Here is a 50,558-nt window from a genome sequence, read left to right as displayed (position 1 = left end):
GTTCACCATCTTCACCCGGTGGATCGAGACCGAGTTCGTCAACGACATCGCGCCGTTCACCCCGGCCGGCGCCGACGGCGAGGACGAGGACGGCGACCGCGAGACCATCGTCGTCGAGGTCGGCGGCAAGCGCCTGGAGGTCTCCCTGCCCGCCGGNATGGGCATGTCCCTGGCACGCACCGGNCTGTCCGCGGGCGCCAAGCCCAAGCGCCGCGCCGCCAAGAAGTCCGGACCGGCCGCCTCCGGCGACACCCTCGCCTCCCCGATGCAGGGCACCATCGTCAAGGTCGCCGTCGAGGAAGGCCAGGACGTCAAGGAAGGCGACCTCATCGTCGTCCTCGAAGCCATGAAGATGGAACAGCCCCTGAACGCACACAAGTCCGGCACCATCAAGGGCCTGTCCGCCCAGGTCGGCGGCTCCCTGACCTCCGGCGCCGCGATCTGCGACATCAAAGACTGACGTCTGACATCTGACATCTGACGTCTGACGTCCTGCCCCGAGCTGCGCCAAGGGCCCGCCGACCCGAATGGTCGGCGGGCCCTCGCACATCGCTGAGACAGCAGGGGCCCGAGGAAACGTGCGAGAAGCGACGACGAAAGCCGTACCCGGCGACGAACGAACACCCTCCGGGTGACATGCCTCCGGCCCGTCAGGTTGGAGGTGGCTGGCTGGCCGGGGTCCGAGGGGACCCGCGATGCTCAGTGCGTGCGGAATGGGTGCCAGAGGTCCCTTCAGTCTCCATCGTGACGCGGGCGCCCTACGGCTCGGACCGGATACAGGCTGAAGACCGGCACCGCCCCGTCCGTGCAGTACTCGAACCGGAACTCGGCTTCTACGACGGCAACCCGATGCACCTCTTCCCGCCTTCGGGGCCCTCGACCAGGCCCTGGCCGACGGGCGGATCGAGGCCGAGGGAGACGTGACGGCGTTCCACCGCCTGGTCGGACTGCTCGACCGATTCCACCCGGTGCTCGACGTGCTGGGGCCGCACGCCGACCCGGACAGCGGGACCGGTGCGCCGGCGATTCCGTGATCACGGTGCCTTCTGAGAAGTCGTAAGCGTGTCCTTCGGGGCTTTGAGCCGCCTGTCGGATAAATAACAGATAGTCACTTTCTTTCCTTTTGGCTGTCTCCTGGGGGGCTGCTCCATGGCGCGGATGCCGCGATGCCTTGCCGGCACCACTGTCCTGGCCGCAGGGCTCGTCCTGGCGGTCCTCCTCGGCTGGGCGATGGCCGCGCTGCCCCGCGCCGTCGCCGACGAGGTGCCGCCGACGGCGCCGTTCGCGGCGGTGCAGTACGGCACGAACGGCTGCATCGAGGTCGGCGCACGCGACACCCAGCCCAAGCCCTATGCCGCTGCCGACGACTACGACCCGGCCGACCACGCCTACCCGGACTTCGGCTACGACCCCGCGAGCCTCGGCTTCACCCGCACCAACGGCACGAACTCCTGCCGCTACAACTTCCGGGACGCCACCGGCACCACCGTGATCGGATCCGCGTACTGCGTGCAGTGGGCCAAGGGACAGCGCACCGGCACCGGCTACGACCCCGAACCGGCCGGTGGCGTCCGCAACGCGGGCTATGTCCAGCGGATCCTGGAGAACTACTGGCCCGCGACGAACGAGCCCGCCGTTCCGTCCACCAACGCGACCGTCGCCAACCGGCAGCGCTCCGGCACCGTCGCCATGGCCATCCACTACTTCACCGACGGCATCGTGATGCCGCCGGACTACCAGGACCAGGCGCTGTACGCGGTCGTGCAGAAGGTCGTCACCGACGTGCTGGCCGCCGGACCCGCCCCCGCCCCGGCCGACCCCACCCCCACCGTCGAAGGCCCCGACGGGGGCGACACCGGGACCCTCATCGGCCCGTACACCATCGGTGCCAACGCCACCGGGCCGGTCACCGTCACCGTCGAGAACGCCGACGCCTACACCGACGCCGCCGGCACCCAGCCCTTCACCAGCGGCGACACCCTCGCCCCCGGCGGCCGACTCTGGCTCCGCTCCACCACACCGGCCACCGCACGGATCGCCGCGACCGGCCCCGTCACCTCAGCCATCGGCACCCTCATGGAGGGCGATCCGACCTACAAGGTGCAGTCGATGGCGCTGGCCGGCGCGCTGCCCCTCCCGGGCAAGTCGGCCCGCACCGTCGACATCGCCGCCGGTGACCCGCCTCGCCTGGCCAGCGAGGTCTCCACCGCCGAACTCACCACCGGGCAGTCCGTCACCGACACGTTCGCCGTCTCCGGGCTCACCGGCACCGCGACACTCACCACCACCCTGTACGGGCCGCTGCCCCCGGTGAACGACTCCTGCTCCACCGTCGACTGGACCGGCACCCCACCCGTCGCACACCGCTACGCCCCGGTGGTGTTGACCGGGCCGGGCCGCACCACGACACCGGAACAGCAGATCGACGATCCGGGTTGCTACTCGTTCGGCGCCACCCTGGACCCGGCCGTCGGTGACGACGTGTCGCACGCCCCCGGTGACCCTCTGGAGACGTTCCTGGCGCGGCCTCGCTACGTACCGCCGGTGCTCTCCGTGACCACGCGGGCCTCGGTCAACACCGCTCGGGCGGGCGACAGTGTGCGCGACAGGATCACCGTCAGCGGGCTGCCCGAAGGCCGCACGCTCACCGCCACCGCCACCCTCTACGGGCCACTCGCCCCCGTCGCCGACGGCACCTGCGAAGGTGTCGACTGGTCCGCATCCGGGCTTCCCGTGGCCGACCGCCTCCCGCCGCTCGTCATCCGCTCGAACACCACCTACGCCACCGATCCCGTGACCCTCGCGCAGCCCGGTTGCTACAGCTTCGACGCCGACGTCACCCATGACGCCCTGACCGGCGGGGAAGTACCGGTCGGGCACGGCCTCGGCCTGCCGGCGGAGACCGTACTCGTGACGGCGGCGCCCAGCCCGAGCCCGTCACCCACGCCCACGCCGACGACGTCCGCGCCCGCGACGCCCACGCCTGCGACGCCGATGCCCACGCCGCCGCCCGCTCCCGGCCCGCACCCGTCCCTCCCGGACACCGGCAACGACCGGCCGCTCGGCGCGCTCGCCGTGGCCGCGGCCAGTTTCCTGGGGCTCGGAGTGCTCCTCGTGACCGCGCAGCGGAGGCGGACGAGCGTCCGAGGCCGGGGCGACGGGGCTGCGTGACACGAGCACCGGCGTCAACGGTCGGTCCACGCGGGTCGCGACAAAAGAAGAGGCGGGGAGAACACTCTCCCTGCCACTTTCAACCTATAGCGCACAGGGGGGCTTGCCACAAGGCCCGGGGCAAGGGCGAGAATCGTCCGCCGAGGCGACAACCTGCGGAAATGAGGGCTCGCCGTGGTTCGGCAGTGGGGGAGAGGTGGCGCAGTGAATGGGCAGTACGTAACGGACCTGATCGAGGCCGACGATACGTGGACCGCGATCGTCGGCGGCAAGGGCGCACACCTGGGCTCGGTGTCGCGGATCGAGGGCGTGCGCGTACCGGACGGGTTCTGCGTGACGACGGACGCCTTCCGGTACGCCATGGCGGAAGCACCGTCACTCGACGCGCGGCTCGACGAGTTGTCGGGCCTCGACCCGGACGACCGGGAAGCGATCCGCACGCTCAGTGCGGAGGTGCGGGCCACCATCGAGGGCATCGCGATCCCCGGCGATCTCGCGGCGGCGATCACCCGTGCGCTGGCCCGGTTCGGTGACGACACCGCCTGTGCCGTCCGGTCCAGCGCGACGGCGGAGGACCTGCCGACGGCCTCCTTCGCCGGGCAGCAGGACACGTACCTGAACGTCGTGGGGGCGACGGCGGTCCTCCGGCATGTCAGCCGTTGCTGGGCCTCGCTGTTCACCGAGCGGGCCGTGACCTATCGGCAGCGCAACGGCATCGACCACCGTGAGGTTCGGATGGCCGTCGTCGTCCAGCGGATGGTCTTCCCGCAGGCGGCGGGCATCCTGTTCACGGCCGACCCCGTCACGGGCAACCGGAAGGTCGCCACCGTCGACGCGGGGTTCGGCCTCGGCGAGGCCCTGGTCTCCGGTCTGGTGAATCCGGACGTCTTCAAGGTGCGGCACGACGAAGTCGTCGAGAAGACGATCGCCGCCAAAGAACGTGCCGTTCAGGCGGTGCCGAACGGTGGCACCGAGGAAGTGGCCGTCGACGCGGAGCGGCAGGAGCAGCCCGCGCTGACGGACGCGGAGGTCGTGCGGCTCGTGCGGATCGGACGGCGGATCGAAGCGCACTTCGGCAGCCCGCAGGACATCGAATGGTGCCTGGCCGACGGTGAGTTCCAGATCGTGCAGAGCCGGCCGATCACGACGCTGTTCCCCGTCCCCCGGGCCGCCGACCGGGAGAATCACGTCTACCTGTCCGTCGGGCATCAGCAGATGATGACCGACGCCATGAAGCCGCTGGGACTCTCCGTGTGGCAGATGACAGCCATGGCGCCGATGCACGAGGCAGGCGGGAGGCTGTTCGTCGACGCCACCCGACGCCTGGCCTCGCCCGCGAGCCGCGCCGGTTTCCTGGACCTCGTGGGGAGAGGCGATCCGCTGATCCGGGACGCGCTGGAGACCGTCCTGGACCGCGACGACTTCGTCCTGTCGCCGCCGGAGGCGGGGCCGAGCAGGCCGCCGTCCGGCGGCGCGCCCGCCGCCCCGATCGAGACCGATCCGGCCCTCGTCACCGGGCTCATCGAACGCAGCCGGACGTCCCTCGCCGCTCTGGAGCGCGAGATCCGGACGAAGCGGGGGCCGGCGCTCTTCGACTTCCTGCCGGCAGCCTTCGACGAGCACAAACGCGTCCTGAGCGACCCGCTGAGCTTCCGGGCGATCATGGCGGGGATGGAGGCCACGTGGTGGCTCAACGACAACCTCCAGGAGTGGCTGGGCGAGAAGAACGCGGCCGACACGCTCACACTGTCCGCCCCCGACAACGTCACGTCGGAGATGGGACTCGCACTCCTCGACGTCGCGGACGTGGTCCGCCCGTACCCCGAGGTGATCGCGTTCCTGAAGCGCCAAGGCCAGAGCCACGTAGTTGAGGACGAGGGCTTCCTCGACGAGCTGGCGAAGGTCGCGGGCGGGACCGAGGCGCGCGACGCCATCGAGGCCTACCTCGACCGGTACGGCATGCGCTGCGTCGGCGAGATCGACATCACGCGCCCGCGTTGGCGCGAGCGCCCCACCACGCTGGTGCCCGTGATCCTCGACAACGTGCGGAACTTCGGGCCGGGCGCCGCCGAGCGGCGCTTCGAGGAAGGGCGGCAGAAGGCGGCGCAGAAGGAACAGGACGTGCTGTCACGCCTTCGGGCCCTGCCGGACGGGGACCGGAAGGCCGCCGAGACGAAGCGGATGATCGACCGGGTGCGCACCTTCATCGGGTACCGGGAGTACCCGAAGTACGACATCATCAGCCGCTACTTCGTCTACAAGCAGGCCCTGTCGGCGGAGGCCGAGCGACTTGTGCGGTCCCGTGTGCTCGCTGACAAGGAAGACATCTTCTACCTCACGTTCCAGGAACTCCAGGATGTCGTGCGCTCGAACCGGGCGGACGACCAGCTCGTGAAGCGACGCAAGGAAGCGTTCCGGACGTACCAGGCGCTGGAGCCGCCGCGGGTGCTCACCTCGGACGGCGAGGCTGTCAACGGGGCGTACCGGCGCGACGACGTACCGGCCGGTGCCCTGATCGGCCTGCCCGTCTCCGCCGGGACCGTCGAGGGCCGGGCCCGCGTCGTCCTCGACATGGCACAGGCCGATCTCGAGGCGGGCGACATCCTGGTCACGACCTTCACGGACCCCAGCTGGTCACCGCTGTTCGTCGGGATCGCGGGCCTGGTGACGGAGGTGGGCGGCCTGATGACCCATGGCGCGGTGATCGCCCGTGAGTACGGCCTGCCGGCCGTCGTGGGCGTGGACGGGGCGACCCGGCGGATCCGTGACGGGCAGCGGATCCGCGTGCACGGGACGGACGGGTACGTCGAGCTGCTGCCGTGACCGACCGGGCCGCGGTTCAGCCGTGCAGGGTGGGCCGGTAGACGAGCTCCTGGATGTTTCCGTCGAGCGTGTGGTGCTCGATGAGCTCGAGGTCGAAATCGTCCGCGCCCCGGAAGACCGGGTCGAGGCCGGTCCGGCCGGTGATCACGGGGAACAGCGTCACCTGGACCCGGTCGACCAGGCCGGCGGCCATCAGCGCCCGGTTCATCGACAGGCTGCCGTGCGAACGCAACGGCACCTTGGACTCCTCCTTGAGCCGCGCGACGACGTCGACGGCGTCGCCGCTCGCGATGTCCGCGTCCGGCCAGTCGAGCGGGCCTTGCAGGGTGGTCGACACCACCGTGGCCGGCAGGTGCGTCATCCGGGTGACCCACGGATCGCGGACCTCGGAGTCCTCGGTGCTCGAGGCCAGCATCTGCGCGAAGGCGCGATAGGTGTTGGCCCCGAGGATCATCCGCTGCTCCTCGTCGTACTGAGCGAGACGGTGGTCGAGAAGCTCGGGCCCCTGCTTGCCCCAGTACCCGGTCCAGTCGCCGCCCGCGGCGCCGAAGCCGTCGAGACTGGAGAAGACGTCGAAGGTGTACGTGGTGGTCATGGCGTTCTCCTTGTCCGCGGGCTGTCACGGGTGAACGGCCCGTCGAGGAGAGAGACCGTCCGGCGCGGCCGGACTCATCGTCGAAGACCGGCCTTCCCGGCACACCGGGACGATCGACTTCCCCGCGTTCTTCGGAGCCCTCACCGAGATCGGCTCCACCGGGCCGTTGACGTTCGAGAGCTTCGCGCCGAGGGGTCGCGGCGCCTCGGCGAGCAAAGAGATCGCATGGTCTAGTCCAAAGCCTTCCCTGGTCCAGTCCAATTCGTTGACGTGCTCCCCTCGCGCTCAAGAAGCTGTCCGCACTCGACTCCCCATCGAGCGCCTCGATCCCCCCGTGCAGGAGGAACAGAGTGAGACGACTTCGCGCATGTCTGGGCGCTGCCACCGCCGTCACCACCGTCGCGCTGGCCGCGAGCGCTTTGGTGACGACGAACGCCGCGGGCGCGTCAACCGCCCTGAGCAACCGCTGGTACGCCGCCGCCCCCTATCTGATGCCGCTCGACAACGACCCGCCGGACGCGGGCGCCATCATGGACGCGAGCGGGCTCAAAGCCTTCCAGCTCGCGTTCATCCTGGCGCCCGGCGGCGGTGGCTGCTCGCCGACGTGGGACGGCACCGCGCCGGTCTCCTCCGACACGGCCGTCAAGGCGAAGATCGACGCGATCCGCGCCAAGGGCGGCGACGTGTCGGTCTCCATCGGCGGGTACGGCGGCACCAAGCTCGGCCAGGCCTGCTCCGACCCGGCGTCCACCGCGGCCGCGTACCAGCAGGTCATCACCAAGTACGGGCTGAAGGCCATCGACTTCGACCTGGAGGAGCCGGAGTACGAGAACACGGCGGCCATCAAGAACGAGATCGGCGCCGCGAAGATCCTCCAGCAGAACAACCCCGGCCTCTACGTCTCCGTGACCACCGCCGGCACGGCCGACGGCACCGGCTGGTTCGGCAAGCAGATGCTGCTGGAGGCGAAGTCGCAGGGCTTCACGCCGAACAACTTCTCCATCATGCCGTTCGACGGCGGGTTCAACGGCGCGGCCTCGCAGACCTCAGCGCTGACCAACTTCAACGCGATCCTGCAGTCCACGTTCGGCTGGGACCAGGCCACCGCCTATGCCCATGAGGGCTTCTCCGGCATGAACGGCCGCAGCGACACGGGGGAGATCTTCACCCAGGCCGACTTCCAGACGGTCCTCGACTACGCGACGAGCCACGGCATGGACCGCTTCACCTTCTGGTCCCTCAACCGCGACCGCCAGTGCACCCCGGCCGACAACGGCGGGCGCACCTCCGGCACCTGCTCCAGCGTCGCGCAGAACTCCTGGGACTTCGCGAAGTACTCGGTGAAGTTCGCGGGTGCCACTCCTCCCACGACCCCGCCCACGACGCCTCCCACCACGCCGCCCACGACCCCGCCGGCCACCGGCTGCAAGACGGCGTGGAGCGCGTCGTCCGTGTACACCGCGGGCAACGAGGTGAGCTACAACAGCCACAACTGGAAGGCCAAGTGGTGGACGCAGAACGAGAAGCCCGCCGCCGCCGACGGGAACCCGTGGCAGGACGAGGGAGCCTGCTGACCCGGATCTGAATCCCGGCGGCGTCCCACGGGGGACGCCGCCGGGCCCGTTTCAGCTCGCCGTCGTGCCGTACGCGGCCAGCTCCGCGAGGAACGCCTCGCGGACCGCGGGCGCCGCCCAGGAGATGTCGATGGCGTTGCGCTGGAGCCGGAGCAGGTCCTCGTCGGTGAGGGACGCCGGCTCGCGCAGCGCCGCCAGGTTCTCGGCGACGTAACCGGGGAAGTAGGCCGGGTCGTCGGAGTTCACCGTCACCTTCACGTCCTGGTCGAGCAGGGCGCGGATCTCCTTGGCCTTCATGCCGTCCGTGACATGGGCGTTGGAGATCGGGCACACGGTCAGGCCGAGCCCGCGCTCCTGGATCGCGGCGATCAGGGCCGGGTCCTCCAGCGCGTTGACGCCGTGGTCGATGCGGTCGACGCCGATCTCCTCGATGACCTGCCGGATGTGCTCGGTGGAGTTCTTCTGGTCGACGTCGCAGTGCATCGTCAGCCGGAAGCCCTCGGCGCGGGCACGGGCGAAGACGTCACGGAACTTGACCGGCGGGTTGCCGGCCTCGTCCGAGTCCAGGCCCACGCCGACGATCCACTCCTTGTACGGGAGGGCCTGCACCAGCGTCGCCATGGCGAACTCGGCCTGGAAGTCGCGCAGGAAGCACATCACGAGGCGGCCCTTGAGACCGGTCGCGCGCTCGGCGTCGTCCAGGGCCCGCGTCAGGCCGCGGATGACGGTGTCGAAGGCGACGCCGCGCGCGGTGTGCGCCTGCGGGTCGAAGAAGATCTCCGCGTACCGCACGTTCTGCGAGTGCGCCTTGGCCGCGTAGGCCGCCGCGAGGTCGTAGAAGTCCTGCTCGGTGCGGAGCACGGTCATGCCCTCGTAGTAGACCGCGAGGAAACCGGGCAGGTCGTCGAAGTCGTACGCGGCGCGCAGCGCGGCCTCGTCGGCGTAGGGCAGCTCGATGCCGTTGCGGGCGGCCAGCGCGAACTTCAGCTCCGGCTCGAGGGTGCCCTCGATGTGCAGGTGCAGCTCGGCCTTGGGCAGGGCGGCGATGAAGGCGTCGACAGTCATGAGTGAGGAACTCCTTTGCGTACGGCGTCAGTTGGCGGCGGCGGGCTTCAGGATGTCGACGACGTCCTGCGTGTGGTAATTGACGACACCGAGGTCCGTGACGGCGTACTCGGGGATCGCGGTGATCTCCAGGAAGATCAAGTAGCCGAAGGCGGACGGCAGTTCGCAGCCGAGGGCGCGCGCCGCTGCCTCCAGGCGGTCCTCGGCCTCGGCCATCACCTCGGGAACCAGGTCGGCGACGATGCCCGCGACCGGCAGCGGCAGGAACTCCTTGATCTCGCCGCCGTCGACGACGATCTGACCGCCGCCGGCTTGCGAGAGGTGGTTGATGGCGAGGGCCATGTCGGCGCGGTCGGCGCCGACGCAGATGATGTTGTTGTCGTCAGGGGCGGCGGAGGAGGCGATGGCGCCGGAGCGCAGGCCGAAGCCGTTGATCATCGCGGTGACCGTGGCGCCGTCGTTCTTGCCGTACCGCTCGGAGACCGTCACGTACAGCGCGTCCTGCGCGAGGTCGGCGCGCACGGCACCGTCCTCGACGGGCAGCGTCATCGGTACGCCCTTGCGGACGAACGGCACCGTGCGGTCCATCTCGACGACGAGCACGTCGGCCGTGGAGCCCGTGGCGGCCACGCCGATGCCGTCGGCGTCGACCGGCGCGACCTGGAACGCGGGGGAGAGGGCGGCGGTGCGCTCGGGCGGCTGCGGGGCGTTGAGGGTACGACCGTTCTCGGCGACCAGCTCACCGCGCGAGAACACCCGCTCCACCTGGAACGACTCGGGGGAGTCGACGATCAGGACGTCCGCGTAGCGGCCCGGCGTGATCGAGCCGACGAGGTGGTCGATGCGGTACATCTCGGCGCAGTTGAGCGTCGCCATCTGGATGGCCTCGACCGGCTTGACGCCCGCCTTGATCGCCATGCGGACGAGCTTGTCGAGATGCCCCTCGCGCAGGATGTCGGCGACGTGCATGTCGTCGGTGCACAGGCCGACGCGGCGCGACTGGGCGCCGAACTCGGTGACGGTGCGCACGTTCTCGTTCATGAAGTGCGCCACCGACGACTCGCGGATCAGCAGCGACATGCCGGCGCGCAGCTTCTCCAGGGCCTCCTCGGCGGTGTAGCTCTCGTGGTCGAGGCGGACGCCCGCGGCGGACAGCGCGTTGATCGTGGTCTGCGCGGCCATGGGGGCGCAGCCGAAGATCGGCAGCCGGTTGCGGTGCGCGAGTTCGAGGGCCTGGAGTACCTTCTCGTCGCGGTTGAGGACGAACTCGGCGACGGTCTCCCACACGCCGAAGCAGTCGGCTTCGCCCTGCGCCTCGGCGTGGTCCTCGGGCCCGAAGCGGAAGCCGACCGTGGTCTCGGGGAGCGTGTACGGCGTCTTGAACGGCGCACCCCAGAAGATCTTCATCGGCGACGCGTCGGCCTCGCGCAGCGCCTCACGCACCCCCTCCGGACCGGCGACGACAAGGAACTGGTCGAGCCCGGAGACGACCGACGTCGTACCGAACCGGACGGCGGCGTCGGCGAACATCGTCACCGACAGCTTGGAGCACTCCAGGTGCAGGTGGCCGTCGATGAGGCCCGGGGTGAGGTACTTGCCGGTCGCGTCGACGAACTCCGTGTCGGGACCTTCGTACGCGCTGACGTCACCGGTGGCGGCGACGCGGTCGCCGGTGATGGCGACGTCCGCCGGGTAGATCTCGCCGGTGCAGACGTTGACGAGCTGTCCGCCCTTGATGATCCGGTCGGCCTTCACGACGCCCTCGGAGGCGTCGATCAGGGTGCGGAGGCTGGGGTGGTTCATGGGGTTCGCTCCAGAGCGCGTACGAAGGTGAAGAGGCGAGGAAGTGTCAGGCGGCCGGGGTGAGTTCGGCCTCGGCGCGGACCGTGCGGCGGGCGAGCAGCCAGTAGACGACGCCCGCGACGAGGGCTCCGGCGAAGACGGAGAGGTCGAGGCCGCCGGCCGCGTCGGACAGCGGGCCGACGAACACCGTCGAGTCGACCCAGAGGACCGCCGCCACGAAGCCGAGCAGCACCGCGATCAGTCCGGCGGGGCGGACGCCGCCCTTGTGCCAGTAGATGCCGTCACGGCCGGACTCGCGGGGGAAGAGCGAGGGCACGTCGTAGCGGCCGCGGCGCAGCCACCAGTCGGTGAGGTACACGGCGGCCCACGGGCCGAGCCACAGCACGATCAGGCTGAGGAAGTTCGACAGGAGGGTGTAGAAGTCGGCGGAGAAGACCGCCCACAGGGTGATCGCCGTGCACAGGGTGAGGTCGATGAAGACGACCATCCAGCGCTTGATCGGGATGCCGACGGCGAGCAGGTTCAGACCGGACGAGTACATGTCCGTCGTGTTCACCGCGAGCAGCGAGACGATCGCGAGGAGCAGGTACGGGGTGATGAACCAGCCGGGCAGGATCTCCGGCAGGCCCGAGATCGGGTCGGTCGCCTTCGTGGTGGCCGTGGCGACGGCGGCGCCGAGGATCTGCAGCAGGATGTTGGGGACCATGCCGCCGAGCGCGGCGCAGGTGAAGACCTTGCGGGGCGCGGAGTCGGCGGGCAGGTAGCGCGAGTAGTCGCTGCCCATGTCCGCCCAGGACAGGCCGCCCGACGCGGTCACCATCGCCAGGACCAGGGAGATCGTCACCAGGGACGGCGCGGCGCCGTGCGAGCCGAAGTCCGCCTTGGGCGCGACGAGCACGGCCATGACGGCGAACATCGCGGCGAAGATCCAGGCGAAGTACTTCTGCACCTTCATGATCAGGTGGTAGCCGGACAGCGGCAGCAGCATCTGCAGCCCGGCCGCGACGGCGATGACCACGAGCTTCACGGGCGTGCCCGTGGCGATCCCGGCCTGGTCCAGCAGCGCGAGCCCGGCGAGGACGATCAGCACCATGCCGCCCGCCTCGAAGCCGACGAGCATCACCCAGCTCAGCAGCGCGGGCAGCCGTCCGCCGCGCGGGCCGAACGCGGCGCGCGAGACGGAGTGCGTGGAGGTGCCGGTGCGCGGGCCCTGGAGGCTGGTCAGTCCGGTGACCGTGAAGCCGAGCACGTTGCCGACGACGATCAGCGCGACCGCGTACCAGAACGAGAGGCCGAAGGAGACGACCAGCGCGCCGTAGACGACGGTGAACACGGTGGTGTTGGTGCCGGCCCACAGGCCGAACAGGCGGCCGGGACCGCCCTGGCGTTCCGCGGCGGGAACGGCGTCGATGCCGCGCTGCTCGACCGTGAAGACGGACGTCGGCGCGGCGGGCGTGGTGGATCCGGGCGGGGCGGTGGTGGTGGCCTCGGCCATGGGCGGCAGGCGTCCTTTGCGGACCGGCGTCCCGGCCTGGAGGGACGGGACGCGATGTACGGGGAGGGGCCCGGGGTGAGCCGGGAGTCGCACGGCGGTGTGCGGGAGGGGTGACGCGCGCCGGGCGGAGAACGGGCCCGGGGTGCTCGCCGAAGACGTTGCCTAAACGTTTTGGCAACGCTTCGGAAGGTACTGCCTAAACGTTTTGGCAGTCAACCGGTAAGCTCACCGCCATGTCAGACGTCACAGAGCCGAAGCGAAGCGGCACGAGTCGGCAGACCGGGGGCAAGGGCGGCGGGCTGCGCGAAGTGGCCCGGCAGGCGGGCGTCTCGGTCACGACCGCCTCCCACGCCCTGAACGGGGTGGGCCGGGTCGGCGCCGAGACCCGCGAGCGGATCCTCGCCGTCGCCGCCGAGCTCGGCTACCGCGCCAACCCGAATGCGCGAGGGCTGCGCGGAGCCCGCACCGGACTGCTCGGTCTGACGCACCGCACCGCCGTCGAGGGCGGCGTCACCGACATCGAGTACTTCGTCAAGATCGTGAACGCCGCGACGTGGACCGCCATGGCGCACGACTACTCCCTCGTGCTCGTCCCGCCCTCCCTGGACGGCCGCCCCTTCGACTCGCTGCCCCTGGACGGCACGATCGTCATCGACCCGCTCACCGAGGACCCCCTGCTGACCCGCCTGTCCGGCATGGGCATCCCGATCGTCACCACCGGGCGCGACCTGTCCCGCAAGGACGCCTTCCCCTGGGTCGACAACGAGCTGTCCACCTGCGCCGTCGCCGCCTTCGACCACCTCGCCGCCACCGGCGCCCGGCGCATCGGCCTGCTCACCGGCTCGACCGGACAGTCCTACGACGAGGACGCGGCCCGCGCGTACCGCGACTGGTGCGCCCGCACCGGCAACCCCGTCCTGATGGACCGCGCCGAACCCGGCACCGACTCCACGGCGGCCGCGCACCGGCTGCTGACCCGTCCGGACCGCCCCGACGCGCTCTACGTCGTGATGGAGAAGTTCGGCTTCGCCACCCTCGCGGTCTGCCGCGAACTCGGCCTGCGCGTACCGGAGGACGTCCAGATCGTGGTCGGCGCGGACGGTGAGTTCGCCCGCAGCGCACGCCCGACCCTCACCGCGCTCGACCTGGCCCCCGAGGAGATCGGCAAGCAGGCCGCGGAGCTGCTCATCGGTCTCGTCCAGGACCCGGAGCAGGCGAAGTCGGGCACGCGGCACCGGCTCGTCCAGGCGACGCTGCTGCAGCGGGACTCGACGAAGAAGGTGGCGTGACCGTGCCCCGACCGGGAACGACGGCGGTACTGGCCCTGCTCCCCGAGGCCGATCCGCTGCTGGAACTGGCCGCCGCGGTGGACGCACGGGTGGTGCGTCCCGGAGTGCCCGCGCATGCCGCGCTGCTCTACCCGTGGCTGCCCGCGGACCAGGTCGGAGAGCGGGAACTGGCCCGGCTGCGGGCCGCGTTGCCGGTCGGCCGGGTTCCGATCCGGCTCGCCGAGGTCGAGCGGGCCGGCGGGTTCGTGGGTATTCCGTTGCCTGAACTGGGCGCCATGGCAACGGCAGTTCGGGCCGCGTTCCCGGAACAGGTGCCGTACGGGGGCCGGTTCGGGCAGGACCCGCCCGTCCACGTCACCGTGGCGCTGGACGTCGATCCGGGTGTCTCCGGGGCCGCTGGCGTGGCCGCCGACATCGCCGACCGCGTCGCGGGCCGGCTGCCCATCAGCGCCGAGGTCGCCGCTCTCCAGGTGGTCACTCTTGGTTCGAGTGGTTGGCGCAGGGTGGCGGAAGTGCCGCTCGCGGATTAGGGAGAACGCGGGACGGCCTCCCGTGGACAGCTCGGTGGGCAAGAGCTCCCGCCTGGGCGGGAGTTGGGGCAGCCGCGGAGAATATTCCGCGCCCCGGAGGTCGGGGCCGTGCGACTCTGTCGTCCATGACCGACCAGGGGAGCGGGGCGGAAGCGCCCGACGGCAGAAGACGGGTCTTCCTCGACGTCACCGAGACCGGATCCGGCTGGGTGTTCGTCGTGGTGGCCGCGCCGACGGGGGTCGTCTACCAGACCCAGGGCGGCGGAGTCGGCTGCATCCCGTACGAGCAGGAGGGCTATCTGCTCCCTCTGTACGGCACGGGTCTGGACGACGGACTGAACGAGCTGTTCGTGGGAGAGCTGAAGGGCTGGGGATCGCGGCGATTCGACTGGCCGGCGCCGCTGCTCGACCGACTTCGGGAGGAGGTCGCCGCCCTGCACGTCTACGGCTCCGCGAACCGCGACGACACGTTCCCCTCGCCGCTGGTCCTCGACGAGTCCCGCCTCGCCGAGACCGACGAGGCCTGGGTTCCCGTACTGACGCCGGACGGTCCGGGGTTCCTCGTCTGGCAGAACTCGGACTAGAGCGTGTTGCTGGCCACGGAAGGTCTCTCGGCGGTCGGAGAAGCCGGGGCCGTCCCGGGAGTGGACGGGCCGTCCCGGGCGTGGACAAGGGAGCCCTCCTGGAGAACAAGGGCTGAACCAGCAACTGGCCGGGCTCCGGTACGGCTTGTCCCGCAACTGGCCTTCGGCACGTGCGTATTCTCTCGACAAGCATGCGGATCCACCCGGGAATTGAGCAACAGTGCCCCTTGCTAGGGTGCGCCGATGCCATCGATCAAGCAGTTCCAAGTCACCTTTGACTGCGCGGAACCTGAGCGCCTCGCTCGCTTCTGGTGCGAGGTGTTGGGGTACGTCGTACCGCCGCCGCCGGCGGGGTTCGCGAGTTGGGACGATTTCAAGCGGTCGCAGCCGCTTGAACAGCAGGATGCATGGTTCGTCTGTATAGATCCCTCAGGGGTGGGGCCGCGACTGTTCTTCCAACGTGTCCCCGAGGGGAAGGCCGTCAAGAACCGGGTGCATCTCGATGTACGGGTCGGCGTCGGCCTCGTGGGCGAAGAGCGACTTGCCGCACTCGAAGCCGAACGCGCGCGCCTGGAGCCGCTCGGCGCAGTACACGTGCAGACGTTGTACGACGGCAATGATGCCTGCATCCCCATGCTGGACATCGAGGGCAACGAGTTCTGCATCGACTGAACCCCTTCGAGCCGGGGCGAGCAAGGGCGGTGCGGCGGGGGCGTAGCGTCAGGGCCGGTCGGTCTGTCCGGTCTGCCCGGCCCGTGCGGCGGCCTGCTCCAGGTCGGTGATGCTCCCCGACATGATCGTCCGCACGTTCTCGGTGATGTGCTGCACGGGCCAGTCCCACCAGGCCACGGCGAGGAGCCGGGCGACGTCCTCGGCGTCGTAGCGGGTGCGCAGGAGACGGGCCGGGTTGCCGCCGACGATGCCGTAGTCGGGGACGTCGCCGGTGACCACGGCGCCGGCCGCGATGATCGCGCCGTGGCCGATCCGTACGCCGGGCATGACCGTGGCCCCGTGGCTGAACCAGACGTCGTTGCCGACGACGGTGTCGCCCCGGCCCGGCAGACCGGTGATCAGGTCGAAGTGCTCGGCCCAGGAGCCGCCCATGGTCGGGAAGGGGAACGTGGACGGGCCGTCCATGCGGTGGTTGGCGCCGTTCATGATGAACCGCGTGCCGGTGCCCAGCGCGCAGTACTTGCCGATGACGAGCCGCTCGGGCCCGTAGTGGTACAGCACGTTGCGCGTCTCGAACGCGGTCGGGTCGTCCGGATCGTCGTAGTACGAGTACTCGCCGACGTCGATCAGAGGCGACTTCACCAGCGGCTTGAGCAGGACGACGCGTGGGTGCTCCGGCATCGGGTGGAGCACGGTGGGGTCCGCGGGAACAGGCGGCATCGGGAGTGTGGTTCCTCTCGGGAGACGGGGCCACTAGTGCGACAACTGTTGCGTTAGGATGCTGGCACAGCCCGGCACGTTGATCAACCGGATACGGGATCCCGATGACAGACCCGAAGACCACGACGCCGGACCGCCGTCCGGGTGGCCGCACCGCCCGCATCCGCGCCCAGGTCCTCGACGCGGTGCGCGCCGAACTCGCCGAGAGCGGGCACGAAGGACTCACGATGGAGGGCGTCGCGACCCGCGCCGGAGTGCACCGCACCACGGTGTACCGGCGCTGGCGCGACGTGGGCGGCCTGCTCGTCGACGTCATCGCCGCCGCCGGCGAGATCGACTGGCGGCCACCGGACACCGGCTCCCTGTGCGGCGATCTGACGGCCCTCAACGAGGAGATCCAGCAGTCCCTGGTCGTGCGGCCGTCGTTCGCCGTCGCCCTGATGGCCGCCTCGTTCCACTCCGAACAGGCCGCGCGGGCCCAGACACGCCTGTGGGACGACCGGTACGCCCAGTGCGAGATCCTCGTCGAGCGCGCCGTCGAGCGCGGCGAACTCCCGTCGCAGGACACGGACGCACGGAGCCTGTTGATCGCCGCCACGGCGCCGCTCTACCACCGGCTGGTGCTCCTGCGCGCCGATCTTGACCCGCAACTCCCGGAGCGGGCCGCGAAGACGACCGTCCTGGCGGCCGCCGCGGGTGCCTTCTCCGCCGGGTGCGGATCCACTGAAGTGCTGGTCTGACGTCACGAAGACGAAGGCGATGCCGCGGCGTCGCCCGCCCTGTCAGGCGAGGTCCTCTTGATCGGCGATGACGTCGGTCTCGTACTGGTCGAGGATCTGCTGTGGGGTCCTGCCGGTGTGATGAGCGAGATCGTTGATGGCGGTGGTCGCCCAATTGGCCACCGAGAGCGCCAGGGCCATCAGCCTGTCGTCGCCGTAGGTGTTCCTGGTGCCCAGGAGATGGGCGAGGTTGAGGCAGGGCACCAGGCGGGGATCGTCGACGCTGCTCGTACTGGCGCGCAGCATCTCGATGGTGGTCCGGGTCGCTTCCTCGTGCTCGGGCAACAGGCGCTGCCGTTCGACCTGGACGTGGGCGATCATCTTGCGGCGTGCCAGCGGGTCCACCTGGGCCGCCCCCTTCTGTGGCGTGTGGCTGCGGGCCGTCAGGGAGTGGCCCGCAGGAGGACGAGGGATCCGCTGTAGGTCGGCCGGTGGCGGAGGTGGCCGAAGGCCTCGTCCCAGGCGCCGGAGCCGAGCGCGCGCCGCAGCGAGGTGTCGAAGTCCTGGCGGGCCCGGTCGTCGATGAAGCTCCAGGCCGAGCAGGGTTGACGGGCGGCGGGGTCGAGGAGCAGTTCGGGCCGTCCGTAGTACGCCTCGTTGAACCCGTCGGTGCAGTCCAGCGGAATGGGGACCGGCCGCGTGGTGACGGTGCCGCCGAGGGCTCCGGCGAGTCGGCTCAGGCGTGGGTAGCGCCGGGCCTCGGTGTCGAGGACGTCGGGCGCGTAGTCGTAGAGCCAGAAGTCGCGGACGCGTGCGGGGTCGCAGGTGAGGACGATGACCGGGCCGCGGGTGACGCGGCGCATCTCGCGCAGTCCGGCTTCGGCGTCGGACCACTGATGGACGCTGAAGAGGGCCATGGACGCGTCGAACCGACCGTCCGTGAACGGGAGGTCCTCGGCCACGGCGTCGATGGCGGTGGCGAGCCGCGCCGGGCGCTGTGCGCGCATGGCCAGGGAGGGTTCGACCGCGGTGATGGTGTGCGCGGGATTCTCGTAGGAGCCCGTGCCCGCGCCGACGTTGAGGACATGGTGGGCATCGCCGAGAGCTCGGGCGATGGCGCGGGCGATGCGTTCGTCGGGGCGGCGGCGGAAAGAGTGTCCGGTGTCGACGGCGCCGGGGTGGACGTCGGCGCTGCCGTCGTGGGTACGCATGTCCATGGGGGACCTCGCCTTGTGAGCCTGGACCTGGCCGGGACCGTGACATCCGCGCCCCGAACAACGCCATCCATCTTGCATCTGCCAGGGCGAGTTCCATAGATGACTGGCTAATGCTTGGAAGATACCTCAAAAGGCTCGGCATTTGCGGCAGTGGATTTGGAGGTTGTGTCAGCGGCAAGGTGATACCCGCGCCTCCCCTGTCCGACGCTCTGCGCCTCGCCGACCACCCCGACCCCACCAGCGAGAGGGAGCCCCCACATGCTCGTCACCGCAGCCCGCGTCCTGGCCGGAGCCGACCGGCACGTCGTCCCCGACGGAGCCGTCCTGGTCCGCGACGGGAAGATCGCCTGCGTCGGCCCGCGCGAGGAGGTGCAGCGTCACGCCCTTCCCGACGAGCCCCGGCTGGCTCACCCCGCGGGGACGCTGCTGCCCGGGTTGATCGACGCGCACGTCCACCTCTGCTTCGATGCGGGACCGGACCCCGTGGCCACGCTCCAGGAACAGGACGACGAGGCGCTGTTCACCGACATGAAGGTCCGTGCCGGGCAACTGCTGCGGACCGGCGTCACCACCGTGCGCGACCTCGGCGACCGCAACGCCCTCGCCCTGCGCCTGTCGAAATCCGTGACCGAGGGGAAGACCGTCGGCCCGCGCGTCATCTCGGCGGCCACGCCGGTGACCCCGCCCGGCGGGCACTGCTGGTTCCTCGGTGGCGAGGCCTCCGGGACCGACGAGGTCCGCCGCCTCGTCCAACGGAACATCGCGCAGGGCGCCCACGTCATCAAGGTCATGGAGACCGGCGGAGGGCTCACGAAGGGCGGAGCCAACAGCTGGGAATCCCAGTTCTCCCACGAGGAGTTGGCGGCCCTCGTCGACGAGGCGCACGGCGCCGGACTGCCCGTGGCCGCGCACGCGCACGGCACGGACGGCATCGCCGCCGCGGTCGAGGCCGGCGTGGACACGATCGAGCACTGCACCTGGATGACGCCCGACGGGTTCGAGGTCCGCGAGGACGTCCTCGCCCGGATCGTCGAGAAGGGCATCCACGTCTGCCCGGCGGTCAGCCCGCACTGGCCGATGCTGCCCAAGTACTTCGGAGCCGAGCGCGCCGAGGCCATGTTCGACGCCGTACGGCACATGGCGCGGGCGGGCGCGCGACTGATCGCGGGAACGGACGCGGGCGTGCAGCGCGCGGGCTTCGACGGGCTGCCCTCCAGCCTCACCTTCTACGAGCACTTGGGCCTGTCCGTCGAGCGCATCCTCGCGATGGCCACCACGGAAGCCGCCCACGCGCTGGGAGTCGGCGACGAGACGGGGCAGCTCAGCCCTGGCTTCAGCGCGGATCTGCTCGTGGTCGACGGCGACCCGCTCGCCGACCTGGGCGCCCTGAAGGCCGTCGCGACGGTGGTCGCAGCGGGCAAGCACCATGAGCTCGGCGACAGCGCGTAGGGAGAGGGCCAGGAGATGTTCACTGCTCGGGCAGTCGTACGGGCCCGAGTATGTCTCGCCAACTCGGGCCGGATGTCAGTGGCGTTGGTTAGTGTGTTCGTAGTTGACGAGATCCATGAAAGGCACGGTGCATCGGTGCGGACGGCGGACTGTCGCGGCGCGGCGGCAGAGTACCTATAGAGGCGCCTGGCCGGCGCTCTCCTATGGCGACGCCCATCGGGCGGCGACGTCGTGACGCGGCCACGGCGGCAGGTTGGCTTCTGCCCCTGGTCTCCGTGACGGCGCTCTGACGATGCCTTGGAGGGCCCTTCTTGTCCGCAACCACTTCCACCTGCGACCACCGCGTGTACCACGTAGTGGTCGTCGCTCTGATCTCCGTGATCGTCGGGCTCACCACCGGGGTCGGCCTTGCCGCCCTCGGGCAGTCCCCGCTCGCCGCTGTCGCCTCCGGTGGGGCGGTCGTGCCGGTCGTCTTCTCCGCAGGCATGATCGCGGTCACGTACGTGAAGCGGCAGGCGTAGCGGGCGACTTCGTGGGGTGGCCCCTTCAGGCCAGCCGGTGGTCCGGAGCGTGACCAAGTCGGGGCTGCGGGGTTGAGCAGGTGATGTCCCGTCGTCGTCGAAACAGGGAGAACTCCCAGATGCGCATCCGCTCCGCCACCGGCGCCCTCCTCCTGGCCCTGGCCGCATCCGTGGCCTCGTCCGCCCCGGCTCTGGCCGCCGACCCCGAGCCGGGTACCGGCACGGTCGTCCTGTCGAACGAGGCGTACGACAGCCTTGTCCACGCCGACGAGGACGAGCGGGAGCTGATCCTGACGAACCCGTCCTACCGCGAGGCATGGCTCTTCTGCCTCGGCTCCACGGAACCCAGTCACGTGGAACGCAACGCATGGGGCCAGGGGTACGTGTGCATTCCGGACGGCGCGGTGCAGTAGCTGGGGGCTCCACCTCCGGCCGACCGATGTCCACCCGGAGGTCCACCCATGGGTCCAGGTGATCGACGCCCCGCCACAGCAGTCTTATGGACATGACTACGACCGAGTGGATCACCGACATCGCTCTCCTCCTTGTCGTCTTCCGGCAGCTGCGGGAGGGCCGACTGGACTGGAGGACCTTCATCGTCCCGCTGGGGATCGTGGCCTTCGTGGCCCACCAGTACCTCGAATCCGTCCCGACCGGGGGCAACGACCTGGTGCTGATCGGCACCTTGGTGGCCACGGGCGCCGCACTCGGCATCGCCGGCGGCGTCTGCACCAGGGTCCGGGTCTCCGGCGAGCACGTCCTGATCAAGGCCGGCGCGGTCTCGGCAGCGCTCTGGGTGATCGGTATGGGCGCGCGCATGGGATTCCAGCTGTGGACCGAGCACGGCGGCGGCGATGACGTCGCCCGCTTCAGCCTCACCCACCAGATCACCAGTGACCAGGCGTGGGTCGCCGCGTTCGTCCTCATGGCGCTCACCGAGGTCGTCACCCGGCTGGCCACCATCTTCGTACGCGGCCGCATGGTGGCCGGCGGACGGCCGACGACGGAGACGCGTCCCGCCCTGAGCGTCGACCGCAGCGCCTGATCGTGGGCTATCGTCGCGCCGTGCCAGCACCCGAGAGCCGTCCGGACCCCGCGCCCGCCCCGGAGTCCGGGCACCCGGCGTTTCCCCGCAGAGACCCCAGGACGCACTGGGCCGTCACGCTCGTGGTCATCGCCGGCGGCTTTCTGACGGTCCGCCCTCTGGGCCTCAGCGGCCGGGGCCTCGCGGTCGCCGCGCTCCTCGTGCTGTGCTCGGCGGCGCTGCTGGTCCGTCATCTGCCCGAAGCCCGATTCTCCCCGCGCGTCGTCCTCGTAGGGATGTCATTGGGTGTCGTCGCGTCGGCCGCGCTGATCGGGGTCAGCCGTACCGGCTCCAGCTATCTGTTCGCCTACTTCCTCGTCGGCCACATCGGCTACCGCTTCCCGCTCAAGTGGTCCCTCCCGCTGGCCGCGTCCAGCAGTCTGCTGTGTGCCGCGGTGCTCTACTTCCACATCGGCCCGGGGCACCACCAGTTGGCATGGGGCCTGGGGCTCACCACGGGCCTTCCGGTGGTGGCGGGCATCCTCAGCCGGAGCAAACAGCGCGCGCTGGAGGCGGTGATCGAGGCGGCCGAGTCCTCCGAGCGGGCCGCACGGGCCGAGGCCCAGGCCGCCGTACTGACCGAGCGCAGCCGGATCGCCCGTGACGTGCACGACGTCCTGGCGCACTCACTGGCCGGGATCAACATGCAACTGGAGCTCGCCGACGCGCTGCTGGACACCGGCGACCTGGACAAGGTCCGCGAGGCGAACCACAAGGCGCACAGCATGGTCAAGGAGAGCCTCAAGCAGGCGCAGTGGACGGTGCACGCGCTGCGCGAGGACGCACTGCCGCTGGTCGAGACCCTGACCGCGATGCTGGAGTCGTCCGGCCACCGGGACGCGCTCACGGTCACCGGCACCGTACGGTCGCTCTCGGCGCGCGGCACGCAGAACCTGCTGCGGATCGCGCAGGAGGCCCTGACCAACGCCGGGCGGCACGCGCCCGGCGGATCCGTCGCGGTGCGGCTGGCGTTCGGCGAGGCGTCGACGACTCTGACGGTCCGCAACGGGCCGGCCACCCGCGAAGTGATCGCGGGACTCGGCAGCGGGATGGGACTGATCGGGATGCGCGAACGGGTCGCCCTGCTGGATGGCACCCTTGCAGCGGGACCGGTTCCCGAAGGACCGGACGCAGGCGGCTGGCAGGTGGAGGCAGTGATTCCCGATGAGAGCGATTCCCGATGAGAGTGATCCCCGATGAGTGAACAGGCCGATCAGCAGGGCCGGTTGAGAGTGATCGTCGCCGACGACCAGGCCGCTGTCCGTGAGCCCCTCGCCGCGGTCCTCGCCCTGTCCGAGGACATCGACGTGATCACGGCCGCGGCCAACGGCGCCGAGGTGCTGACCGCCGTGGCGGCCGGTCCGGTCGACGTGGTGCTGATGGACCTGCGGATGCCTCAGATGGACGGCATCGAGGCCACCCGCAGGCTGAGCGAGGAACACCCCGGCGTGGCGGTGGTCGTGCTCACCACCTTCGCCGACGACGACTCCATCCTGGCCGCCCTGAGCGCCGGAGCCCGCGGGTACCTGACCAAGAACGCCGGGCGACAGGACATCCTGCGGGCGATCCGCGCGGCGGCCGCCGGCCAGTCCGTCCTCGACCGCGAGGTCCAGGACCGGCTCCTGGCCACGGTACGCACCACCGCACCGGCCGCCACCCAGTCGCTGCCCGCGGACATCACCCCGCGCGAGCGCGAGGTCCTCACGCTCATCGGCCAGGGCCTGCCCAACCGCGCCATCGCCGAGAAGCTGTTCATCAGCGAGGCCACGGTCAAGACCCACATCAACAACCTGTTCGCCAAGGCCGACATCCGCGACCGCGCCGACGCCGTCCGCCGCGCCATCGCCGCGGGCCTGGCCTGACACGCCCGTACGGAGCGCCGGCCACGCCCCAGGCCCGACCGGGGCCCGTCCCGTCGTCGGGCCCGTCGCCGTGCGGTCGCCGACACCCGCGGACCGCCTTAGCGTTTGGTGCATGAGCGAAGAATCGGGTGAGAAGTCGCTGGAGCGGGACGTCCTCGACGAGCTCGGCGGCACCGGGCTCCAGCAGCTCGCGGAGGTGCTGGGCACGGACGCGTCCGGCGCGCAGGACGTCGTGGGCGGTACGGTGTCGGCCCTCTCCGGTGGCCTGCGCGAGCGCTCCGAGGAAGGCCCTGAAGGCGCCCAGGAGGTCCAGCAGGCCATCGACGAAGCGGCACAGCCGCCCCTCCAGGGCGTAGCCACGCTCGGCGGCCTGGGCGGGCTGGCCTCCGGCGGACTGCTGGCCGGACTCCTGTCGCGCATGAGCCGCCCCGCGGCCAACGCGATCGCGAAGAAGACGGGCCTGCCGGCGGCGAACGTGGCCCGCGGGATCGAGCTGGTCATCCCCGTGATCCTGGCGGTGCTGAGCAAGCGGGCCACGCGCAAGAAGTAGTACCCGCGACTGCGAGGAGCCGGTGAACGTCGGCGATCAGCAGATGGAGACGTACTGACCGAGGCCGTGTTCCGAGGTGACGCTCACTCCGCCGTCGGTCCGGGGTTCTTGCGCTGGTTGGCATGGAAGCGCGCCTTCTTCTGGCGATTCCCGCACGTGTTCATGTCGCACCATTTGCGGGTGCGGCTCTGGCTCGTATCGAAGAAAGCGGCCAGGCAGGTCGGTGACGCGCACAGCGCCAGCTTTCCGTCCCGCTCGCCCGCGATGATGCTGATCGCGTCGGCGGCGATCACGCCGAGGGCGTCCTCCACGCAGGAAGCCGAGCCGAGCCGCCATCGCCGCTCGCCCTCGGGCGTCAGGATCGCCGCGGCCCGCCCCTGAGCGCTGCGGTCATTGATGACCTGGACGGCGGACGCGGGGAGAGCCTCCTGGATCGCGGCCGCTGTCGCGGCGGCGTGGATCGACTCCCTCAGTTCCCGGGCGAGGTCGAGCTGGGCGGCGGTGCAGGAGTCCACGGCGAGGCCGCTCACCACCAGCCAGTCGACGAGCCGTTGCGGTGTGGGAATCCGCTCCACGGCGTCGCCATGACGCTCCGAAAGGGTCCCCGTGAAGCTGGTCGCCAGCACGCTACCGAGGCGGAATTCAGGGAAGCCAGCACGCATGGAACCACCTTAGCCGGTTGCGGCACGGCCTGGCGGGCTGCTAGAACCGTCTTAGCCGGTTCCACCATGGCCAGGAGGACTCATGACCCGTCCCGCCAGCGACGTGCAAGCATTCGAGACCCACGCGACCGACGCCGAACTCGACGATCTACGCGCACGGTTGGCCGCGGCGCGACTCCCGGAAGCCGAGACGGTCCGCGGTGCCGCGCCCGGCCCTCGCCGATGGGGCCAGGGCGTTCCGCTCGCCGACCTCGTCGACGTCGTGAACTACTGGCGCACCGGGTACAACTGGCGGTCGTTCGAGGAGCGCCTCAACCGGATCGGCCAGTTCCGTACGGCCATCGATGATCTGGGAATCCACTTCCTGCACCGCCGGTCCACGCGCGCGGACGCCGTTCCGCTGCTCTTGACGCACGGCTGGCCGGACAGTGTCGCCCGGTTCATCGATGTGGTGGACGAGCTGGCTGATCCGAAAGATGCGGACGCGCCGGCGTTCCACGTCGTGGTCCCGTCGCTGCCGGGCTTCGGTTACAGCGACAAGCCGGCCACCACCGGATGGGGAACCGAAAAGATCGCGGCCGCATGGGTGGAGCTGATGGGGAGGCTCGGCTACGACAAGTTCGCGGCCCACGGCGGCGACTGGGGTGGCAACATCACCACGGTTCTCGGCGGCAGGTTCCCGGCGCACGTTCTCGGCATCCACACCACGTTCGCTGAGGGGCCGCCCGGGTTGACGACGGACGGGCTGACGGCGGAGGAGCGCACGTGGGCCGAGGACACCCGCGCCTTCTGGATCCATCGCGCGGCGTACGCGAAGCAGCAGGCGACCCGGCCGCAGACCATCGGCTACTCGCTCGTCGACTCACCGGTCGGGCTTCTCGCCTGGATCCTCGACAAGTTCGCCGAGTGGTCGGACACCGAGGACAGCCCGTTCGAGACGATCTCCAGGGACCGGATTCTCGACGACGTCACCCTGTACTGGCTGACGAGGACCGGCGCGTCGGCGGCCCGCATCTACTACGAGAGCCACAACTCGCTCGACCCCGAACTGCGGGTCGACGTCCCGTCGGCGCTCACCATGTATCCCCGCGACGTCGAGAAGTGTCCGCGCCCCTGGGCGCAGGAGCGGTACCGACGGATCGTCCGATGGAGGGAGCCCGAAACCGGGGGACACTTCCCGTCGCTGGAGGTGCCCGAGCACTTCGTCAAAGATCTGCAAGAGGGTCTCGCGGCAGTGCTGGCCGCTCAGCGGTGAACGCGGCGTGGGGTCGGCACTCGATCGCCTCTCCTTGATCGCGCCAGCTCGAAGGCGCCGAACTCGGCGGCTACCAGACCGTGATCATCGGCGGCGTCCGCGACCTGCGTCGTCATCGACGCCCTGCCCAAACTCCTGCCGTTCGCCCAGCAGTACTTCGACGCCGAGATCCTCGACGTGTTCGACGGCGAAGTGGACCCGGCCACCATCGACATCGACTACCGGCTCTACGGCGGCGGCACCGTCCTCGCGGGTACGGAACCCGAGTCCCTCCTGCCCCGCGAACTCGGCGTGCTGATCACGGTGACCGCCCCCGACCAGGCCACCGCACACGCCATCGCCACGTTCGTCGCGCACGCCGGCAACCATCTGCCCATCGCCGAGTACGACGGCCTGGTCTCGACCCTCGCCTACCCCTACTCGCCCCCGAGACGGACCGCGGCCCGCTCTACCGCTTCACCCTCAACCACCCGGCCACAACGGCCTCGACGTCATGCCGGCCGTTCTCGCCTTCCTGTCCGATCAGGTGCCGGCGGCGGAAGCCCGACAGGCCTCGCACCGCCGAACACCAAAGACTCCTCCGCGCCACCTTGCCTAGCGCGGAACGCGCATGTCGCCACGGATCTTTCCCGTGAGCTCAGCCGCCTCCTCGGTCGACAGGCCGAGAATCCCGTTGTACGGGGTGACCAGCGCGATCGTCGAGTAGTCGGCCCAAGCGCACACCGTCGTCGTGGTGTCCTCGCTCGTCTCGAAGTTGTCCACATCGAGGTTCGCGCACTGCATCACCGCCCCGTCGAGCGAGTCCGCCTCCGCTTCCTCGGGCACGCCCAGCAGGGAGACGACATGGGTGCCGCTCTTCTGCGAGGTGGTGGCGAGACGATCCGACACCAGGGCAAGGTACTGGGTCAACGCCAGCTGAGGGTCGGCGATCTCCCCGTACGCGCCCGTGACGCTGAACCGCGCGTTGTTCTTCAGGCTCCGCAGCTTGTCCTGGACCGCGTCCGGGTCCGAGGTGTCGAGGTTGTCGAGGTACTCCTCGGAATAGCTCGCGGCGATCGGCTCGGGGTTCCTGATGTCGATCTTCTCCAACTCCTGGGTGTCCTCGCTCCCGAGGGTGACGTCGGTGTCGGACTCGTCGCCGAAACGGAAGTACGTGGAGAACGACATCGTCGACGGTGCGGTCAGTCTGTGCGGGCCGTCGTCGTCGAGACCCTTCCGGCCGAGGAACCAGAACGCGGTGCCGCCGATCAACGCCAGCGCCAACCCCGCACCGACGATGATCCCCAAGGTCTTACCCGCCCCGCCACGGCGCGGCGGGTAACCGCCGGGCTGCGGCGGGATCCCGTATCCGCCCCACTGCGGCTGACCGGTGAACCCGGGCCCGCCCGGCGGCCCGTACGGACCGGGCTGCTGTCCCGGCCGGCCCGGTTGCACGAACGGGCCCGGCTGTACGCCCCAGGGTGCCGGCTGTGGGGGCCGACCGGCGTACGGGCCGGGTTGGTTGCTGCTCACTGCTGAAGTCCTCCCGTAAGAATCCGTCGGAACATCCTGCCGGACACACGGGCCTCACGCGTTCCTCGGGCTTCTTGGTCCACCGAAAGATTCCGGTTCCCGGCACTCCTGGTGGTCAACGGATGTGGCGCGCGGGCAGGGTGGCGGTGTGGAGCAGGTGTTCCAAGGGGCCGCGCCGGAAGCGGCGAGTCCACAGCACGGCGAGCAGGAGTGCGCCCGCGATGAAGGCGAGCAGCACCGGGAGCGCGGCCATCGTTTCGTCCTCGACCGCGGCCACGTACCAGACGTCGTTCAGGAACCAGAGAGCGATGATGTGCAGGACGTAGACGGTCAGGGCCATCGTGCCGACCGCCGCGACGGGTGCCGCCGCTCGGGCGAGGCGCGGCAGACGGTCGGCGGCGGCCAGGCAGCCGGTCAGGACCAGGAGCGCGACGCCGGTGTTGCCGACGACGGAGAGCGTGGTCTGGCTGTGCGGCGCGGCCACCAGGAGCCAGGCGAGCGGGGCGCCGGCCATGCCGTTCTCGGGTTCCCCCACCGTGTCGGACCACCAGGCCGATGAGGCGGAACCGCCGTCCGTGGCCGCCGCGACGGCGCTCAGCGCGTGAGGTATCAGACGCAGTGCCAGCCAGGACAAGCCGTAGCCCGTCACGGCGAGCCCCGCGGCGATCAGGGCGAGCCGGGAGCGGATCCCCGGACGGGTCAGGTCCAGGCGGGCGACCGCCATGCCCGCGATCAGGAACGGTGCCCAGGTGAGTGCCGGGTAGTCGCCGGTGAACAGCAGCTCGACGATGCCGTCCGAGCCGGTGATCCGGGCCAGCGGATCCGCAGCGACGACGATGCCCGACCAGGCTCCGTCGTCGAGCAACATCCGTATCAGATAGAGGAGTTGAGGAAGGAACAGGGCACCGGCGGTGGCGATGAGTGCGAGTGTCGCGGCCCGCAGCCGGTACAGCGGGAGGACCAGGAGGAAGAGCAGTCCGTAGTAGCTGAGGATGACGTCGACGTCGGTGTCCAGGGAGGTCAGGGCGTAGCCGAGCGCGATGAGCGCCACGGCGCGGAGCGCGATCCGGGCCGCCGCCTGCCGCCCGGCACGACCCCGCCGGGGACGGGGTCGGCCCGTGATGATGACCAGCGAGAACCCGGCGAGCACGGCGAACAGCGCGGCGGAGCGGCCGCGGGCCGTCTCCAGGAGGAAGCCCACGGGGCCGCCCACCGTGACGTCGGGGCCGACGTGCGCCGAGTACATGCCGAAGACCGCGAGGCCACGGGCCAGGTCGAGGCCGATCAGGCGAGCGCTCGAAGGGGAGGAAGAGGCGGCGACGGAGGGGAGGCCGGGGGCCGCCGCCTCGTGCAACGCCGCACGTGGCGCGGCCGAAGACGCTTCATCTGTCATGCCTCTCAGCGTCCGTGCACGGCCCGTCGCGGCCCACCCGTCGACTTTCCGAAGCGCCCCGTCCGGTTGGCCGGGGCGTGCCCGCCGATCGACGGATGCCTGCTGCCGTCCACCGGCCGGAGTGTGCGCGGACACCGCAGACGTCCGAGCGCCCGCGTGGTACGCATCGGATGACGGCCGGCGGCGAGTGGAGCGCGCATGATCCGGGTTCTGGTGGTCGACGACGAAGCACTCGTCCGTACGGGTTTCACCCACATCCTCAATGCTGCCGACGGCATCGAGGTGGTGGCGGCCGTCTCCGGCGGCCAGGCCGTGCAGTCCGTGGGGGAGTTGGTTCCCGATGTCGTACTGCTGGACATCCGCATGCCCGACGTGGACGGGCTCACCGTGCTGGCCGCGCTGCGCCGCCTTGCGGACCCGCCGGTGGTGGCCATGCTCACCACCTTCGACGCCGACGAGTACATCGAGGTCGCTCTGCGGTCGGGCGCCGACGGGTTCCTCCTCAAGGACACCGACCCGAATCAACTCCCGCATTTGATACGCACGTTGGTCGACGGCGGAGTCGTGCTGTCGTCGCAGGTGGCGCGCTCGGTGGTGAAGGGATTCCTGGACCGGAGCGGATGCGAGCCGCTGGCCGTACACCGGGTCGAGCGGCTGACCGAGCGCGAGCGCGACGTCCTGGCCCTGATGTCCAAGGGCCTGGCGAACGCGGACATCGGCGAGCGCCTGCACCTGAGCGTCGGCACGGTCAAGGGGCACGTCAGCGCCGTGCTGGAGAAGCTGGAGGTCGGCAACCGGGTGCAGGCCGCGCTGCTCGCCGAGCGCGCGGGCGTCCTGAAACGCGACCGGGGCAGGGGCGACCGATGAGCTTCCGGCGGCCGCCCCTCGTGCTGCTGGACATCGGGCTGGTGACCGCCGCACTGGCGGACGTGTGGGTCAACGTCGACGACGGGGACCCGATGGCCGTCAGCGCCGCGCTCCTCGCGGTGGCCGCGCTCATGCTGCGCCGGCACCTGCCGCGCCTCACCTTCCTGCTGACGCTCCCCACCTCCCTGATCACGGACGCGGCCTTCGCCACTCTCGTCGCGCTCTACACGCTCTCGTCGCTCTCCCGGAACCGCCCGCTGCTCGTCGGCTGCGCCCTCACCTTCGCCGTCTGCGACTTCATGCCGTGGCCGTGGTCGTACCTGGAGGTCGACGAACTCGCCGAGACCTACAACCTCGTCGACATCACGTACACCCTCGCCACGGCTGCCGCCCCGGTCTTCCTGGGACAGCTCGTCCAGGCCCGCAGAGAGCTGTCGCTCCGTCTCGCCGAGATCACCGAGGTCCGCGAGCACCAGCAAATGCTCACGGCTCAGGCGGTGTTGGCGAGGGAGCGCGCACAGCTCGCCCGGGAGATGCACGACGTCGTCTCGCACCAGGTCAGCCTGATCGCCGTGCAGGCCGGAGCGCTCCAGGTGAGCAATCAGGACGCCGACGCCAGAGCGGCCGGTGCCACGATCCGGCGGCTCAGCGTGCAGACCCTGGACGAACTGCGACACATGATCGGCGTGCTGCGCGCCTCCGGGACCCGCCCGACCGAACTCACCCCGCAGCCCTCGCTCACCGACCTCCGGCAGCTGATCGGGTCCAGCGGAATCGAGACGGTGCTGGAGACCGATCTGCCCCACGGCCTGCCGCCCACGCTGCAGCGAGCCGTCTACCGCACGGTGCAGGAGGCGCTGACCAACGTACGCAAACACGCCCCCGGCGCGAGCGCGACCGTCCGCATCCATCATCGCGACGCCCTGCTCCGCGCGGTCATCACGAACACCGCCCCCACGCGCCCGGCACTCAGCCTCCCCGGAGCCCACCACGGCCTGGTCGGACTCCGTCAGCGTGCCGAACTCCTCAGCGGAACGATCACCTTCGGCCCGACCTCTGAGGGTGGCTTCGCGCTCCGGCTGGAACTGCCGACCGGGCACGCGGACTGATGCCGGTCGACCGCCCGCCGTGCAGTCGGGCAGGGCAGTACCGGCTCCGTCACCGATGACCCCGTTCTACGGGCCATCCGCGTCACCCGTTCAGCCCGGACGGCACCGGGTGCCCGCCCGAGCAGGCGCGACACGGCCGATCGTCGGAACATGGGGGGAGCGCGGGAGAAGGCAGAACGGGCCGAGCAGACGGGAGTGCCGCAGGTGGCCGGTGGGCACGAGCACGGCGGTTCCGAGGAGCGCGACGCCGAGGTGCGCCAGGTCGAGGCCCTCAACCGGCTGGCAGGACCGGCCGCGGACGGCTCCGCCGAGCCGCCGGAGCGCAGAAGACACCGTGGATCCGAGCTGCTCGTCGCGGGGCATGCCCTGGCCCGGGCCGAATCGCTCGCGGAGGCGCTCACCCTGATCTCCCAGCTGTCCGGCACCGAGCTGCCGCTTGCGGCCCAGGCGGTCTTCCGCGCCGACCGCGAGTTCCTGCACTGCGTCGGACACTTCGGTCTGCGCGACGGGGAGGGCGACGCGTTCCGCCTGCCGCTGGACATCGATCACCCCGCCACACAGGTGACCCGCACCGGACGCCCCGTGTTCCTGGCCTCCCCGCAGGAATACCGCGACCGGTTCCCGACCGCCTGGCCGGTCGCCGACCGGACGGGATACGAGACCTGGGCGTATCTCCCGCTGGTCACGTACGGCCAGCTCACGGGCGTATGGCTGGCCGCGTTCGACACCCCCGTACCGATGACCGACGGCCTGGGCACCTTCCTGATGACCCTGTCCCGGCTGCTCGGACAGAGCATCGAACACACCTACAACGGCCGGGCCGACCACACGCTGTCCCAGAACCTGCGCAGCAGCATGGACCGCGTCGGCCCCGGCGTCGAGGGGCTGACCGTCGCCGCCCGGTACGTGCCCACCGGCGGCGGACTGATGATCGGCGGCGACTGGTTCGACAGCATCGTCCTGCCCGGCGGGCGTCTGGGCCTCGTGATCGGCGACGTCCAGGGCCACGACGTCCATGCCGCGGGGCTGATGTCCCAGCTGCGCACCGCGATCCATGCCTACGCCGTCGAGGGCCACGGCCCCAACGCCGTCATGGTGCGGGCCTCCCACTTCCTGGCGTCGCTGGACGAGGACCGCTTCGCCACCTGCATCTACCTGGAGGCGGACCCGGCCACCGGCATCCTGCGCATCGCCAGGGCCGGGCATCCGCACCCCGTCCTGCGGCTCCCGGACGGAACCTGCCTCCTCAAACACGTGCGCGGCGGCCTGCCCCTCGGACTCGACCTGGGAGAGGACGACTACCCGGTCAGCGTCGTCACCCTGCGTGAGAACGAGATCCTCATGCTGTGCACCGACGGCCTGATCGAGAACGGCGGCCACGACATGTACTCCGGCTGGCTCCGCGTCCGCAACGCCCTGACCCCGGGTGCCGCCGAGAACATCGACGGTCTGGCGGACCGGCTCCTGAACGCCGTCGTCGCCCCGCACACCGCGCAGCCCGGCGCTCGGACCACCTCCTTCACGGAGGACGACATCGCCCTCATCCTCCTGCGCCGCGACCCGTCCGACCCGTCCGCGGACCGCCCGGGGCGGCATCTGCGCCTGACCCTCGAACAGGATCAGGCGCAGGGGCTCGCCGACGCGCGGATCGAGCTCCAGGGGCTGCTCCACGACTGGGCCCGCCCCGGGCACGTCGACACGGTGGTCCTGCTCGCCTCCGAACTTCTCGGCAACGTGCTGGTCCACACCGAATGCGCCGCCGTCCTCAGCGCGGAGATCAGCGGTGTCCAAGGGCGGCGCCACCTACGGGTCGAGGTCACCGACCGCAGCGACGAAGTCCCGCACCGCCGCGCCCCCGGCGAACTGTCCTCCTCAGGTCGCGGTCTGGTCCTCCTCGACCTCCTCGCCCACCGCTGGAACATCCGCCCCGAGCCCGAAGGCAAGACGGTCTGGTTCGAACTCGACGAGGACGGACCGGAGGAACCGTGACCTCCTGACCGTGGTCCGGATCAGCGCCCGTTGGCGGAGAAGTGCTGGTAATCCGGGTGCGCCCAGCGGCCGCCCCACTGCCAGCCGACCTTGCGCATGGCAGTCGTGATCACATCCCCGCGCCGGATCATTCCCTTGACGGGCCGATCCCGGCGCAGGTAACGACGGCCGGCCGGTGGGTAGACGCGGCCCGAGGTGTCGACATAGGGATTCTCGAGCGTGTTGATGTCGATGGCGTTGCCGTAGGAGTGCTGGGACCTCTTGCCCGGACTCCCGGTCACGGCACGGCAGTTGAAGGCGGAGGTGTTGTCCTGCTTCATGGCGGCGGTGTCGCTGCCCCGGTACTCGGCCATGACCTTCATCCGCCGGATGGGGAACTTCGCGGCGAAGGCGCGCCCGAACACGTACAGCATCGGGCTCACGGCCTGTCGGCTGACGATCAGTTCGCCGCGGTGCACCTTGCCGTCGAAGCCCCAGTGGTTCATCCGGATCAGACGAAGCCGTCCCGGTGGGACGGGGCAGCCGCGTCGATAGGTGTGAGCCAGTTTCGCGGCGGGCGCGGCGGAGACCACGGCCTTCAGGCCGGGCACGACCGCGGTCGTGGTCGTGCTCGTGGGGACGGTGGAAGAAGCCGGCTGCGCCTGCGCGGGAGGGGTGGTCAGCAGGACTGCGGTGACGGCGAGGGCGGCCAGCGCGGAGCGCGGTACGTTTTGCACGTTATGACCGTAGATGTGGCTCTCTGAGAAGTTCGGCAAGACAGTGCCGCTGGGCTGCGGTTGTCATCGTTCGGTATCAGCCGGCCGGCCCGTACAACCCCTGTGCCCGAGGACTCGTCTAGCCGGGCAGAGTCAACCCAGGGAGAGGATCGGTCATGGGGGACCATCGCAGACGGGTCGTCGGCGCGGCCGCGGTCGCCGGGCTCGTCGCGCCGCTCGCGCTCGCGCTCGGCACGGCACCGGCTCAGGCGGCCGGCAGTTGTACGACACAGACGGGTCCGCGTCAGAAACAGGTGGAGAAGTTTCTCGGCCGCCCGGTCGACGGCAAGCAGTCCGCCGCCGACTGCAAGGCCATCAAGGCCTTCCAGACGAAGCACGGCATCACCCCGAACATCGGCTACGCGGGCCCCGTCACCTGGGGCGTGATGGACCTGATGACCAAACAGAAAGCCGTCGGCAAGAACCCGAACAAGGCGGGCAAGTGCCCGGTGAACAAGGGCCGGATCGCCTGTGTCGACCTCACTCTGCAGCTCAGCTGGATCCAGGACGGCAAGAACCTCGTCTACGGACCGGTCCCGGTGCGCACGGGTCGCAACGGGTACGAGACACGCACCGGCCTGAAGAAGATCTACTGGCGGCACATCGACCACGTGTCGAGCATCTACCACGTGCCGATGCCGTACAGCCAGTTCTTCGACGGCGGGGAGGCGTTCCACTCGGTGGGCGTCAGTATGTGGAACCCGCCGGGTTCGCACGGCTGCGTCAACATGACGAAGACGACCGCGAAGAAGTACTGGTCGCTGCTGAAGACCGGCGACGACGTGTTCGTCTACGGCCGCAAGCCGGGCACCTGACCTACGAGATCCCGGCTGCCCGCAGGACCTCGGCGAAGGAAGCCTCGCGATAGAGAGCGGCTTCGCCTCCGTCGGCCTTCTTCCCGTCGATGCGCACGGTCGGGGTCCCCTGGACGCCGTCGTCCCGGAAGGACTTCATCGCCCGGGCGACCCAGGACGTGTACCGGCCGTCGCTGATCGCGCTGTCGAACGCGGCACCGCGGAGCTTGCCCACCTTGTCGGCGATCTTCAGCAAGTACGGTGCCGTGAAGGCGTCCTGGCGCTCGTCGTCGGGCTGGTCGGCGAAGACCGCCGCGTGGAAGGCGGGGAACTGTCCCGCGTCGACGGAGGCCCGCAGCGCGTTCGCCGCGTTCGCGGAGCCCGAGCCGCCGAGTCGCGCGTCGAGGAACGACGCGATGGTGTACTCGACCTTGACCTTGCCCTCGCGCACGGGACCCGCCAGGGCCCGCGCGCCGCCCTGCTCGAAGTCCTTGCAGTACGGGCAGCGTGGATCCTCGTAGACCTTCACGGTGTGCGGCGCGTCGGACCGTCCCAGCACGATGGTTCCGCCCCGCGCCTCCGCGCTCACGCCGGACAGGTCGGCGGCGTCGGGGACCTCCCGCACGGCAGACGTCGCACCGTCGTCGTGCAGGCTCGCCTGTTGCCCGCTGTTCGTGGAGGCGCAGCCGCTCAGGACCAGGCCCGCTCCCAGCACGGCCACGGACGCGGTCAGGACAGCTTGCTGTTTCACGACGCACCCTTTCCGACGGCGCATGACGTCTCCACGCTAGGCGTGCCGTGCCGGGCGCGCGGACGGCGAAAGCCCGGTGGGGCCGGGACCATCGGCACTTTTCGGCAGGGAGTTCCTCCCCGCCGCGCGGTCCGGCACGGGCGGGACGGGAAGCGGCCCGACCGCGCACCGGCAGTCGGGCCGCAGGCCGGGGCAGAGCCCCGGCATCACCGCGTGTGCCGTGTCACGGGCAGGTGACGAGGACGATGGAGACGGCGTTGCAGGTGACGGACGCCGTGTCGTTGTCGGGTTGGGGATCGGTGGGCGAGGAAGTGGTGCGCAGGCCGGAGACCTTGACCGGGCCGAGGTGCAGCAGGTGCAGCGGGACGCGGAATGTCTTGTTCACGCTCGCGTTGTCCGCGATGGCTCCGTAGTCGCAGGTCACGGTGGTGCCGGAGACGGTGCAGCCGTAGGCCAGGTTGGTGGCGCCGGCGCCGGCCGGGAGCTTGGCCGTGAGGGTCGCCGACGTGACGGCCTCGGGTCCGGTGTTGTGGGCGGTGAGGGTGTACGACAGGTACGGCACCAGAAGGTTCAGGCGCGGCTGCGCGGTGAGGTTGACGTCGATGTCCGCACGTGCCGACGGCGGTGCGGCGGCGAACGCCACGCCGTACGGGCCGGAGAACCCGCTGATCGTCTCCGTGACGGCATTGGTCCCGGTGTCGATCACGGAGACGGTGCCGTCGTTCACGTTGGTCGCGTAGACGACCGTGCCGGACGGGGCGGCCTCGACCCTGGCCGGACCGTCGCCGACGGGGACGGTCGCCGTCACGGCCTTGGTCGCCGTGTCGATGACCTTCACGTCGTCGCTGCCCCGGTCGGCGACGTAGGCCCGGGTGCCCGACGCGTTGAACGCGACGCCGTTCGGGGAGGTCCCGACGGCGATGGTGGCGCTGACCGCGTCGGTCGCGGTGTCGAGCACCGAGACCGTGGTCCCGCCACTGTTGGTGACGTAGGCGAAGGCCCCGGAGGGGCTGAAGGCCACACCGGTCGGGGACGAGCCGACCGGGACGGTGGCGGTCACCGTGTTCGTCGCGGTGTCGACGACCGAGACCGTGGCCTCGTTGTTGTTGGTCACGTAGGCGGTGGCGCCCGACGGGCTCACCGCCACCCCGTTCGGGGAGTTGCCCACCTGGATGGTGGCGCTGACCGTGTTCGTCGCGGTGTCGAGCACCGAGACCGTGGTCCCGCCGCTGTTCGCGACGTAGGCGTGGGTTCCGGACGGATCGAAGGCCAGGTTGAGCGGGTTGCTGCCGACAGGGACGGTCGCGGTGACCGCGTTGGTGTCCATGTCGATCGCCGAGACGGTGGCCTCGTCGAAATTGGTCACATAGGCGTGCCCGGAGCCGGGGTTGACCGCCACGCCGACCGGACTGTTTCCGACGGTGATGCTGTCGGTGACGGTGTTCGTGCTCGTATCGACCACCGAAACGGTGTCGCCGAAGAAGTTGGCCACGTACGCCGTCGGGCCGGTGGCGGCCTGCGCGGGACTGGGGACGGTCGCCATGCCCGTCAGGGCCAGGGCTCCGCCGGCGGCGACGGAGGTCAGCCGCCGCCTCCAGACGGCCCAAGGCAACCTGCCCGATGCGGAACGTGCGACGCGGCCCGACAGTGCGGCCGGTCTGAAAGGTGCACGGGTCAACGAACTTCCCCCTTCAGCGTGTCCGCACCCCTGACAGCGGGTCCCGAAGGGCCCCGAGGACCGGCAGCGGTGCGGTCGTACCGGCCCTGCCGCCGACCGTCGCCTGAACCGCCGGTCCGCAGGGCCCTCGTACGTCGCGAACTGCGCCGATGCCCGGCGCGACGTCACCGGAATCATCGCGCTCGCCCGACAACTCGGTATCTGAATCTTCGGAATTGTCGGAATATGGCAAGAGCGTGTCCATCTGACAACTTGGCGCAGCGCCGACCGGTCTCGGCTCAACTGCCCTTCCTGCAGGGCAAGGTCGCTGACGTGGAACCCGGTGCCCCTGTGTCGGTCGGGACCGGTGTCTGTCGACGCGTCGCCAAGGCAAGGTACGACCGCCCCGACCGGTCGTCCCATCACCTACGCCGACGACGGCGAGGGCCTGCACTCCATCAGTAGTCGGCTTCCCTGCGGCCCGACCGGGCGGAAGCCTGCCTTGGTCCATGCCCTGATGGCCCGATGGTTGGACGCTTCGGGATCGACGGTCACGCGGTCCCAGCCCATGACGGCGTGCAGGTGCCGGACGAGGGCGCGGGCGGCATCCGGGCCGAGGCCCTGGCCCTGAGCGTGGGGGAGAAGGGCCATGTCGATGCCGCCGTCGCGAGGGCCGGCAGGAACGTACTGGGCGTATCCCACGGGTGCGACGCCTTTGAGGACCAGTAGCGACACCACTGCGGGGCGGCGGCGTCCGGTGTACTTGGCGGCGACTTCTGCGCGGGTGAGAGGCCGCCCGCCCCAGTTGCGGACGAATTCGGGGTCGGCGAACCAGTCGGTGAGCAGCGGGAGATGCTCCTCGGTGGCGGGAACGAGCGAGGTTGCCTCGCCCACGATGACGTCATCCGGCGTGTCCTGCATGAAAGCCCCTTCGCGCGGGTGCTCTGCCCAGTCCGTCCATTGTTCTGGCGCCAGGGTGATCCGGCGAGCGGCGGCCGGTGCGGAGCGACGGATTCTTCGTTGCGCCGGTCCGGGGTGACCGGGATGCTGGCACGTCGGAGGTGCTGCAGGTGGCCAGCGTTGAGTTGAGTCTGACCGTCCGTGATCTGGTGCACGCGGATCTTGCGTCGTGCGGCTGGGCGGGTTCCGCCCGCCATCTCGCAGGGATGGCGGTGCAGTTGGACCGTGCCCGACGCGGGGACGTCGACTATCTGGCGGTCTGTGCTTCTGCCGATATCCCGGTCGCCAAGGGAGGCGTCGACTACCGGGTCAAGGGAGGGGTCGGTACGTTGTGGCAACTGGCCGTCCATCCCGCCTTGCAGTCCTGCGGAATCGGCACCGTTCTCATCGAGGCTGCGGAACAGCGCATCGTGAGCCGCGGGCTGCGGCAGGCGGAGCTGGACGTGGAGGACAGCAACCCCCGTGCCCGCGCGCTCTATGAACGTCTTGGCTACGTGGCGTACGACCGTCGGCCGGACGCGTGGGACGAACAAGCCCCCGACGGAACACTGCGCCGCCACGAGACGATGTGCACCGTGATGCGCAAGGAGCTGTCCTAAGGGGGCCGCCTGGTGGTCGTCGACCAGAGGCTGATCGGGCGTACACCGCGCTCCGACCTCGCCACGTACATCGGCCCGTTCGACCTCGTCCGCAAGGTGTTCGCGATCCACGGACGAGGCCAGGTCCCGCGCGGTTACGGCGTCGGGCGCTTGCTCTCGAGGCGTGTACGCCTTCGGTGCCTCCGTCAGTACATGTCCAGTACGTTCTCCAGCGCGCTGATGACGTAGGAACGCCAGCCTCCGCCCATGATCCGGTGCGCCATCCGCTGGGCCGGGTCGTCCGGGTCGAAGCCTGTGTGCACCAGGAAGAGACGTGTGCCGCGGCCTTCTGGCTCCAGGGTCCAGGTGATGGTCCAGTCGGCGCTGTTCCCCTGACCTTCGACGGCGTCCTGCCAGCGGACGCTCAGCATCCGCTCGTCGTCGTACGCGAGGACTTCGGCCCGGATGGTGCCGGAGAAGTTGGTGTTGGGGCGGGGCACGGCGGTCATCGTGTACCGGTGGCCGACCTCCAGGCGGAAGTCGCCGGGCATCATCCACTGGGCGATCAGCTCGGGCTCGGTCAGGGCCCGCCAGACCTTGGCGGGCGGATGGGCCAGAAAGTGATCGACCTTGATCGTGGTGAGGTCGTCCTCATCGGGACCGTCGGGCGCTTGGGGCATCGTCATACCTGATCGTCCGGCATGCGGTCGAGCAGATCGCCCAGGCTCTTCAGCTTCTCGCGCCAGAACCGCTCGTACGGATGGAGCCAGTCCTGCACCTCGGCGAGCGGGGCCGCCTCCAGGCAGTAGATGCGCTGTCTGCCCTGGCGCTCCTCGGAGACGAGGCCCGCATCTCGGAGCACCTTCAGATGCTCCGAGAGGCTGGGGCGGCGCATGGCGAAGTGGTCCGCGAGTGCCTGGACCGGCTGGGGGCCCTGGTCGCGCAGCAGTCGCAGCACCTCGCGCCGGGTCGCGTTCGCGAGGGCGGCGAAGAGCCGGTCCTGGTCCTGGTCCTGGTCCTGGCCCTGGGCGCTCTGGTTGACCACTTCGGTCAGAAACCTTCCTTCTCCGTCAGCAGCATCAGGCCGTTGCCGTCGGGATCCCGGAAGCCGGCCATACGTCCCCAGGGGAGATCGGTCGGGCCGTCCACGGTGACTCCGGCTTCGCTGAGCCTGGCGCAGTCCGCGTCCACGTCTGTCGTCACGAACATGATCCCTCGTGTGGTTCCGGGAGTGAAGTCGCCCATGCCGGGGCCGGAGAGGGTGAGCACGGTCTGTGCGCCCTTCGGGGCGACCTGGAGCCAGCGACCGGGCGGCATCTGGAGGTCCGCGGTGACCTCGAAGCCAAGCACGTCCGTGTAGAAGCGAAGGGCCTTGTCCTGGTCGGAGACGGGGACCGTGACGAAGGAGGCGTGGGTGATGTTCATGCCGACCACGATAGGTAGGGATTCTCCTACGCGTCAACCGTAGGGAATCCCCTACCAGTGGGATGCGTGGACCCTGGGCGGCTGCCGGTCACCGCGGATGATCGGGGCGCGCGGCGTGCCACGCGCCCCGATCGCCCTACGCCTCGTCCAGGGGTGAGAAGGCTGCCTGGTGGTGGAGGCGGCGCCATTGGCGGGGCGTGGCGCCGTAGGTCTGGTGGAAGCGGCGGGAGAAGTTGCTGGGATTGGTGAAGCCCCAGGACCGGGCGACGGCTTCGATGGTGCGGTGGGCGTGTTCGGGCATGGCCAGGTCGCGGCGTGCGCCTTCGAGGCGTCGGCGAATGATCCATTTCTCCAGGCCGAGGCCGCCTTGCTCGCAGAGCCGGTAGAGGGTTCGTACGGAGATGTTGTGGGCCGCGGCGATGCTGTGGGGAGTGAGCGCGGGGTCGGTCAAGTGCGCGCGGATGTAGGCGAGGACGCGGGTGAGGAGGGTGTCCTCCGCGACCGACCTCCGGGTCCGTTCGTCGGCGGCCACCGAGACGATGAGGGCGCGGGTGAGTTCGAGGGTGGCGGAGGCGAGCGCCTCGGCGCCGGGGTCGGCGCTGAGCTGGTCGGCGCGGTGATACAGGCTCCGTATGTGATGCAGCAGCAGAGGTGCGATATTGCTGTGCCGCAGGAGCGGAATCGAGGTCCGGACGAGATGTTCGGGCAGGCCGAGACGGTCGGTGTCGACCATGAACGCGACGGACAGGCCCTCCCCGGACCACGCGTACTCGTAACCGGCGGTCTTCTGCGCCAGAGCCAGGGCGTCGGGACCTACGTGCTGCTGATGACCGTTCCAGGTGAATGCGCCCGTCCCTTGGCTCTGGGTGATGATCGAGACGGTGTTCATCGAGTCGCATCGCGCGTGTCGCGGGGTGCGCCAGATGCGCATGCCCGAGCCGCGCGTGGCGAACAGGGTCAGCGGGCCGAAGTTCCAGACTTCCAGTCGCTTCCGGATGCCGGCCTCGGGATGTTCCTGCTCCACCGAGCAGCTGCCGCTCTCGCCGACGGCCACGGCGTGATAGGCCTCGATGCGGTCGGCGGCAGGTAGGTCCGCCGTGTCCAGCACCAGCATGGTCCCCCCAGAGCGGCAGCAGCGGGCCTTCCGCTGCCGTGCCCGTCCTCCGGATTCTTCAACACCGCCAGTGGCTTGCAGGGGTGGATCGACGTACTGCTGGGCCACCTACGCCTGGTTCTTCACCGTCCGCCACAGCAGTCACTGGGGCGGACCGCGCCTTGGCACGCAGGGAACAGTTCTCGGCACACAAAGCAAAGAACCTGGCTCGCGGCACTGGCACGATCCCCCTCACTGAGTCGGGTACGGACACCGGCACCGGCCGCTGACGGGAGCGCTCCCATGGGTAACTTCATCACGACCCACGACGGCACGAAGATCTATTACAAGGACTGGGGCAGCGGCCGACCGGTGGTGTTCAGCCACGGCTGGCCGCTGAACGCCGACGCCTGGGACGACCAGCTGCACCTGGTGGCTTCCCACGGCTACCGTGCGATCGCACACGACCGCCGCGGACACGGCCGATCCGGCCAGCCGTGGAACGGCAACGACATGGACACCTACGCCGACGACCTCGCCCAGCTGATCGAGACCCTCGACCTGCACGACGCCGTGCTGGTCGGACACTCGACCGGCGGCGGCGAGGTGACCCGTTGCATCGGCCGGCACGGCACGTCCCGGATCGCCAAGGCCGTCCTGCTCGGCGCGGTGCCGCCCCTCATGCTCAAGACCGACGCCAATCCGCAGGGTCTGCCGATCGAGGTGTTCGACGCCATCCGGTCCGGGGTGTCCGCCGACCGATCGCAGTTCTACGCCGAACTGAGCCTGCCCTTCTACGGCTTCAACCGGCCCGGCGCGAAGGTCTCGCAGGGCGTTTCGGACGCGTTCTGGCTGCAGAGCGTGCAGGTCGGGCTCAAGGGCGCGCTGGACTGCATCCGCGCGTTCTCCGAGACCGACTTCACCGACGACCTGGGGCGCTTCGACATCCCCACCTTCATCGCCCACGGCGACGACGACCAGATCGTCCCGATCGTGGCCGCCGGCCTGGAATCGGCCAAGCTCGTCAAGGACGCGACGCTGAAGGTCTATCCGGGTGCGCCGCACGGTCTGGTGGGCGCGTTCAAGGACGAGTTCAACGCCGACCTGCTCGCGTTCCTCGCCTCCTGAACCCCACCGCCCCCGCGTCGCCACCGCCACCCGAGCACCGTTCTCGACCGCGCCACCCACCGGCACGTCCGCAATCCGCACGGTCCAACCCTCCTGTCCGAAAGGGTTCTTCATGCGTGTTCCCGAACTGCGCCGTCTGCTGACGGCACTGGCCGCCGCCGTGCTCATCGTCGCCGGCGCGGTCTCCGCCCAGGCGACCTCCCAGAAGTCCGGGCAGGCCGAGAAGGGGCCGAAACCGACCGTCGTGCTCGTGCACGGGGCGTTCGCCGACGCCTCCGGATTCAACGACACCATCGCGCTGCTGCAGAAGGCCGGTTTCCCGGTCATCGCGCCGGCCAACCCGCTGCGGGACACCGCGGGCGACGCCGCGTACATCTCCAGCGTGGTGGACACCATCCCAGGCCCGGTCATCCTGGCGGCCCACTCCTACGGCGGCGTCGTCATCACCAACGCCGCCCGCGGCCACGCCAACATCAGGGCTCTCGTGTACATGGGGGCGTTCGCGCCCGACGAGGGCGAGAGCGCGCTGCAACTCGCGGGCCAGTTCCCCGGCAGTGAACTGGGCGCCGCCCTGATCCCGCGCAGCTACCCGGTGCCCGGCGGCGAACCGGGCACCGACGGCTACATCGACGCCGCGAAGTTCCGGGACGTGTTCGCCGCCGACCTGCCCGCCTCCCGGACCCGTCTCATGGCGGCCACCCAGCGCCCCGGCAGCGTCCAGGGCCTCAGCGGCCCCAGCGGCGCGCCCGCCTGGAAGACCATCCCGTCCTGGTACCTGATCCCGACCCAGGACAAGGTCATCCCGCCCGCCGCCCAGCGGTTCATGGCCAAGCGCGCCGGCAGCAAGGTGACCGAGATCCGGTCCTCGCACGTGGTCATGATCTCCCACCCGGAAGCCGCCGCCGACATCATCAAGGCGGCCTACGCCGCCACCCGTTGAAGGAGCGAACGCTCATGAAACCGGACACCATCGTCCTCGTCCACGGCTTCTGGGTGACACCCCGCAGCTGGGAACACTGGATCACCCGCTACCAGTCCCAGGGCTTCCGGGTGCTGGCCCCCGCCTACCCAGGGTTCGAGGTGGAGGTGGAGGCGCTCAACGCCGACCCGACCCCGATCGAGGAACTCACCGTTCCCTCGATCATCTCGTCGCTCGAGGAGCTGATCGACGGCCTCGGCACGAAGCCGATCATCATGGGCCACTCCGCCGGGGGCGTGTTCACCCAGATCCTGCTCGACCACGGATACGGCAGCGCCGGAGTGGCCATCAACTCCGCGCCCACGGAAGGAGTGGCGGCGGTCCCGCTGTCACAGCTGAAAGCGACGTTCCCGGTGCTGAAGAACCCGGCCAACCGGCACAAGGCCGTCGGATTCACCTACGACCAGTGGCGCTACGCCTTCACCAACACCTTCCCCGAGGACGAGGCCCGCGCCCTGTACGAGCGCTACCACGTCCCTGCCTCCGGCCATGTGTTCTGGGGCAGCGCGCTGGCCAACATCCATCCCGGCCATGCCGATTCGTACGTGAACTACCGAAACGACGACCGCGCTCCGCTGCTGTTCGTCGCAGGGGAGAACGACCACCTGATGCCGCCGAAGATCCAGCGGTCCAACGCCAAGCACTACAAGTCGAACACCGTCACCGACATCGTCGAATATCCGGGACGGTCCCATCTGATGCCCGCCCAGAAAGGCTGGGAGGAGATCGCCGACCACGCCCTCGCCTGGGCCCTCGACCACACCTGACCTACCGATACCTGACCGATCGACACCTGACTGACCGACAGCCTGTCAACAGAGCGCGGTGCCCGGCTCCGCCGGGCGCCGCAGCATCAGGAGGCGTCCATGACCGAAGTCCGGTTCACCCACATCGGCGGCCCCACCGTCCTCGTCGAGTTCGCGGGCTGGCGACTGCTGACGGACCCGACCTTCGATCCACCCGGCCGCACGTACTCCTTCGGCTGGGGGACGTCCTCCCGCAAACTCACCGGCCCCGCGCTGAGCCCCCAGGAGATCGGACCGGTCGACGCGGTGCTGCTCACCCACGACCATCACGGCGACAACCTCGACGACGCCGGCCGCGCCCTGCTCGCCGGCGTCCCTGCGGTGGTGACGACCCGTGCGGGGGCGCGCCGGCTGGGCGGCACGACCGTACGGGGCCTCAAGGCCGGGCAGACCACCCGGTTGCTGGCACCGAACCGGCCTCCCATCGAGGTCACCGCCACCCCCTGCCGTCACGGCCCGCCCCTCAGCCGCCCCTTCGCCGGGCAGGTCATCGGATTCGCCCTGGCCTGGCCCGGCCAGCAGCACGGTCCGCTGTGGATCACCGGTGACACGGTTCTGTACGGCGCCGTACGCAAGGCCGCCCGAGCCCTTCGTCCCGGCACCGTCCTGCTGCACCTGGGCGGCGTCCGGTTCCCGCTCACCGGCCCCGTCCGTTACTCCATGACCGCTGCCGACGCCCTCGACCTGTACGAGACCGTCCAGCCCGAGACGATCCATCCCGTCCACTACGAAGGCTGGCAACATTTCCGCGAGGGGCCCGAGGCCCTCACCGCGAAACTGCAGGCCCTGCCCTCGGAGCGCGGCAAGCCATTCACTTGGCTGCCACGGGGCAGCCCTCACCTCACCGTCGTCTGACCGATGATCACGGCCCGCAGCGTCGGCCTGCCCTGATGCGGTAACACGAACTGCCGAGAGAAGAGACGAGAAGCCGTCCACGAAGCGCCGGACGCCGTCGATGCCACGGTCCTGCGCAGCAGCGCTAGGTGTTGCTCCACCCGGTGGTGCTGGAGTACGAGTCGAGCAGGTCCACCACGAAGAGGAGGGTCGAGCCCGCCGGGATCAACGGTGAGGGCGACTGATTGCCGTAGCCGAGACGTGGGGGAATGATGATCTCGCGTCGACCGCCGACCTTCATCCCCTTCACTCCCCGGTCCCAGCCCTTGATGACCCTGCCACTGCCCAGGGCGAACTTGAACGGCTCGCCCCGGTCCCAGGAAGCATCGAACTCCTTCCCGGACTCGAAGGTCACCCCGACGTAGTGGACCCGGACCACCATGCCCGGCTTCACCTCGGCCCCGTCCCCGACGACCAGGTCCCGGACGGTCAACTCGGTGGGCGCGTCACCCTCCGGAACGTCGATCTCGGGCTTCGTCAGTTCACTCATTGCACCCTCATCGCTCTCCGCCGAATGCCCTCCGCACGGGTCGGCCGGACACATGGACACCCCATGCGGCAGATGGACACGCTACCGGGCGTGCCGAAATCCGCCTGGAGGTCACTTCCCATGTCGCTGGCAACGCCGCTTGCAGACAGCCTCGGCGGGCGCGGAACCGGCCCGGAAATCCGACTTTCGTCCATCTGCAGAACACGCGGCTCGCACCGAGGCCCTGGTGGCCTCGTGGTGGCTGCTGAATCGACGGCGGGCCTGAGGGCGGGCGGCACCTCGGTCGCCAGCACGTGCGATCACCGCGAGGTGATCAACGGGTCCCGATCGCGAGACGGGTCCCGATCGCGAGGGCGACGTCGCTCGTCCCGGCGCCCTTCGCGACCATTCATGCGCCTGTGAACAGAGCAGCCCGTCGCCGTGCATCGGGGCGGTCCGGCCGTCGGTTTAGGGGCGGGGGCGTCGACCGCGAAGAACCGGTTGTCGGTTCCGGCGATCGTCCGCAGCCGGGGAGTGGCCCTGTGCCCGTCTTCCCAGGTGCACTCGACGGAGTGGACTCCGGGTGCGGTCCGCCCAAAGACGAACCAGCTGGGGCCGGTCGGGGTGAGTTTCCCCCAGCTGGTCTCGACCTCGCGGTCCCCGGCTGCGTTGAGCGCTCCGTCATCCACGAACGAGCGCCGCTGTCCGACCTCAAGGTTGGCGAAGTACCAGTCTGTGTCGACTAGTTGAGGTCCTCCGGGGCCGCCCGCGCGCTGAGGGTCCGGATATTCGATCTCCTTCATGGAGTTCCACAGGCGGCCCGCTTCCTGAGTGTCGGCGGCGCGCTTCCACACGTCGACGCTGAGGGCCCAGGGCTTCCCGTCGAGCCGCCCGTTCGCGATGATTTCCGTGCTGGGCCGGGGCGCCTCCTCCTGTTTCGTGGCGGCCGGTGTGGCGCCGGAATCTGCGCCCGCGCCTGCCCGCCCACGAGTCCGGAGACGGGTCGGTGGACGACGACATCCGGCTGACCTCGGTCCAGCGCCGCGGACTGCTGTTCACCGGCCTGACCGTCGTCGCGTACGCGGCCGTGGTGCTGTCCCTGTGGCTGCCCGACGGCGCGCCGCTGCGCGGCGACGGTGGGGCACTGGTGCCGTCCCCGCTGCTGTCCGGCATCGTCCCGGTCCTCTTCGGCGCGTTCCTGCTCGCGGGAACGGTCTACGGCTTCACCGTGAAGACGCTGAGCGGCTCGGAAGGCGTCGTCACCGCGATGACCGACGCGGTGAGGAACATGGCGGGGTACGTCGTCATGATGTTTGTCGCCGCGCAGGTGATCGCCGTGTTCAACTTCGGCGCTGTGGTCGCTGATCGGGCCGGTCTTCGTCCCCGCGTTCATGCTCCTCGGCATGAACCCGGCACTCAGCCAGGCGGCGTTCCGCATCGGGGACTCGGCGACCGCGGTCATCACCCCGATGAACCCGTACGTGTTCCTGCTCCTGGCCCTGCTCCAGCGCTACGAACCGGAGGGGCCCGTCCGGGCACGCTCATCTCCCGCCCCGCGATCTTCGTGGTGCCGTTCCTGGCGGTGTGGCTCGCCATCCTTGCGGTGTTCTACGGGTTCGGCCCGCCGCTGGTCCCGGGGGCGGGCATCGGCTTCAAGTGACCGCCCCACCCACGCGAGGACCGTCTGCGCGAATTCGACCGGCACCTGCTCCGGCGCCGCCACGTGTCCGTCGGACAGCACACGTGTCTCGCAGCCGAGCGCGGCCGCGAACTTCCGGAGGGAGGGGAGCGAGAAATGGTCGCCCGAGGCGCAGACGGCGAGGGTGCGCGTGGTGATGTGCGGCAGACGCGGCTCCATCGCATAGCGGCGCAGCGACTCGTGCCCCTCCTCGACCCGGTCGAGCACGGTCAGCGCGTCAATGACATACCGGGTCAGGGCGGCCTCCTCGCCCGGCCGGTAGAAGCGCCGCCGCCTGTCCCACAACTCTTGCAGATGGGAGCCGTCGGCCTTCGGGTCGACGTGGTCGACACGGCCGTGCCCGCCCGCGCCGCTGCGCTTGTCGTCGTCGACGAACGCGGCCGCCGACAGCATCAGGCTCGCCACCCGGTCCTGGAAGCGGGCCGCCACCTCGACGGCGATCACCCCGCCGGTGTGATGGCCGACGAGGTGGAACCGGTCGAGACCGAGCGCCTCGACCAGATCGCCCACGGCATCCGCGAACCGCTCGACGGAATGGGGGCCCGCGGGCTTCGCGGAGCCCCCGTAGCCCAGGGTGTCCATCGCGATGGCCCGGTACCGGGCATCGACCAGGGGGAGCCCGTCGAGGTACTCCGTCCAGGAACGGGGCGTCTGGTGGAGTATCAGCACAGGCTTGCCGTCGCCGCACTCCACGTAGTGCAACTGGCCGAAGCGGCTGGGGACATAGCCCTTCCGCAGCGCGCTCGTGTCCGTCGTATCTGTTCTGTCCGTCATGCGCGGGTCGCTTTCGTCAGAGAGCCGGCAGCACCGAGGCGCCGACGGCTTCGATGAGGTCGGTGGGCGGGTCGTACGAGCCGACGTGCTGCAGGAACACCCCGCTCACGCCGTCGGCACGCAGGGCGCGCAGCCGCCGGGCGATCTCGTCGGCGGTGCCGAAGAGGCAGAACTCCTCGGCGAACCGCAGCGCCGCCGCGTCGTCGACCCACGCGGAGGCGACCTTCACGGCGGCGTCCCAGTCCTCGGCGTGCACCAGATCCGGATACACGCCGTCGACGACGTCGGGCACGTCGACCTCGATGCCGGCGAGGGCTAGGCCGTGTCTGATAATTGATCTTGTGGCTGGTCGAGGTGAACTGACGGATGCGGCGTGGGAGCAAATACGACCGCTGCTTCCTGCGATGGATGGGCGAGGTAGACCCTGGCGGGATCACCGGCAGGTGATCGATGGGGTGCTGTGGCGGCTGCGGACCGGTGCTCCGTGGCGAGATCTGCCCGAGCGGTATGGCCCGTGGCAGACCGCCTACGAACGCTTCGCCCGCTGGGAAGCCGATGGCACATGGGCCAGGTTGCTCGAGCACGTGCAGGTCCGCGATGACGCGGTGGGCCGGATCGAGTGGACCGTGTCGGTGGACTCCACCATCCATCGTGCCCACCAGCACGCCGCCGGCGCCCGTAGAAAAGGGAGCCCAGCGGGGACAAATTGGGGGATCCGCAACGCTCGGCGGCGCGGCAGGCTCTCGGCCGATCCCGGGGAGGGGTGACCACCAAGGTCCACCTGGCCGTCGATGGACGAGGCCTGCCGCCGTCCATCGTCCTGACACCGGGCAACGTCAACGACTCCACGATGTTCGACGCAGTCCTGGACGCCATTTACGTTCCCCGGTCCGGGATGGGCAGGCCCCGACGCCGACCTGACCGGGTGCTGGCCGACAAGGCGTACTCCTCGCGGGCTATCCGGGCCGCGCTCAGGCATCGTGGCATCAAGGCCACCATCCCCGAACGCTCCGACCAGGTCGGCAACCGGCGTCGAAAGGGCAGCGCCGGCGGTCGCCGCCCCGCATTCGACCGTGAGGCAGACAAGCACCGAAACGTCGTGGAACGCTGCTTCAACCGGCTCAAACAGTTCCGGGCCGTCGCCACACGGTTCGACAAGCTCGCCGCCCGCTACCAGGCGGGACTGCAGCTGAGTTCGCTCATGTTGTGGCTACGCGATCTGGTGCCGTGACCACCGGGCGAACAGACTTCGCCTCCTGCGAGGTTGAGTCGTGAACGCCGTTTGCGGGACACCCAGCGCAGCGAGCCGTGACATGAGCCGAACCTCTTGCTCTGACGTGACAGAGATCCACAGGGCTGTGCCCGTGTCGCTGGCACTGAAGATCTCTCGACCCTGTCCCCACGCCTCGGCATGAATTGTGTAGGGAGCCAAGGCCAGAAGCACGTCGAATTGCGTGTCGTCGCGGACATCGACGTCAATCCCCATGACGGGGTCACTTTTCGCAGACCGGATGCCCTCGGTTACCTCGTTGGCGGCCATCGACAGCACCTGCTCGTACGCGGGCGCCACTTCCTGTGGCCAGGCGATATCGCTGTAGGCATCGATGTGAGCCGTCTCGATGCTGTCTCGCAGGACACGAAGCGCCTCTCGGTGAACGCTTACCACGTCTGCTGCCTCCAGGCCGTCTCGGAGGAACAGGTTGCGACGTGGTTCATCGGCTTCACTGGTCATGCGGCTCAGCCTTTCACGTGCCGATGTCGTCCGTTTGAAGGGCCTGACCTTTCGCGGCTGTGGCTGCCGTTGTGGCCACGCAGTTGACGACTTCGCTCGCCCACAGCTTGATCATTTATCAGACAGGCCCTAGTAGGACTCCGTTAGATCTGTCTTGCTCTCGGAGGTCGGCTCGGTAGGGGCTGGTGGCAGGTGGTGCAGATACCGGTCCAACACCTCAGCGTGTTCTGAAGGGCGTCGAGGACTTGGTAGAGGGTGAGTCCGGTGCGGGGACTTTTGGGGACAGGCGCTGTTCGGTGAGGAAGGCTTGGGCGGCGGTCACCAGGGTGACGTGGTGATGCCAGCCGGGCCAGGACCGGCCTTCGAAGTGGTCAAGTCCCAGGCCGTGTTTGAGTTCGCGGTAGTCGTGCTCGATGCGCCAGCGGACTTTGGCCAGAGTGACCAGGTCGGCGACCGGAGTGTCGGCCGGCAGGTTGGACAGCCAGTACTCGGTGGGTGTCTCCGCGTCTGCGGGCCATTCGACCAGCAGCCAGCAGTCCGGCAGAATCCCGTCCCACCAGCCCTGCTCGGCCGAGGCGGTGGATTTGAGCGGGCGCTCGACGGCTGTGCCGGCCGGCCGGACCCGCACGGCGGCGAAGCGGGAACGCAACTCGCCTCGTGAGCCCTGGCGCCAGGTGAGCGGGGTGAAGGCCAGGCGCCCAAGCCCGGCGGCGAGGGTTCCCACGGAGGGTGCCCGGTGGCGGTAGCGGGGCTGCGGCCAACAGCCGACCATCCCCTTGCGGGCCGGGGCCTCGGGCTCAGCGTCGAACGGATGGGCCGTCACATCGGCGCGGATGGCCAGTACGTAGGCGAGGTGGCGGTTGTGCAGGGCGGCCCTCAGGTGGGCGTTGGTGCCGTAAGCGGCGTCGGCCACCACCGCCGGCGGCGACATGCCCCACTCGGCGAGGGTATCGAGCATCTCCAGGGCCAGCCGCCACTTCTCCCGGTGCGTGACGTCCGGCGGAATGAGGGTTCTGGCCCGGCGGTCGTCGTCCGAGTCCCATTCGGCGGGCAGGAACAGTCGCCATTGCAGCGGGCACGAGGCGGTGTCACTCGCCGCGTGGACACTGACAGCGACCTGGCAGTTGGCGCGTTTGCCCAGGGCCCCGCAGTACTGCGGGGCCACGGCCACCGACATCCGGCCGTCCTTGGGCACCGACACATCGTCGATCACCCAGGCCACCGGATTGACCAGCGGCAGCAGACGTTCATTGATCCGCCGCTGCACCGGCACCGGATCCCAGGTCGACTGGTTCACGAACTGCTGCAGGTTCTGCTCGTTACCGTCCGGCAGCCGCGAGGCCATCGCCTGGATCGACTTGCGGCGCCCGTCCAGCATCAGACCCCGCAGATAGCAGTCGCCCTTGGCCCGCTGGTCCTTGCGCGACACCGACGCAAACACATCCGCCACGAACAGCGCCAACGTCGCCCGGACACGCTTCACTTCATGTGCGTCCACCCATCCAACATGCTCCTGATCAGGACCATTCGGAAGACCTAACGGAGTCCTACTAG

51 protein-coding genes and 1 pseudogene are annotated in these 50,558 nt (G+C 69.9%); 28 read left to right on the top strand and 24 right to left on the bottom strand.

Annotated features, from left to right (window positions below):
* From B072_RS0129295 to rph, 3 genes are all read left to right on the top strand, one after another.
* Positions 1 to 460, top strand: a 460-nt coding sequence (locus B072_RS0129295; protein ID WP_026246426.1) for a biotin/lipoyl-containing protein, incomplete at its 5' end; no start/stop codon positions are given.
* 698 nt (positions 461 to 1,158) lie between these two features.
* On the top strand, positions 1,159 to 3,171 hold the full coding sequence (locus tag B072_RS0129285; protein ID WP_158689257.1) for a thioester domain-containing protein: 2,013 nt from the start codon (positions 1,159 to 1,161) through the stop codon (positions 3,169 to 3,171).
* A 204-nt stretch (positions 3,172 to 3,375) separates the two neighbouring features.
* Positions 3,376 to 5,994, top strand: coding sequence for a rifamycin-inactivating phosphotransferase (gene rph / locus B072_RS0129280; RefSeq protein ID WP_018533525.1), 2,619 nt, complete (start codon positions 3,376 to 3,378; stop codon positions 5,992 to 5,994).
* A gap of 16 nt (positions 5,995 to 6,010) precedes the next feature.
* Here rph and B072_RS0129275 read toward each other — a convergent pair whose 3' ends face one another.
* The gene (locus tag B072_RS0129275) at positions 6,011 to 6,589 is read right to left on the bottom strand and encodes a dihydrofolate reductase family protein (RefSeq protein ID WP_018533524.1); all 579 of its coding nucleotides are present in this window, start codon (positions 6,587 to 6,589) and stop codon (positions 6,011 to 6,013) included.
* Positions 6,590 to 6,939: 350 nt separating this feature from the next.
* Here B072_RS0129275 and B072_RS0129270 point away from each other — a divergent pair, with 350 nt between their 5' ends.
* Positions 6,940 to 8,163: a chitinase gene (locus B072_RS0129270; protein WP_078506624.1), complete on the top strand. Its 1,224-nt coding sequence runs from the start codon at positions 6,940 to 6,942 to the stop codon at positions 8,161 to 8,163.
* Between the two features lie 51 nt (positions 8,164 to 8,214).
* Here B072_RS0129270 and B072_RS0129265 read toward each other — a convergent pair whose 3' ends face one another.
* From B072_RS0129265 to B072_RS0129255, 3 genes are read right to left on the bottom strand one after another with little or no spacing between them, the layout of a single operon-like run.
* Positions 8,215 to 9,228, bottom strand: a complete 1,014-nt coding sequence (locus tag B072_RS0129265) for an adenosine deaminase (RefSeq protein WP_018533522.1) — start codon at positions 9,226 to 9,228, stop codon at positions 8,215 to 8,217.
* Positions 9,229 to 9,255: 27 nt separating this feature from the next.
* Positions 9,256 to 11,031, bottom strand: a complete 1,776-nt coding sequence (locus B072_RS0129260; protein ID WP_018533521.1) for an adenine deaminase C-terminal domain-containing protein — start codon at positions 11,029 to 11,031, stop codon at positions 9,256 to 9,258.
* A gap of 46 nt (positions 11,032 to 11,077) precedes the next feature.
* Complete coding sequence (locus B072_RS0129255) at positions 11,078 to 12,526, bottom strand: purine-cytosine permease family protein (RefSeq protein WP_018533520.1); 1,449 nt, start codon at positions 12,524 to 12,526, stop codon at positions 11,078 to 11,080.
* Positions 12,527 to 12,759: 233 nt separating this feature from the next.
* Here B072_RS0129255 and B072_RS0129250 point away from each other — a divergent pair, with 233 nt between their 5' ends.
* The 4 genes from B072_RS0129250 to B072_RS0129235 all read left to right on the top strand — a co-directional run bounded on the left by B072_RS0129250 (position 12,760) and on the right by B072_RS0129235 (position 15,601).
* Positions 12,760 to 13,815, top strand: a complete 1,056-nt coding sequence (locus tag B072_RS0129250) for a LacI family DNA-binding transcriptional regulator (protein ID WP_078506623.1) — start codon at positions 12,760 to 12,762, stop codon at positions 13,813 to 13,815.
* On the top strand, positions 13,812 to 14,345 hold the full coding sequence (locus B072_RS0129245; protein WP_018533518.1) for a 2'-5' RNA ligase family protein: 534 nt from the start codon (positions 13,812 to 13,814) through the stop codon (positions 14,343 to 14,345). The genes B072_RS0129250 and B072_RS0129245 overlap by 4 nt, the downstream gene beginning before the upstream one ends.
* 125 nt (positions 14,346 to 14,470) lie before the next feature.
* Complete coding sequence (locus tag B072_RS0129240; protein ID WP_018533517.1) at positions 14,471 to 14,929, top strand: DUF6210 family protein; 459 nt, start codon at positions 14,471 to 14,473, stop codon at positions 14,927 to 14,929.
* Between the two features lie 243 nt (positions 14,930 to 15,172).
* Positions 15,173 to 15,601, top strand: a complete 429-nt coding sequence (locus B072_RS0129235) for a VOC family protein (RefSeq protein WP_026246422.1) — start codon at positions 15,173 to 15,175, stop codon at positions 15,599 to 15,601.
* Positions 15,602 to 15,649: 48 nt separating this feature from the next.
* Here B072_RS0129235 and B072_RS0129230 read toward each other — a convergent pair whose 3' ends face one another.
* Positions 15,650 to 16,321, bottom strand: a complete 672-nt coding sequence (locus B072_RS0129230) for a CatB-related O-acetyltransferase (protein WP_018533515.1) — start codon at positions 16,319 to 16,321, stop codon at positions 15,650 to 15,652.
* 104 nt (positions 16,322 to 16,425) lie between these two features.
* Here B072_RS0129230 and B072_RS0129225 point away from each other — a divergent pair, with 104 nt between their 5' ends.
* The gene (locus B072_RS0129225) at positions 16,426 to 17,061 is read left to right on the top strand and encodes a TetR/AcrR family transcriptional regulator (RefSeq protein WP_018533514.1); all 636 of its coding nucleotides are present in this window, start codon (positions 16,426 to 16,428) and stop codon (positions 17,059 to 17,061) included.
* Positions 17,062 to 17,103: 42 nt separating this feature from the next.
* On the opposite strand, the gene B072_RS0129220 is transcribed toward B072_RS0129225, so the two are convergent.
* Both B072_RS0129220 and B072_RS0129215 read right to left on the bottom strand, forming a co-directional pair.
* Positions 17,104 to 17,445, bottom strand: coding sequence for a hypothetical protein (locus B072_RS0129220; RefSeq protein ID WP_018533513.1), 342 nt, complete (start codon positions 17,443 to 17,445; stop codon positions 17,104 to 17,106).
* Positions 17,446 to 17,483: 38 nt separating this feature from the next.
* Positions 17,484 to 18,257, bottom strand: coding sequence for a class I SAM-dependent methyltransferase (locus B072_RS0129215; protein WP_018533512.1), 774 nt, complete (start codon positions 18,255 to 18,257; stop codon positions 17,484 to 17,486).
* A gap of 258 nt (positions 18,258 to 18,515) precedes the next feature.
* On the opposite strand from B072_RS0129215, the gene B072_RS0129210 reads away from it, so the two are divergent.
* The 7 genes from B072_RS0129210 to B072_RS0129180 all read left to right on the top strand — a co-directional run bounded on the left by B072_RS0129210 (position 18,516) and on the right by B072_RS0129180 (position 23,723).
* On the top strand, positions 18,516 to 19,706 hold the full coding sequence (locus tag B072_RS0129210) for an amidohydrolase family protein (RefSeq protein WP_018533511.1): 1,191 nt from the start codon (positions 18,516 to 18,518) through the stop codon (positions 19,704 to 19,706).
* A gap of 311 nt (positions 19,707 to 20,017) precedes the next feature.
* Positions 20,018 to 20,227 (top strand): hypothetical protein, encoded by a 210-nt coding sequence (locus tag B072_RS47850; RefSeq protein WP_043244936.1) that lies wholly within the window; start codon positions 20,018 to 20,020, stop codon positions 20,225 to 20,227.
* A gap of 119 nt (positions 20,228 to 20,346) precedes the next feature.
* Positions 20,347 to 20,640, top strand: a complete 294-nt coding sequence (locus B072_RS0129200; protein WP_018533509.1) for a hypothetical protein — start codon at positions 20,347 to 20,349, stop codon at positions 20,638 to 20,640.
* Positions 20,641 to 20,732: 92 nt separating this feature from the next.
* Complete coding sequence (locus tag B072_RS0129195) at positions 20,733 to 21,272, top strand: hypothetical protein (protein ID WP_043244945.1); 540 nt, start codon at positions 20,733 to 20,735, stop codon at positions 21,270 to 21,272.
* Positions 21,273 to 21,292: 20 nt separating this feature from the next.
* Positions 21,293 to 22,495 (top strand): histidine kinase, encoded by a 1,203-nt coding sequence (locus tag B072_RS0129190; protein ID WP_106432960.1) that lies wholly within the window; start codon positions 21,293 to 21,295, stop codon positions 22,493 to 22,495.
* Between the two features lie 12 nt (positions 22,496 to 22,507).
* Positions 22,508 to 23,173, top strand: coding sequence for a response regulator transcription factor (locus B072_RS0129185; protein WP_026246421.1), 666 nt, complete (start codon positions 22,508 to 22,510; stop codon positions 23,171 to 23,173).
* Between the two features lie 112 nt (positions 23,174 to 23,285).
* On the top strand, positions 23,286 to 23,723 hold the full coding sequence (locus tag B072_RS0129180) for a DUF937 domain-containing protein (protein ID WP_018533505.1): 438 nt from the start codon (positions 23,286 to 23,288) through the stop codon (positions 23,721 to 23,723).
* A gap of 83 nt (positions 23,724 to 23,806) precedes the next feature.
* On the opposite strand, the gene B072_RS0129175 is transcribed toward B072_RS0129180, so the two are convergent.
* Positions 23,807 to 24,385, bottom strand: coding sequence for a CGNR zinc finger domain-containing protein (locus tag B072_RS0129175; RefSeq protein ID WP_026246420.1), 579 nt, complete (start codon positions 24,383 to 24,385; stop codon positions 23,807 to 23,809).
* 82 nt (positions 24,386 to 24,467) lie between these two features.
* On the opposite strand from B072_RS0129175, the gene B072_RS0129170 reads away from it, so the two are divergent.
* Positions 24,468 to 25,640 carry an epoxide hydrolase family protein gene (locus tag B072_RS0129170; RefSeq protein ID WP_018533503.1) on the top strand — a complete coding sequence of 391 codons (1,173 nt, stop codon included), beginning with the start codon at positions 24,468 to 24,470 and terminating at the stop codon, positions 25,638 to 25,640.
* An 84-nt stretch (positions 25,641 to 25,724) separates the two neighbouring features.
* Here the strand turns inward: B072_RS0129170 and B072_RS48375 are convergent, their stop codons facing one another.
* The 3 genes from B072_RS48375 to B072_RS0129155 form a co-directional block, all read right to left on the bottom strand.
* The gene (locus tag B072_RS48375) at positions 25,725 to 25,997 is read right to left on the bottom strand and encodes a hypothetical protein (protein ID WP_158689256.1); all 273 of its coding nucleotides are present in this window, start codon (positions 25,995 to 25,997) and stop codon (positions 25,725 to 25,727) included.
* Positions 25,998 to 26,234: 237 nt separating this feature from the next.
* On the bottom strand, positions 26,235 to 27,152 hold the full coding sequence (locus B072_RS0129160) for a hypothetical protein (RefSeq protein ID WP_158689255.1): 918 nt from the start codon (positions 27,150 to 27,152) through the stop codon (positions 26,235 to 26,237).
* Between the two features lie 115 nt (positions 27,153 to 27,267).
* Entirely contained in the window at positions 27,268 to 28,545 is a 1,278-nt protein-coding gene (locus B072_RS0129155; protein WP_026246418.1) for a DUF418 domain-containing protein, read from the bottom strand.
* Between the two features lie 198 nt (positions 28,546 to 28,743).
* On the opposite strand from B072_RS0129155, the gene B072_RS0129150 reads away from it, so the two are divergent.
* The 3 genes from B072_RS0129150 (at position 28,744) to B072_RS0129140 (ending at position 32,510) form a co-directional block, all read left to right on the top strand.
* On the top strand, positions 28,744 to 29,412 hold the full coding sequence (locus tag B072_RS0129150; RefSeq protein ID WP_018533499.1) for a response regulator: 669 nt from the start codon (positions 28,744 to 28,746) through the stop codon (positions 29,410 to 29,412).
* Positions 29,409 to 30,521 carry a sensor histidine kinase gene (locus tag B072_RS0129145; protein WP_018533498.1) on the top strand — a complete coding sequence of 371 codons (1,113 nt, stop codon included), beginning with the start codon at positions 29,409 to 29,411 and terminating at the stop codon, positions 30,519 to 30,521. Before B072_RS0129150 ends, B072_RS0129145 begins: the two co-directional genes overlap by 4 nt.
* Positions 30,522 to 30,671: 150 nt before the next feature.
* Entirely contained in the window at positions 30,672 to 32,510 is a 1,839-nt protein-coding gene (locus tag B072_RS0129140; RefSeq protein WP_078506621.1) for a SpoIIE family protein phosphatase, read from the top strand.
* Between the two features lie 20 nt (positions 32,511 to 32,530).
* Here B072_RS0129140 and B072_RS0129135 read toward each other — a convergent pair whose 3' ends face one another.
* Entirely contained in the window at positions 32,531 to 33,226 is a 696-nt protein-coding gene (locus tag B072_RS0129135) for a M15 family metallopeptidase (RefSeq protein ID WP_018533496.1), read from the bottom strand.
* Positions 33,227 to 33,381: 155 nt separating this feature from the next.
* Here B072_RS0129135 and B072_RS0129130 point away from each other — a divergent pair, with 155 nt between their 5' ends.
* Positions 33,382 to 34,080 (top strand): L,D-transpeptidase family protein, encoded by a 699-nt coding sequence (locus B072_RS0129130; RefSeq protein WP_018533495.1) that lies wholly within the window; start codon positions 33,382 to 33,384, stop codon positions 34,078 to 34,080.
* 1 nt (position 34,081) lies between these two features.
* On the opposite strand, the gene B072_RS44280 is transcribed toward B072_RS0129130, so the two are convergent.
* From B072_RS44280 to B072_RS0129115, 3 genes are all read right to left on the bottom strand, one after another.
* A complete protein-coding gene (locus tag B072_RS44280; protein WP_018533494.1) occupies positions 34,082 to 34,810 on the bottom strand; it encodes a DsbA family protein in 729 nt (242 codons plus the stop codon).
* A 223-nt stretch (positions 34,811 to 35,033) separates the two neighbouring features.
* Complete coding sequence (locus tag B072_RS0129120; protein ID WP_018533493.1) at positions 35,034 to 36,353, bottom strand: beta-propeller fold lactonase family protein; 1,320 nt, start codon at positions 36,351 to 36,353, stop codon at positions 35,034 to 35,036.
* 540 nt (positions 36,354 to 36,893) lie between these two features.
* Entirely contained in the window at positions 36,894 to 37,388 is a 495-nt protein-coding gene (locus B072_RS0129115; RefSeq protein WP_018533492.1) for a GNAT family N-acetyltransferase, read from the bottom strand.
* Positions 37,389 to 37,537: 149 nt separating this feature from the next.
* On the opposite strand from B072_RS0129115, the gene B072_RS0129110 reads away from it, so the two are divergent.
* On the top strand, positions 37,538 to 38,026 hold the full coding sequence (locus B072_RS0129110; RefSeq protein WP_043244944.1) for a GNAT family N-acetyltransferase: 489 nt from the start codon (positions 37,538 to 37,540) through the stop codon (positions 38,024 to 38,026).
* Between the two features lie 185 nt (positions 38,027 to 38,211).
* Here B072_RS0129110 and B072_RS0129105 read toward each other — a convergent pair whose 3' ends face one another.
* The 4 genes from B072_RS0129105 to B072_RS0129090 form a co-directional block, all read right to left on the bottom strand.
* On the bottom strand, positions 38,212 to 38,691 hold the full coding sequence (locus tag B072_RS0129105; RefSeq protein WP_018533490.1) for an SRPBCC domain-containing protein: 480 nt from the start codon (positions 38,689 to 38,691) through the stop codon (positions 38,212 to 38,214).
* Positions 38,688 to 39,050, bottom strand: coding sequence for an ArsR/SmtB family transcription factor (locus B072_RS0129100; RefSeq protein WP_018533489.1), 363 nt, complete (start codon positions 39,048 to 39,050; stop codon positions 38,688 to 38,690). The genes B072_RS0129105 and B072_RS0129100 overlap by 4 nt, the downstream gene beginning before the upstream one ends.
* 5 nt (positions 39,051 to 39,055) lie before the next feature.
* Positions 39,056 to 39,430 (bottom strand): VOC family protein, encoded by a 375-nt coding sequence (locus B072_RS0129095; RefSeq protein ID WP_026246415.1) that lies wholly within the window; start codon positions 39,428 to 39,430, stop codon positions 39,056 to 39,058.
* A 136-nt stretch (positions 39,431 to 39,566) separates the two neighbouring features.
* Positions 39,567 to 40,544, bottom strand: a complete 978-nt coding sequence (locus tag B072_RS0129090; RefSeq protein WP_018533487.1) for a helix-turn-helix domain-containing protein — start codon at positions 40,542 to 40,544, stop codon at positions 39,567 to 39,569.
* 282 nt (positions 40,545 to 40,826) lie between these two features.
* Here B072_RS0129090 and B072_RS0129085 point away from each other — a divergent pair, with 282 nt between their 5' ends.
* From B072_RS0129085 to B072_RS0129070, 4 genes are all read left to right on the top strand, one after another.
* Positions 40,827 to 41,651, top strand: a complete 825-nt coding sequence (locus tag B072_RS0129085) for an alpha/beta fold hydrolase (protein ID WP_018533486.1) — start codon at positions 40,827 to 40,829, stop codon at positions 41,649 to 41,651.
* 112 nt (positions 41,652 to 41,763) lie between these two features.
* Positions 41,764 to 42,591, top strand: coding sequence for an alpha/beta fold hydrolase (locus B072_RS0129080; RefSeq protein ID WP_018533485.1), 828 nt, complete (start codon positions 41,764 to 41,766; stop codon positions 42,589 to 42,591).
* A 14-nt stretch (positions 42,592 to 42,605) separates the two neighbouring features.
* On the top strand, positions 42,606 to 43,397 hold the full coding sequence (locus B072_RS0129075; protein WP_018533484.1) for an alpha/beta hydrolase: 792 nt from the start codon (positions 42,606 to 42,608) through the stop codon (positions 43,395 to 43,397).
* Positions 43,398 to 43,496: 99 nt separating this feature from the next.
* Entirely contained in the window at positions 43,497 to 44,291 is a 795-nt protein-coding gene (locus B072_RS0129070; protein ID WP_018533483.1) for an MBL fold metallo-hydrolase, read from the top strand.
* A gap of 124 nt (positions 44,292 to 44,415) precedes the next feature.
* Here the strand turns inward: B072_RS0129070 and B072_RS44275 are convergent, their stop codons facing one another.
* Positions 44,416 to 44,820, bottom strand: coding sequence for an FKBP-type peptidyl-prolyl cis-trans isomerase (locus tag B072_RS44275; protein ID WP_018533482.1), 405 nt, complete (start codon positions 44,818 to 44,820; stop codon positions 44,416 to 44,418).
* A 928-nt stretch (positions 44,821 to 45,748) separates the two neighbouring features.
* On the opposite strand from B072_RS44275, the pseudogene B072_RS49390 reads away from it, so the two are divergent.
* A pseudogene (locus tag B072_RS49390) lies at positions 45,749 to 46,262 on the top strand (AbgT family transporter); the annotation flags it as partial.
* Positions 46,263 to 46,309: 47 nt separating this feature from the next.
* On the opposite strand, the gene B072_RS0129055 reads toward B072_RS49390, so the two are convergent.
* Both B072_RS0129055 and B072_RS0129050 read right to left on the bottom strand, forming a co-directional pair.
* The gene (locus B072_RS0129055; RefSeq protein WP_018533480.1) at positions 46,310 to 47,272 is read right to left on the bottom strand and encodes an alpha/beta fold hydrolase; all 963 of its coding nucleotides are present in this window, start codon (positions 47,270 to 47,272) and stop codon (positions 46,310 to 46,312) included.
* A 16-nt stretch (positions 47,273 to 47,288) separates the two neighbouring features.
* Positions 47,289 to 47,564, bottom strand: coding sequence for a hypothetical protein (locus tag B072_RS0129050; RefSeq protein ID WP_018533479.1), 276 nt, complete (start codon positions 47,562 to 47,564; stop codon positions 47,289 to 47,291).
* Positions 47,565 to 47,613: 49 nt separating this feature from the next.
* Here B072_RS0129050 and B072_RS46890 point away from each other — a divergent pair.
* A protein-coding gene (locus B072_RS46890; protein WP_199791108.1) for an IS5 family transposase occupies positions 47,614 to 48,503 on the top strand; the annotation gives its coding sequence in 2 pieces (ribosomal slippage) (positions 47,614 to 47,965 and positions 47,965 to 48,503; 891 coding nt in all).
* Here B072_RS46890 and B072_RS0129035 read toward each other — a convergent pair.
* Complete coding sequence (locus B072_RS0129035; protein WP_158689254.1) at positions 48,483 to 49,004, bottom strand: hypothetical protein; 522 nt, start codon at positions 49,002 to 49,004, stop codon at positions 48,483 to 48,485. The genes B072_RS46890 and B072_RS0129035 overlap by 21 nt on opposite strands.
* Positions 49,005 to 49,221: 217 nt before the next feature.
* Complete coding sequence (locus B072_RS0129030) at positions 49,222 to 50,502, bottom strand: IS701 family transposase (protein WP_078506519.1); 1,281 nt, start codon at positions 50,500 to 50,502, stop codon at positions 49,222 to 49,224.
* Positions 50,503 to 50,558 lie beyond the last annotated feature (56 nt).

Origin of the sequence: Streptomyces sp. HmicA12, from assembly GCF_000373565.1 — a bacterium.
Taxonomy (GTDB): Bacteria; Actinomycetota; Actinomycetes; order Streptomycetales; family Streptomycetaceae; genus Streptomyces.
The sequence above is the reverse complement of the archived record's forward strand: the minus strand, read 5'-3'. Positions and strand labels throughout refer to the sequence as shown.

Excerpts from the sequence above, each read along its gene's own strand:
- B072_RS0129285 (WP_158689257.1), top strand. The coding sequence starts at position 1,159 with ATGCCGCGATGCCTTGCCGGCACCACTGTCCTGGCCGCAGGGCTCGTC.
- B072_RS0129230 (WP_018533515.1), bottom strand. The coding sequence starts at position 16,321 with ATGCCGCCTGTTCCCGCGGACCCCACCGTGCTCCACCCGATGCCGGAG.
- B072_RS0129255 (WP_018533520.1), bottom strand. The coding sequence starts at position 12,526 with ATGGCCGAGGCCACCACCACCGCCCCGCCCGGATCCACCACGCCCGCC.
- B072_RS0129275 (WP_018533524.1), bottom strand. The coding sequence starts at position 6,589 with ATGACCACCACGTACACCTTCGACGTCTTCTCCAGTCTCGACGGCTTC.
- B072_RS0129185 (WP_026246421.1), top strand. The coding sequence starts at position 22,508 with ATGAGTGAACAGGCCGATCAGCAGGGCCGGTTGAGAGTGATCGTCGCC.
- B072_RS0129130 (WP_018533495.1), top strand. The coding sequence starts at position 33,382 with ATGGGGGACCATCGCAGACGGGTCGTCGGCGCGGCCGCGGTCGCCGGG.
- B072_RS0129090 (WP_018533487.1), bottom strand. The coding sequence starts at position 40,544 with ATGCTGGTGCTGGACACGGCGGACCTACCTGCCGCCGACCGCATCGAG.
- B072_RS0129260 (WP_018533521.1), bottom strand. The coding sequence starts at position 11,031 with ATGAACCACCCCAGCCTCCGCACCCTGATCGACGCCTCCGAGGGCGTC.
- B072_RS0129120 (WP_018533493.1), bottom strand. The coding sequence starts at position 36,353 with ATGGCGACCGTCCCCAGTCCCGCGCAGGCCGCCACCGGCCCGACGGCG.
- B072_RS0129175 (WP_026246420.1), bottom strand. The coding sequence starts at position 24,385 with ATGCGTGCTGGCTTCCCTGAATTCCGCCTCGGTAGCGTGCTGGCGACC.
- B072_RS0129070 (WP_018533483.1), top strand. The coding sequence starts at position 43,497 with ATGACCGAAGTCCGGTTCACCCACATCGGCGGCCCCACCGTCCTCGTC.
- B072_RS0129200 (WP_018533509.1), top strand. The coding sequence starts at position 20,347 with ATGCGCATCCGCTCCGCCACCGGCGCCCTCCTCCTGGCCCTGGCCGCA.
- B072_RS0129035 (WP_158689254.1), bottom strand. The coding sequence starts at position 49,004 with ATGACCAGTGAAGCCGATGAACCACGTCGCAACCTGTTCCTCCGAGAC.
- B072_RS0129180 (WP_018533505.1), top strand. The coding sequence starts at position 23,286 with ATGAGCGAAGAATCGGGTGAGAAGTCGCTGGAGCGGGACGTCCTCGAC.
- B072_RS0129155 (WP_026246418.1), bottom strand. The coding sequence starts at position 28,545 with ATGACAGATGAAGCGTCTTCGGCCGCGCCACGTGCGGCGTTGCACGAG.
- B072_RS0129055 (WP_018533480.1), bottom strand. The coding sequence starts at position 47,272 with ATGACGGACAGAACAGATACGACGGACACGAGCGCGCTGCGGAAGGGC.
- B072_RS0129080 (WP_018533485.1), top strand. The coding sequence starts at position 41,764 with ATGCGTGTTCCCGAACTGCGCCGTCTGCTGACGGCACTGGCCGCCGCC.
- B072_RS44275 (WP_018533482.1), bottom strand. The coding sequence starts at position 44,820 with ATGAGTGAACTGACGAAGCCCGAGATCGACGTTCCGGAGGGTGACGCG.
- B072_RS0129150 (WP_018533499.1), top strand. The coding sequence starts at position 28,744 with ATGATCCGGGTTCTGGTGGTCGACGACGAAGCACTCGTCCGTACGGGT.
- B072_RS0129210 (WP_018533511.1), top strand. The coding sequence starts at position 18,516 with ATGCTCGTCACCGCAGCCCGCGTCCTGGCCGGAGCCGACCGGCACGTC.
- B072_RS0129265 (WP_018533522.1), bottom strand. The coding sequence starts at position 9,228 with ATGACTGTCGACGCCTTCATCGCCGCCCTGCCCAAGGCCGAGCTGCAC.
- B072_RS0129215 (WP_018533512.1), bottom strand. The coding sequence starts at position 18,257 with ATGGACATGCGTACCCACGACGGCAGCGCCGACGTCCACCCCGGCGCC.
- B072_RS0129195 (WP_043244945.1), top strand. The coding sequence starts at position 20,733 with ATGACTACGACCGAGTGGATCACCGACATCGCTCTCCTCCTTGTCGTC.
- B072_RS0129085 (WP_018533486.1), top strand. The coding sequence starts at position 40,827 with ATGGGTAACTTCATCACGACCCACGACGGCACGAAGATCTATTACAAG.
- B072_RS0129075 (WP_018533484.1), top strand. The coding sequence starts at position 42,606 with ATGAAACCGGACACCATCGTCCTCGTCCACGGCTTCTGGGTGACACCC.
- B072_RS0129240 (WP_018533517.1), top strand. The coding sequence starts at position 14,471 with ATGACCGACCAGGGGAGCGGGGCGGAAGCGCCCGACGGCAGAAGACGG.
- B072_RS0129105 (WP_018533490.1), bottom strand. The coding sequence starts at position 38,691 with ATGACGATGCCCCAAGCGCCCGACGGTCCCGATGAGGACGACCTCACC.
- B072_RS0129145 (WP_018533498.1), top strand. The coding sequence starts at position 29,409 with ATGAGCTTCCGGCGGCCGCCCCTCGTGCTGCTGGACATCGGGCTGGTG.
- B072_RS0129235 (WP_026246422.1), top strand. The coding sequence starts at position 15,173 with ATGCCATCGATCAAGCAGTTCCAAGTCACCTTTGACTGCGCGGAACCT.
- B072_RS0129095 (WP_026246415.1), bottom strand. The coding sequence starts at position 39,430 with ATGAACATCACCCACGCCTCCTTCGTCACGGTCCCCGTCTCCGACCAG.
- B072_RS0129140 (WP_078506621.1), top strand. The coding sequence starts at position 30,672 with ATGGGGGGAGCGCGGGAGAAGGCAGAACGGGCCGAGCAGACGGGAGTG.
- B072_RS0129115 (WP_018533492.1), bottom strand. The coding sequence starts at position 37,388 with ATGCAGGACACGCCGGATGACGTCATCGTGGGCGAGGCAACCTCGCTC.
- B072_RS0129170 (WP_018533503.1), top strand. The coding sequence starts at position 24,468 with ATGACCCGTCCCGCCAGCGACGTGCAAGCATTCGAGACCCACGCGACC.
- B072_RS0129225 (WP_018533514.1), top strand. The coding sequence starts at position 16,426 with ATGACAGACCCGAAGACCACGACGCCGGACCGCCGTCCGGGTGGCCGC.
- B072_RS0129250 (WP_078506623.1), top strand. The coding sequence starts at position 12,760 with ATGTCAGACGTCACAGAGCCGAAGCGAAGCGGCACGAGTCGGCAGACC.